General features: G+C 54.5%; 59 protein-coding genes and 2 pseudogenes (1 of these 61 running past the window's edge). 37 read left to right on the forward strand and 24 right to left on the reverse strand.

Going from position 1 to position 56249, the window contains the following annotated elements:
• Positions 1-147 precede the first annotated feature (147 nt).
• The 4 genes from yfmF (at position 148) to KQI10_RS00235 (ending at position 4285) form a co-directional block, all read left to right on the forward strand.
• Positions 148-1413, forward strand: coding sequence for an EF-P 5-aminopentanol modification-associated protein YfmF (gene yfmF / locus KQI10_RS00220; RefSeq protein WP_216565346.1), 1266 nt, complete (start codon positions 148-150; stop codon positions 1411-1413).
• A complete protein-coding gene (gene yfmH / locus KQI10_RS00225) occupies positions 1410-2696 on the forward strand; it encodes an EF-P 5-aminopentanol modification-associated protein YfmH (protein ID WP_216565347.1) in 1287 nt (428 codons plus the stop codon). The genes yfmF and yfmH overlap by 4 nt, the downstream gene beginning before the upstream one ends.
• Positions 2693-3565, forward strand: coding sequence for a prolipoprotein diacylglyceryl transferase (lgt, locus tag KQI10_RS00230; protein WP_216565348.1), 873 nt, complete (start codon positions 2693-2695; stop codon positions 3563-3565). The genes yfmH and lgt overlap by 4 nt, the downstream gene beginning before the upstream one ends.
• A 198-nt stretch (positions 3566-3763) precedes the next feature.
• A complete protein-coding gene (locus KQI10_RS00235) occupies positions 3764-4285 on the forward strand; it encodes a GNAT family N-acetyltransferase (protein ID WP_216565349.1) in 522 nt (173 codons plus the stop codon).
• 236 nt (positions 4286-4521) lie between these two features.
• Here the strand turns inward: KQI10_RS00235 and rpiB are convergent, their stop codons facing one another.
• The 5 genes from rpiB to yabP form a co-directional block, all read right to left on the reverse strand.
• Positions 4522-4965: a ribose 5-phosphate isomerase B gene (rpiB, locus tag KQI10_RS00240; protein ID WP_216565350.1), complete on the reverse strand. Its 444-nt coding sequence runs from the start codon at positions 4963-4965 to the stop codon at positions 4522-4524.
• Between the two features lie 12 nt (positions 4966-4977).
• Positions 4978-5676, reverse strand: coding sequence for an SDR family oxidoreductase (locus KQI10_RS00245; RefSeq protein WP_216565351.1), 699 nt, complete (start codon positions 5674-5676; stop codon positions 4978-4980).
• Between the two features lie 239 nt (positions 5677-5915).
• A complete protein-coding gene (locus tag KQI10_RS00250) occupies positions 5916-6374 on the reverse strand; it encodes a S1 RNA-binding domain-containing protein (protein WP_216565352.1) in 459 nt (152 codons plus the stop codon).
• Between the two features lie 59 nt (positions 6375-6433).
• On the reverse strand, positions 6434-6751 hold the full coding sequence (locus tag KQI10_RS00255; protein ID WP_216565353.1) for a hypothetical protein: 318 nt from the start codon (positions 6749-6751) through the stop codon (positions 6434-6436).
• 411 nt (positions 6752-7162) lie between these two features.
• Positions 7163-7516: a sporulation protein YabP gene (gene yabP / locus KQI10_RS00260; RefSeq protein WP_216565354.1), complete on the reverse strand. Its 354-nt coding sequence runs from the start codon at positions 7514-7516 to the stop codon at positions 7163-7165.
• Between the two features lie 29 nt (positions 7517-7545).
• On the opposite strand from yabP, the gene KQI10_RS00265 reads away from it, so the two are divergent.
• The 4 genes from KQI10_RS00265 to KQI10_RS00280 all read left to right on the forward strand — a co-directional run bounded on the left by KQI10_RS00265 (position 7546) and on the right by KQI10_RS00280 (position 10410).
• On the forward strand, positions 7546-8079 hold the full coding sequence (locus KQI10_RS00265; protein WP_216565355.1) for a DUF308 domain-containing protein: 534 nt from the start codon (positions 7546-7548) through the stop codon (positions 8077-8079).
• Complete coding sequence (locus KQI10_RS00270; RefSeq protein WP_216565356.1) at positions 8076-8546, forward strand: 4'-phosphopantetheinyl transferase superfamily protein; 471 nt, start codon at positions 8076-8078, stop codon at positions 8544-8546. Before KQI10_RS00265 ends, KQI10_RS00270 begins: the two co-directional genes overlap by 4 nt.
• A gap of 13 nt (positions 8547-8559) precedes the next feature.
• Positions 8560-9330 (forward strand): TatD family hydrolase, encoded by a 771-nt coding sequence (locus KQI10_RS00275; protein WP_216565357.1) that lies wholly within the window; start codon positions 8560-8562, stop codon positions 9328-9330.
• A 309-nt stretch (positions 9331-9639) separates the two neighbouring features.
• The gene (locus KQI10_RS00280) at positions 9640-10410 is read left to right on the forward strand and encodes a ThiF family adenylyltransferase (protein ID WP_216565358.1); all 771 of its coding nucleotides are present in this window, start codon (positions 9640-9642) and stop codon (positions 10408-10410) included.
• 513 nt (positions 10411-10923) lie between these two features.
• Here KQI10_RS00280 and KQI10_RS00285 read toward each other — a convergent pair.
• The 8 genes from KQI10_RS00285 to KQI10_RS00315 all read right to left on the reverse strand — a co-directional run bounded on the left by KQI10_RS00285 (position 10924) and on the right by KQI10_RS00315 (position 19489).
• Entirely contained in the window at positions 10924-11829 is a 906-nt protein-coding gene (locus KQI10_RS00285; protein WP_216565359.1) for a patatin family protein, read from the reverse strand.
• Between the two features lie 632 nt (positions 11830-12461).
• Positions 12462-12554, reverse strand: a complete 93-nt coding sequence (locus KQI10_RS11610) for a putative holin-like toxin (RefSeq protein WP_253285002.1) — start codon at positions 12552-12554, stop codon at positions 12462-12464.
• Between the two features lie 181 nt (positions 12555-12735).
• Complete coding sequence (locus KQI10_RS00290; protein ID WP_216565360.1) at positions 12736-14379, reverse strand: MBOAT family protein; 1644 nt, start codon at positions 14377-14379, stop codon at positions 12736-12738.
• Positions 14380-14390: 11 nt separating this feature from the next.
• Positions 14391-14618, reverse strand: a complete 228-nt coding sequence (locus KQI10_RS00295; protein WP_216565361.1) for a phosphopantetheine-binding protein — start codon at positions 14616-14618, stop codon at positions 14391-14393.
• 159 nt (positions 14619-14777) lie between these two features.
• Positions 14778-15944 (reverse strand): alanine racemase, encoded by a 1167-nt coding sequence (locus tag KQI10_RS00300; protein WP_216565362.1) that lies wholly within the window; start codon positions 15942-15944, stop codon positions 14778-14780.
• Positions 15945-17456: an AMP-binding protein gene (locus KQI10_RS00305; protein WP_216565363.1), complete on the reverse strand. Its 1512-nt coding sequence runs from the start codon at positions 17454-17456 to the stop codon at positions 15945-15947. It lies immediately after the preceding gene.
• Between the two features lie 6 nt (positions 17457-17462).
• Complete coding sequence (locus KQI10_RS00310; RefSeq protein WP_216565364.1) at positions 17463-18416, reverse strand: hypothetical protein; 954 nt, start codon at positions 18414-18416, stop codon at positions 17463-17465.
• Positions 18417-18631: 215 nt separating this feature from the next.
• Positions 18632-19489 carry a 4Fe-4S cluster-binding domain-containing protein gene (locus KQI10_RS00315; RefSeq protein WP_216565365.1) on the reverse strand — a complete coding sequence of 286 codons (858 nt, stop codon included), beginning with the start codon at positions 19487-19489 and terminating at the stop codon, positions 18632-18634.
• Between the two features lie 298 nt (positions 19490-19787).
• Here KQI10_RS00315 and KQI10_RS00320 point away from each other — a divergent pair, with 298 nt between their 5' ends.
• From KQI10_RS00320 to KQI10_RS00345, 6 genes are all read left to right on the forward strand, one after another.
• On the forward strand, positions 19788-20255 hold the full coding sequence (locus KQI10_RS00320) for a GNAT family N-acetyltransferase (RefSeq protein ID WP_216565366.1): 468 nt from the start codon (positions 19788-19790) through the stop codon (positions 20253-20255).
• 9 nt (positions 20256-20264) lie between these two features.
• Positions 20265-21890: a 23S rRNA (uracil(1939)-C(5))-methyltransferase RlmD gene (gene rlmD / locus KQI10_RS00325; protein ID WP_216565367.1), complete on the forward strand. Its 1626-nt coding sequence runs from the start codon at positions 20265-20267 to the stop codon at positions 21888-21890.
• A gap of 197 nt (positions 21891-22087) precedes the next feature.
• Positions 22088-22315, forward strand: coding sequence for a helix-turn-helix transcriptional regulator (locus tag KQI10_RS00330; RefSeq protein ID WP_216565368.1), 228 nt, complete (start codon positions 22088-22090; stop codon positions 22313-22315).
• Between the two features lie 24 nt (positions 22316-22339).
• On the forward strand, positions 22340-23161 hold the full coding sequence (locus KQI10_RS00335) for a zinc ribbon domain-containing protein (protein ID WP_216565369.1): 822 nt from the start codon (positions 22340-22342) through the stop codon (positions 23159-23161).
• 23 nt (positions 23162-23184) lie between these two features.
• Positions 23185-24516, forward strand: coding sequence for an SPFH domain-containing protein (locus KQI10_RS00340; RefSeq protein ID WP_216565370.1), 1332 nt, complete (start codon positions 23185-23187; stop codon positions 24514-24516).
• Between the two features lie 14 nt (positions 24517-24530).
• Positions 24531-26498: a DUF4839 domain-containing protein gene (locus tag KQI10_RS00345; protein ID WP_216565371.1), complete on the forward strand. Its 1968-nt coding sequence runs from the start codon at positions 24531-24533 to the stop codon at positions 26496-26498.
• Positions 26499-26965: 467 nt separating this feature from the next.
• On the opposite strand, the gene KQI10_RS00350 is transcribed toward KQI10_RS00345, so the two are convergent.
• On the reverse strand, positions 26966-27808 hold the full coding sequence (locus KQI10_RS00350; protein ID WP_216565372.1) for a helix-turn-helix domain-containing protein: 843 nt from the start codon (positions 27806-27808) through the stop codon (positions 26966-26968).
• Between the two features lie 320 nt (positions 27809-28128).
• Here KQI10_RS00350 and KQI10_RS00355 point away from each other — a divergent pair, with 320 nt between their 5' ends.
• The 8 genes from KQI10_RS00355 (at position 28129) to KQI10_RS00390 (ending at position 35234) form a co-directional block, all read left to right on the forward strand.
• Positions 28129-28749 carry a CHC2 zinc finger domain-containing protein gene (locus tag KQI10_RS00355; protein WP_216565403.1) on the forward strand — a complete coding sequence of 207 codons (621 nt, stop codon included), beginning with the start codon at positions 28129-28131 and terminating at the stop codon, positions 28747-28749.
• The gene (locus KQI10_RS00360) at positions 28721-30097 is read left to right on the forward strand and encodes a phage/plasmid primase, P4 family (protein ID WP_371818334.1); all 1377 of its coding nucleotides are present in this window, start codon (positions 28721-28723) and stop codon (positions 30095-30097) included. The genes KQI10_RS00355 and KQI10_RS00360 overlap by 29 nt, the downstream gene beginning before the upstream one ends.
• 397 nt (positions 30098-30494) lie before the next feature.
• Entirely contained in the window at positions 30495-30710 is a 216-nt protein-coding gene (locus tag KQI10_RS00365) for an LLM class flavin-dependent oxidoreductase (RefSeq protein WP_216565374.1), read from the forward strand.
• On the forward strand, positions 30711-31691 hold the full coding sequence (gene mobV / locus KQI10_RS00370) for a MobV family relaxase (protein ID WP_216565375.1): 981 nt from the start codon (positions 30711-30713) through the stop codon (positions 31689-31691).
• The gene (locus KQI10_RS00375; RefSeq protein WP_216565376.1) at positions 31681-31857 is read left to right on the forward strand and encodes a hypothetical protein; all 177 of its coding nucleotides are present in this window, start codon (positions 31681-31683) and stop codon (positions 31855-31857) included. The genes mobV and KQI10_RS00375 overlap by 11 nt, the downstream gene beginning before the upstream one ends.
• 83 nt (positions 31858-31940) lie before the next feature.
• Positions 31941-32951 carry a virulence RhuM family protein gene (locus tag KQI10_RS00380; RefSeq protein WP_216565377.1) on the forward strand — a complete coding sequence of 337 codons (1011 nt, stop codon included), beginning with the start codon at positions 31941-31943 and terminating at the stop codon, positions 32949-32951.
• A 14-nt stretch (positions 32952-32965) separates the two neighbouring features.
• The gene (locus KQI10_RS00385; protein ID WP_216565378.1) at positions 32966-34924 is read left to right on the forward strand and encodes a recombinase family protein; all 1959 of its coding nucleotides are present in this window, start codon (positions 32966-32968) and stop codon (positions 34922-34924) included.
• Positions 34925-34988: 64 nt separating this feature from the next.
• Complete coding sequence (locus KQI10_RS00390; RefSeq protein ID WP_216565379.1) at positions 34989-35234, forward strand: DUF6061 family protein; 246 nt, start codon at positions 34989-34991, stop codon at positions 35232-35234.
• A gap of 122 nt (positions 35235-35356) precedes the next feature.
• Here the strand turns inward: KQI10_RS00390 and KQI10_RS00395 are convergent, their stop codons facing one another.
• Positions 35357-35683, reverse strand: coding sequence for a helix-turn-helix domain-containing protein (locus tag KQI10_RS00395; protein WP_216565380.1), 327 nt, complete (start codon positions 35681-35683; stop codon positions 35357-35359).
• Positions 35684-35828: 145 nt separating this feature from the next.
• On the opposite strand from KQI10_RS00395, the gene KQI10_RS00400 reads away from it, so the two are divergent.
• The 3 genes from KQI10_RS00400 to KQI10_RS00410 all read left to right on the forward strand — a co-directional run bounded on the left by KQI10_RS00400 (position 35829) and on the right by KQI10_RS00410 (position 37951).
• Positions 35829-36182, forward strand: a complete 354-nt coding sequence (locus KQI10_RS00400; protein ID WP_216565381.1) for a cupin domain-containing protein — start codon at positions 35829-35831, stop codon at positions 36180-36182.
• Between the two features lie 106 nt (positions 36183-36288).
• Positions 36289-37068, forward strand: a complete 780-nt coding sequence (locus tag KQI10_RS00405) for a protein-ADP-ribose hydrolase (protein ID WP_216565382.1) — start codon at positions 36289-36291, stop codon at positions 37066-37068.
• A 16-nt stretch (positions 37069-37084) separates the two neighbouring features.
• The gene (locus KQI10_RS00410) at positions 37085-37951 is read left to right on the forward strand and encodes an NAD-dependent deacetylase (RefSeq protein ID WP_371818335.1); all 867 of its coding nucleotides are present in this window, start codon (positions 37085-37087) and stop codon (positions 37949-37951) included.
• A gap of 206 nt (positions 37952-38157) precedes the next feature.
• Here KQI10_RS00410 and KQI10_RS00415 read toward each other — a convergent pair whose 3' ends face one another.
• The gene (locus tag KQI10_RS00415; RefSeq protein WP_216565383.1) at positions 38158-38337 is read right to left on the reverse strand and encodes a hypothetical protein; all 180 of its coding nucleotides are present in this window, start codon (positions 38335-38337) and stop codon (positions 38158-38160) included.
• A 158-nt stretch (positions 38338-38495) separates the two neighbouring features.
• On the reverse strand, positions 38496-39698 hold the full coding sequence (locus KQI10_RS00420; protein WP_216565384.1) for a sugar MFS transporter: 1203 nt from the start codon (positions 39696-39698) through the stop codon (positions 38496-38498).
• Positions 39699-39859: 161 nt separating this feature from the next.
• On the opposite strand from KQI10_RS00420, the pseudogene KQI10_RS11890 reads away from it, so the two are divergent.
• Both KQI10_RS11890 and KQI10_RS11895 read left to right on the forward strand, forming a co-directional pair.
• Positions 39860-40024, forward strand: a pseudogene (locus KQI10_RS11890) (AraC family transcriptional regulator); the annotation flags it as partial.
• 61 nt (positions 40025-40085) lie between these two features.
• Entirely contained in the window at positions 40086-40604 is a 519-nt protein-coding gene (locus tag KQI10_RS11895; RefSeq protein ID WP_371818336.1) for a helix-turn-helix transcriptional regulator, read from the forward strand.
• 29 nt (positions 40605-40633) lie between these two features.
• On the opposite strand, the gene KQI10_RS00430 is transcribed toward KQI10_RS11895, so the two are convergent.
• A complete protein-coding gene (locus tag KQI10_RS00430) occupies positions 40634-41167 on the reverse strand; it encodes an N-acetyltransferase (RefSeq protein ID WP_216565385.1) in 534 nt (177 codons plus the stop codon).
• Positions 41168-41381: 214 nt separating this feature from the next.
• On the reverse strand, positions 41382-42233 hold the full coding sequence (locus KQI10_RS00435) for a helix-turn-helix domain-containing protein (protein WP_216565404.1): 852 nt from the start codon (positions 42231-42233) through the stop codon (positions 41382-41384).
• On the opposite strand from KQI10_RS00435, the pseudogene KQI10_RS00440 reads away from it, so the two are divergent.
• Positions 42213-43244: pseudogene (locus KQI10_RS00440) on the forward strand (ABC transporter permease); the annotation flags it as partial. The gene KQI10_RS00435 and the pseudogene KQI10_RS00440 sit on opposite strands and share 21 nt — an antisense overlap.
• A gap of 95 nt (positions 43245-43339) precedes the next feature.
• Here KQI10_RS00440 and KQI10_RS00445 read toward each other — a convergent pair.
• The 4 genes from KQI10_RS00445 to KQI10_RS00465 all read right to left on the reverse strand — a co-directional run bounded on the left by KQI10_RS00445 (position 43340) and on the right by KQI10_RS00465 (position 45646).
• On the reverse strand, positions 43340-43765 hold the full coding sequence (locus tag KQI10_RS00445) for an RNHCP domain-containing protein (protein WP_216565387.1): 426 nt from the start codon (positions 43763-43765) through the stop codon (positions 43340-43342).
• 75 nt (positions 43766-43840) lie between these two features.
• Positions 43841-44035, reverse strand: coding sequence for a hypothetical protein (locus tag KQI10_RS00450; protein WP_216565388.1), 195 nt, complete (start codon positions 44033-44035; stop codon positions 43841-43843).
• 212 nt (positions 44036-44247) lie between these two features.
• Complete coding sequence (locus tag KQI10_RS11900) at positions 44248-45105, reverse strand: DUF3795 domain-containing protein (protein WP_371818337.1); 858 nt, start codon at positions 45103-45105, stop codon at positions 44248-44250.
• Positions 45106-45313: 208 nt separating this feature from the next.
• Positions 45314-45646 (reverse strand): helix-turn-helix domain-containing protein, encoded by a 333-nt coding sequence (locus KQI10_RS00465; RefSeq protein WP_216565389.1) that lies wholly within the window; start codon positions 45644-45646, stop codon positions 45314-45316.
• A 207-nt stretch (positions 45647-45853) separates the two neighbouring features.
• On the opposite strand from KQI10_RS00465, the gene KQI10_RS00470 reads away from it, so the two are divergent.
• From KQI10_RS00470 to KQI10_RS00490, 5 genes are all read left to right on the forward strand, one after another.
• Positions 45854-46759 carry a nuclear transport factor 2 family protein gene (locus KQI10_RS00470; RefSeq protein WP_253285009.1) on the forward strand — a complete coding sequence of 302 codons (906 nt, stop codon included), beginning with the start codon at positions 45854-45856 and terminating at the stop codon, positions 46757-46759.
• Between the two features lie 74 nt (positions 46760-46833).
• Positions 46834-47613: a protein-ADP-ribose hydrolase gene (locus KQI10_RS00475; RefSeq protein WP_216565390.1), complete on the forward strand. Its 780-nt coding sequence runs from the start codon at positions 46834-46836 to the stop codon at positions 47611-47613.
• A complete protein-coding gene (locus KQI10_RS00480; protein ID WP_216565391.1) occupies positions 47558-48424 on the forward strand; it encodes a Sir2 silent information regulator family NAD-dependent deacetylase in 867 nt (288 codons plus the stop codon). Before KQI10_RS00475 ends, KQI10_RS00480 begins: the two co-directional genes overlap by 56 nt.
• 232 nt (positions 48425-48656) lie before the next feature.
• A complete protein-coding gene (locus tag KQI10_RS00485; protein WP_216565392.1) occupies positions 48657-49988 on the forward strand; it encodes an RNA-binding domain-containing protein in 1332 nt (443 codons plus the stop codon).
• A 30-nt stretch (positions 49989-50018) separates the two neighbouring features.
• Positions 50019-50219, forward strand: a complete 201-nt coding sequence (locus KQI10_RS00490) for a hypothetical protein (protein ID WP_371818338.1) — start codon at positions 50019-50021, stop codon at positions 50217-50219.
• A gap of 87 nt (positions 50220-50306) precedes the next feature.
• Here the strand turns inward: KQI10_RS00490 and KQI10_RS00495 are convergent, their stop codons facing one another.
• Entirely contained in the window at positions 50307-51083 is a 777-nt protein-coding gene (locus KQI10_RS00495; RefSeq protein WP_216565393.1) for a DUF134 domain-containing protein, read from the reverse strand.
• A gap of 379 nt (positions 51084-51462) precedes the next feature.
• On the opposite strand from KQI10_RS00495, the gene KQI10_RS00500 reads away from it, so the two are divergent.
• The 4 genes from KQI10_RS00500 to KQI10_RS00515 all read left to right on the forward strand — a co-directional run.
• Positions 51463-52890, forward strand: a complete 1428-nt coding sequence (locus KQI10_RS00500; RefSeq protein WP_216565394.1) for a cell wall metabolism sensor histidine kinase WalK — start codon at positions 51463-51465, stop codon at positions 52888-52890.
• A gap of 259 nt (positions 52891-53149) precedes the next feature.
• Entirely contained in the window at positions 53150-54388 is a 1239-nt protein-coding gene (locus tag KQI10_RS00505; protein ID WP_216565395.1) for a S1C family serine protease, read from the forward strand.
• Between the two features lie 13 nt (positions 54389-54401).
• The gene (locus KQI10_RS00510) at positions 54402-55136 is read left to right on the forward strand and encodes an acyl-[acyl-carrier-protein] thioesterase (RefSeq protein ID WP_216565396.1); all 735 of its coding nucleotides are present in this window, start codon (positions 54402-54404) and stop codon (positions 55134-55136) included.
• A gap of 368 nt (positions 55137-55504) precedes the next feature.
• Positions 55505-56249, forward strand: the 5' portion of a protein-coding gene (locus KQI10_RS00515) for a uroporphyrinogen decarboxylase family protein (RefSeq protein WP_216565397.1). Its footprint extends 329 nt past the window's final position; the window shows 745 of its 1074 coding nt (coding positions 1-745); its start codon is at positions 55505-55507; its stop codon lies off the right edge, out of view.

Consider the following 56249-nt stretch of genomic DNA (forward strand, 5'->3'; position numbering starts at 1 on the left):
CCGACAGCGCCTCCCTTAGGCCGCATTCTTTCCCCCTTTCTTGGCGGGACAAGAAAGGGGCCCCCGGAGGGACCCAGCCGAAACAAGTTACGGGGTAAAATTCAAAAAGAAAAGCTCAATGTATTACCCCCTTTTTAAGGAGTACCTATGCTTACACATTCCGAAATATTTCCCGGCATCCATCTGCGCTGTGTTCAGGACCGGCGGTTCAAGCACAGCGCCCTGAGTCTCCAGTATATCCGGCCCATGTGCCGGGAAGAGGCGGCTATGAATGCCCTGATCCCCAGCGTGCTGCTGCGGGGGTGCAAAAGCGCCCCGGATCTGCGGCAGATCACCCAGCGGCTGGACGACCTCTACGGCGCGGCCGTCAGCCCCATTTCCCGCCGGGCGGGGGACTGGCAGACCACCGGGCTCTACCTGAGCCTGATGGATGACCGCTTCGCCCGGGAGGGCGAGGCCCTGACAGAGCAGGCCATGGATTTTCTGAAGGAGCTGCTCTTTGCGTATCCCGAGGAAAACGGTGGGTTTCTTCCTGAATTTGTAGAGGGGGAGAAAATCAACCAGATCTACGCCATTGAGGCGGAGTTCAACGACAAACGGGCCTACTGCGCCCAGCAGCTGCTGAAAAATATGTGCCGGGAGGATTCCTTCGGCGTGCCCCGGATGGGGGAGCGGGAAGACGTGGAGGCCGTTACGCCACAGGCCCTTCTTTCCCACTACAGGCGTCTGCGCCGGGAAAGTCAGATAGAAATCCTATATGTAGGCTCTGCCGCCCCGGAACGGATGGCGGGCCTTGTCCGGAAACTTTTCGCGGAGGAGGACCGCGCCCCGCTGCCCCTGCCTGCCCAGAGCGGCCTGCGGCTCAGCAAGGCCGCAGACCTCTGCGAGCGGATGGAGCTGACCCAGGGAAAGCTCTGCATGGGCTTCGCCACGCCCGTCACGGCGAAGGACCCCGGCTTTCCCGCTATGCAGCTGCTCTGCGCGGTGTTCGGCGGGGACGTGACCAGCAAGCTGTTCCGGAACATCCGGGAAAAGCAGAGCCTGTGCTATTCCATCGGCGCGGGGTACTACAGCGCCAAGGGCATCGTTCTGGTATCCGCGGGCATTGATTTTGACAAGGAAGCCCACGTCCGGGAAGAGGTTCTGCGGCAGCTGGACGCCTGCCGCCGGGGAGAGATCACCGGGGAGGAGCTGACCGCTGCCCGGGCCTCCCTCATCAGCGCGCTGGAAAGTGTGCCGGATTCCCCCGGGGCGCTGGAAAGCTACTATTCCTCCATGGTTCTGGGCGGCAGCGGTCTGGACCCTCAGGCCCACAGAAAGGCACTGGAGGCCGTCACCCCGGAGGACCTGACCCGGGCCGCGGACAGCCTGACGCCGCACAGCACCTGTTTTCTGAAAGGAGTGAGCCAATGACCGGGACAAGCTACCCAAAGCTGGACGAGACCGTTTACCGGAAGGTCCTGCCCAACGGGCTGCGGCTGGCCGTGGTGCCCAAGCCGGGCTTTGCCAAAAAGCAGGCCTATTTCGTCACGGATTTCGGCTCCATCCATACCCATTTCCGGTTTGAGGGGCGGGAATACACCGTTCCCGCCGGAATCGCCCACTATCTGGAGCATAAAATGTTCGATTTGCCGGGAGGCCGGGACGTCAGCGCGGAGTTCGCCGCCTACGGCGCTTCCAGCAATGCCTTTACCAGCTACGACATGACCGCCTATTACTTTTCCTGCACGGACCACTTTGACGAAAGCCTGCGCCTGCTGCTGGAATTCGTCAGCACCCCCCATTTTACGGCGGAAAGCGTGGAAAAGGAGCGGGGCATCATCGATCAGGAGATCGGCATGAATCTGGACGCCCCGGACAGCGTGGTCTTTGAAAATCTGGCAAAAGCCATGTACGAAAGGCACCCCATCCGCATTCCCATTCTGGGCACCTCCGAGACCATCCGGGAGATCACCCCGGAAAATCTGACTCTGTGCCACAAGGCCTTCTATACCCCCGGAAACATGATGCTCTGCGTCATGGGAGACGTGGATCCGGAGGCCGTGGAAAAAGCCGCCCGGGAAATTCTGGGGGACGGCAAAGGGGAGGTGGGCGAAAAAATAAGGGACTGGGACGAATCCCTGACCTGCGCCCAACGGGACGTGGGGGACGCCATGGAGGTGGCCATGCCCACCTTCACGCTGGCGTTCAAGTGTCCGGCTCCCGGCAAGGGGGACGCCGCCATCCGGCAGGAATTTCTGGCGGATCTGGCCGCGGAGACCCTGTTCGGGGAAAGCTCTGAGCTGTATCTGAAGCTCTACGACGAGGGAATCATCGACAGCTCCTTCGGCGGCGGCTACGAGACCATCGACGGCTGCGCCCTGTTTACCTGCGGCGGCGACAGCATGGACCCGGAGGCCGTCCGGAAGGCGGTGCTCTCCGCCGCTCAGGATTTTTCCGGCATTTCCCGGACAGCTTTCGACCGCATGAAGCGCAGCGCCTTTGGCCGCCGGATCAAGGGACTGGATTCCTTCGACGCCACCTGCTTCCGGCTCTGCGCCTACGCGTTCAGCGACTTTGACTATTTCCGGTTTCCGGAAATCTATAAAACCATCCAAAAAGAGGACGTAGAGGAATTTCTGAAACAGACCCTTCGGGCGGAAAACAGCTGCCTGTCGGTGATTTTCCCCGTCCGAGAAGGAGACGAAGAAATATGAGCCTGAATCCCGCAAACTATTCCCGGATCTCGTTCCCCCTGTTCGGCATCGAGATCGACCCCATCCGCTATTTCACCATCGGGCCGCTGACCATCCATATGTATGGTCTGGTCATTGCCTTCGGCCTGCTGCTGGCCGGCGTCTATTGCAGCCGCCGCAGCAAACGGGCGGGCCTGACGGAGGACGACATTCTGGACGGCATCCTCTGGATCACGCCCTTTGCCGTTATCTGCGCCCGTGTTTACTACTGCGTGTTCAGCTGGTCCGAGTACGCGGCGGATCCCATTTCCGTGCTGTACATCTGGAACGGCGGCCTTGCCATTTACGGCGCGGTCATGGGCGCGTTTCTCGGCGTGGCGGTGTACTGCCGCGTCAAAAAATGCTCTCTGCCCGCCCTGCTGGATCTGGTGGTCATGGGCTTCCTGATCGGCCAGTTCGTGGGCCGCTGGGGCAACTTTTTCAACCGGGAGGCCTTCGGCGCGCCCACCCAGGCTTTCTCCCGCATGGGCCTGTTCAACACGGTGACCGGCCAGTGGGAGTTCTACCACCCCACCTTCCTGTATGAGAGCCTGTGGAATTTTACGGGCTTCCTGATCCTGCACTTTCTGTACCCCAGACGGGCCTATGACGGGCAGATCGCTCTGGGCTACTGCGCCTGGTACGGCCTGGGCCGGGCCATCATCGAGGGCCTGCGGATGGACAGCCTCTATTGGGGCTCCTTCCGTGTCAGCCAGGTCCTGGGCGCCGTTGGCTGTGTCGCCGCCGTGGCCGCTCTGACCGTCCTCCACTTCCGCCCCCACGACCGGGAGAGACTCGCCGAGCGGGTCTGCGCAAAAGCCCAGGCGGAAAAAGAGGAGCCGAAGGAGTAAGGCAAATCGGGGGTGTTGTACCCCTTGGCTCTCCCTATGGGAGAGCTGTCACGGCGGAAACGCCGTGACTGAGAGGGTTGGATCCCGCCGCTTGTACCCTCTCAGTCGTGCTGCGCACGCCAGCTCCCCCAGAGGGGGAGCCAGGGGGGCATTCTGTCACCCCCATTTTCAAACTACTTGAATCCGAGGTAACAAAAAATGATCCACATCCGCCCTGCCTCTGCCGGGGATGAAGCCCGGCTGGCTTACATACAGACCGAAAGCTGGAAGGCCGCCTTTCAGAGTATTGTCCCGGGGGATCTATTGGCAAAAGCCACGGATCTGGAGCACGCCACCGCCATGTACCGGCGGCTTCTGGTAGCCGGGAAAGGCCACGGCTATATTCTGGAGCTGGACGGAAAGCCCCATTGTATCGCATGGTGGGACGCCGCCCGGGATGCCGATATGGCTGGCTTTGCCGAGCTGATCTGCATCCACTCTTTGGAGGAGAACTGGCACAGGGGCTATGGCAGCATGATGATGGCGCGGGTTCTGGCGGACGCAAAAGCCGCCGGGTACCGGAATATCCTCCTCTGGGTCTTCGACCGCAATCTGCCCGCGATCCGCTTCTACAGATCCCATGGCTTCACCCCCACCGGCCGAAAGCAGCCCGCTTTTGGCGCAGTGGAGGAGATGTATGTAAAGACTCTGGATGCGCAGGCGGCACAAGCTGACCTGTGAGGCGGCATCGCCCCCAACGGCGGGAACGCATGTTTTTTCGTAGGGGCCGATGCCCACATCGGCCCGGAAACCTTGCGGGAGGGACTTGTTCGTTTTTTTGCGACCGCTCTGTCAACGCACCCGGCGGGGCGATGAGGGCATCGCCCCCTACAGTGAGGAAACGAACCGTTGTTTTGTATACGTTTACAGATACACACAGCCCGCCTCAAATGTCGAGGCGGGCTGTGATTTCGTTTTTATTCCTGTTCCAGGGCCATGACCTTGTCAATGCGGCGCTGGTGGCGGGGTTCGCCGGAGAAGGGGGTGGAGAGCCAGGTGTCCACGATCTCCAGAGCCAGATTCTCGCCCACAATGCCGGCGCCCAGGGCCATCATGTTGGTGTCGTTGTGCAGCCGGGTCATTTTGGCGGAGAGAACGTCGGACAGCAGGGCGCAGCGGATGCCTTTTACCTTGTTGGCGGCAATGGAAACGCCGATGCCGGTGGTGCACAGTACGATGCCCTTTTCGCATTCTCCGGAGGCTACCGCCCGGGCGGCTGCCGCGGCGAAATCCGGATAGTCGCAGCTTTCGGGGCCGTTGGTGCCGAAGTCCGCGACTTCGTAGCCTGCCTTGCGCAGGTGGTCCGCTACCTTGATTTTCAGAACATACGCGCCGTGGTCACAGCCAATGGCAATTTTCATTTCTATTTCCTCCTAAATCGCAAATCCACCGTCTACGTTCAACACGTTTCCGGTGATAAATTCCGCGTTTGCCAGGTATTCCATGGCCTTTGCCACGTCCTCCGGCGTTCCGTTCCGGCCCAGCGGGGCCTCCTGGGCCAGCGCGTCCAGCGTCTCAGGGTCCACCTGAGCGCACATGTCCGTCAGAATCACCCCGGGGGCAACGCAGTTGACCCGGATGCCGCTGGGGCCAAGCTCCTTGGCCAGAGCCTTGGTCAGGGCGATAACGGCCCCCTTGGTGGCAGAATAAGCGGCCTCGCAGCTGGAGCCAACCCGGCCCCACATACTGGAAACCGTTACGATGCTGCCTTTTTGCTTTTGCAGAAAGGACGGCAGGGCGGCGTTGACGCAGTTGTAGACGCCCTTGACGTTGACGGCGAAGATCCGGTCCCAGTCCGCCTCCGGCATGGACTGCATGAGACCGTAAAAACAGATGCCCGCGTTGCAGATGAGAATATCCACATCGCCGATCTGCCGGAAGGCGGCTTTGACGGCTGCGCTGTCCGCCACATCGCAGCGGATGGGAACCGCGCCGGTTTTCCCGGAAACCTCCCGGGCCGCGGCGTCGTTTTTTTCATAGAGGAAGAAGACCCTGTATCCTTTCCCCGCGAACAATTCCACCGCCGCCCGGCCGATGCCCCGGGAGCCGCCGGTAATCACGACTGTTGACATAACTTTCTCCTTAAAAAGGGCTGCTGCAAAATAGCTCCCCTGAAAGGGGAGCTCAGACTGTCAAAGAACTATGTCATTGCGAGGCAGTGTGCGCACTGCCGTGGCAATCCCCCGGATTTTCAAACATTTTGATTCCTAAACCGGCAGTCCCTACGCCTAACCGGGGGATTCCCACACCAGTCTGCGGACTGGTTCGGAATGACATGCTATCTTTGGGACTTTTTGACAGTCCCTGTTTTTTATCTTCTTCTGCTCTTGGTCCGGTGGTCGGAGTACTGGCGGATGGAAGAGATTTTGCTGTCGGATTCGGACATGAATGCCTTCAGCTTCTCCTCAAACAGCTGGTCCGCCGTCTTGGGGGCCGCGGGCTGTATGGGGGCGCGGCTGGGGCGATTGCCCTGGCCTTCCCGGCGTGGGGCGCTGTTGCCGCGGAACTCGCCTCTGGGGGCGTTTTCCCGCTGGGGCTTGGGCTCCAGGCGCTTGATGGACAGATTGATCTTGCCATTGTCCAGGCCGATGACCATTACCTTTACGTCCTGCCCCTCGGTCAGATGCTGGTGGATGTCGCTGACGTAGGCGTTGGCCACCTCTGAGATATGTACCATGCCGGTCTTATTCTCCGGCAGGGCGATGAACGCGCCAAAATTGGTAATGGACTTGACTTTTCCCTCTAAAACGGCTCCGACGGTTAACTCCATAGATGCTATGTTTCCTCCAAACTATTTTAGGCAGCCGGTTGCATTCAGGCTGCCGGGTTTCAGTTTCCGGCGCCGGGCACGATGACCACGGCTTTGGGGTTCACAAGACCCAGCTCTTCCTCGGCTATGGCCCGGATGGCTTCTTCCGATTCCATGTCGCCCAGGCGTTCTTCCAGCTTGCGGTTCTGGCCCGCGGTCTGGGCGGCCAGTTCCAGGGTCTGCCGGGTCTGCTCCCGCACGCTGAGCTTGACCCAGCTGAGGGCAGCCAGCGCCAGCATGGAAAACACCACCAGACTGACCACCAATATCTTCAGCAGCGGCGTGGAATGGTTCCAGACGATTCTGGTATTGCCGACCTTTACGGATGACTCTGTCATTGGGCGCACCTCCCGGGCTTTGCGAATTCTTCCGTCCTATTGTAACCCATTTTCCGGCAGATGCAAACACATTTTTTGCGAATTTGAAAATTTTTTTTCGGAATGTCAAAAACGGACGCCGTATCCGGGCCAAAATAGACCAAAAGCCATAAAAAACGGGAGAGAGCGGTTTGGTCAGCGCCGCCTGCTCCAGACAGAAGCCCGGCAGCATCCCAAGGGCGCAGGCCAGCCGCGGGTCCCCTCCGCAGACGCCGAAGTTCAGAACGCACAGCGCCCAGGCGGCGCCCAGCAGGAACAGACCGTCCGCCAGATTGCGCCGGTGCTTTGCCGGGAGCCGCAGAAAGTCCCAAAAGACGCCGAGGCACGCGCCCAAAAGAAGCGCATAGCCCATCCGGGCAAGAGACTGGCGGATCATCCCAGCAGCCTCTGCAGGAAGGACCCTGCCTGCCGGGGCACCTCGTAGCTCAGGGCGCTGACCGTGCCCTCCACCGCGACATGGCCCCCTTCTACGGACAGCTCCTTCAATTGCAGCTGCTCCCCCTGAACCACCAGAGTACCCATTTCCGTCTGCAAAACCACCGTGTCCTCCTCAAAGCGGATCACCTCCGTGACCCCGGTAACGCTGAGGCTTTTGCGCTCCGTCAGCCGCAGACTGTGGCTCTCCTGAACCAGAACCTCCACCCCCTTTCCGGAAGCAGTATATGCGGGGAAAATCCGAATATGCCCGGGGCAATCGTTGACAGACTGGCAAAAAAGGGGTATCATATTCTCAATAAAAGAAAGGTGTGGTCTTTATGAAAAAGACGGAAATTCGGAATCTGGTGCGGCTGATGCTGACCCCCGCGCTGATGGTGCTGCTGGGCATTCTGCTCATCGTCCGGCCGGACTCCGCCTCCGCGGTGGTGGGCAAGATCCTTGGCTGGGGCATGATTCTGCTGGGTGCCGGCACGCTGATTGAGTCTCTGGCCGTCCGGGATATTACCGCCAGCCGGGTGCTGTTCGTAGCCGTGACGCTGGCTCTGGGCACCTGGCTGCTGCGCAACCCTCTGCGTCTGGCGGCGGCGCTGGGCCGGGTGGCCGGGCTGCTGATTCTGGTACGGGCCATTCAGGACATCATCAACGCCGCCAAATGGAAGTGCGGCATGAAGTACGCCCTGCTCTCCGCCGTCATCGGCGGACTGCTGATTCTTTTGCCCATGACCACCTCCCGGGCGGTCTGGGTGATTCTGGGCATTCTGGTGATCCTGGTGGCCGTGCTCATGGCCTTTGACCGTCTGAAGCCCGGCAAGCTGCTGGGGGACGGCGGCAATGTCATCGACGCCCAATGAGATACGCCTGCTGCCGCCTGGAGGGCCGCAGCGGCCATGAGGCCGGGTGGGCTTTGCTGCGGCAGCTCTATCTGGAAGAGACCGGCCTGGCCCTGCCGCCTGTCCGGCTTTCCAAAACCGGAAAGCCCTATTTCCCCGACAGCCCCTATTGCTTCTCCATCTCCCATACCGGCCGTCACGCGGTGTGCGTGCTGGGGCAGCGCCCGGTGGGCATCGACATGGAGGAGCTGGACCGCCCCGTGCGGCTGAAAATCGCCGGGAGGATCCTGTCCGCCCCGGAGTACGGCCAATTTGCCCAGGCTGCCGACCAGCGCCGGGCCTTTCTGACCTTCTGGGTTCTGAAGGAGGCCCTTTTGAAGTGCCGGGGCACGGGCTTGCAGGGCATCCCCAACCACACGGCCTTTTCCCTTTCCGACCCCCGGGTCTGGGAGTGGGACGGCTGTCTGGTGGGCATGATCGTAGAATAGAAAGGAAAATTCCATGCTTTTTGACACCCACGCCCATATGGACGACCATGCCTTTGACCCGGACCGGGCCTTCCTTCTGGAAACCGCCCTGCCCCAGGCGGGCATTGGGCTTTTGATGAACCCCGGCTGCTCTCTGGCGTCCTCCCGGGCGGCCTCCGGGCTCTCTCAGCGCTATGACTACATCTACTCCGCCGTGGGCTCCCACCCGGACGCCGCCGACGAGGTGAACGACGAGGTGCTGGATGCCTACCGGGCCATGTGCCGGGAGAATCCAAAGATCCGGGCCGTGGGCGAGATCGGTCTGGACTATCACTATGAGGATATCCCCCGGGATATCCAGCAGCGGGCTTTCCGGGCACAGATGGAGCTGGCCCGGGAGCTGAATCTGCCCGTCATCGTCCATGAGCGGGAGGCCCATCAGGACGGCATGCGGATCGTCACGGAGTTTTCTCAGGTGATGGGGGTGTTCCACTGCTTTTCCGGCTCCGCGGAAATGGCCAAATGGCTGGCGGACCGGGGCTGGTACGTTGGCTTTACGGGGGTGCTGACCTTCAAAAATGCCCGTCGGGCGCTGGAGGCCGCCGCGGCGGTGCCCCGGGACCGGGTGGTCATCGAGACCGACTGCCCCTATATGTCCCCGGAACCCTTCCGGGGCAAACGCAACGACCCCACCCGGCTCTGCCGCATGGCCGAGGCTCTGGCGGCCCTCTGGGGCGTCACCCCGGAGGAGGCGGAGTTCATTACGTTTGAGAATGGGAAAAGACTTTATAAAATTGACAATTGACAATTGACAGTTGACAATTAAGGTGTTTCCTTTCGGAAACGATTCAAATAAAAATTCAAATTCGTCCCGCAGGGACACCATTGGATGGATTGAAAACCTATGAAAATAGTAGTATAATAACTGGGCTTACGTCATTATAAAATTGACAATTGACAATTGACAGTTGACAATGGAGGAGTTTCCTTCGGAAACAAATCAAATAATTTCAAATTCGTCCCGCAGGGACACCATAATTGTCAATTGTTCATTGTCAATTGTCAATTCGTTTTCTGCGGGCTCATAACTTTCACAGACAACTAGGAGACAACTATGCTGAATCAATTTTCCCGGTCGGAGCTGGTCTTCGGCAAGGACGCTATGGAAAAACTGAAAAACGCCCGGGTGGCCGTGTTTGGCATCGGCGGCGTGGGCGGCTATACGGTGGAGGCTCTGGCCCGGTCCGGAGTGGGGGCGTTGGATCTCATTGACGACGATAAGGTCTGCATCACCAATCTGAACCGGCAGATCATCGCGACCCGCGGCACCGTGGGCAAATACAAGGTGGATGTGGCGAAAGACCGCATTCTGGACATCAACCCCAACTGCCGGGTGACCACCCATCAGACCTTTTTCATGCCGGACACCAAAGATCAGTTCGACTTTTCCCAGTACGACTATGTGGTGGACGCCATCGACACCGTGACGGGCAAGAAGGAGATCATCCTCTGCGCCCGGGCGGCGGGGGTGCGTGTCATCAGCTCCATGGGCGCGGGCAACAAGGTGGAGGCCTCCGCCTTCAAGGTTGCGGATATCTATGAGACCAGCGTCTGCCCTCTGGCCCGGGTCATGCGGAAGATCTGCCGCCAGAACGGCATTGACCACCTGAAGGTGGTGTACTCCGAGGAAAAGCCCATCCGGCCTCTGGAGGATATGGCCATTTCCTGCCGGGCCCACTGCGTCTGCCCGCCGGGCACCGCCCGCAAATGCACCCAGCGCCGGGACATCCCCGGCTCCACCCCCTTCGCCGTGGCTGCCGCCGGGATGATTATCGCCGGCGAGGTGGTCAAAGACCTGACGGCCTTTGACAGAGGGGATAGATAAAGCAGGGGCTGTCGCCCATTCGTGTGTGAAAACTTTGTTATTTATTTCGGACGAAAGCTCTGCCCACATCTCGGCTGGGTGCCTCCGGCGGGGAGCTTCTTGGCGGGACAAGAAAGAGGGAGCAGCTTAAGGTCGTAAGGGCTTCCCCTCCGGGGAAGCTGGCTCGGCAAAGCCGAGACTGAAGAGGGACAGTAGAGGCTGGCTCCATTTGTGAGGCTTCGGCGAATTCGTACGTTCTTCGATTGGAGCTTCCAAATCGAGGTTATACGAATTCGCCGGAGACTGTACCGTATTCAGGCGTTTACCGTCCCTCTTTCGTCACGGCCTACGGCCGTGCCACCTTCCCCGGAGGGGAAGGCTTTTCTTCAAGACTCCCGCCTCCCTTAAGCCGCATTCTTTCCCCCTTTCTTGGCGGGACAAGAAAGGGGCCCCCGGAGGGGCCCAGCCTGTGTGCGGACAAAGCTATTGACAAAATAGAGCAAAGTTTTTGTGTTGACGGTCTGCTGTAGGCTTTTACAGCGGCTGGCCCAGGTATCTGGACAGGGCTTCCAGGCTGTTCAGGCCCTCCGTGTAGCCCTGCCAGTAGAGGGCGCCCAGCTTTTCCATGTCTCCTTCCACCCGGGACACGGTAATGGGCCGCTCCGGGGCCAGTACAAAAACTCTGCCGGACCGCTCCAGCTCCTCCAGCCGGTCGCACAGACCGTTGTAGACCGTATGAATCCGGTCCACGTTCCGGGCAAACTCCGGCCAGCGGCGGTAGACAGCTTCGGCGGTATTTTGTCCTTTGGGGGGCTTTCGGTAGCTTCTGTGCCGGGTGCGGATGACGACGATCTTGTCGTACCCCTGCCCCAATGCCCAGTCGAAGGGAATGCCGCAGCTGCACCCGCCGTCCAGGCAGGGCACGCCGTTCACATCCACCATAGGCGTCACAAAGGGCATGGAGGCCGAGGCCTTTACGGCGGCGAAGATATCGCACTGTCCCCGCTCCCAGAAGACGGATTCTCCCGTGCGGCAGTCTGTGGCCTCCGCCAGGAAGCGGCGGCGGGGATCGTTGAAACGCTGCGTGTCCAGCGGTTCGATTTCGTTGTAGTCGTACAGCAGAAAATCCAGCCGGATCAGGCTCTTGCTTTTCCGCAGAGCCTGCGTGCCGATGTAGGCTTTGTCGTGGCGGTGGCCCAGGTTGGCCCGGGCGGAGCGGCCGATCTGTCCGCTGACATAGCTGACACCGCCAAGGGCCCCGGCGCTGACGCCCAAGGTGCAGGAAAAGTTTACGCCCCGCTGCATCCAGGCATCCAGCGCACCCTGGGTATACATCCCCCGAAACGCGCCGCCTTCCAGCACCAGACAGCCCTCAATGAGCCCCTCCTGCGCAAGCCCTGTAGGGATACTGCCCAATTTCGAATAGATATCCTGACCCATAAAGGACCTCCTTTTTGTAATTTTTCTGCATTTTATCAGGTTTCCGCCAAAAAATCAAGGGAAAATTGAAGCACCCCGGTTCCTGAAAACCGAGGTGCTCCCGCGTAACAAAGAACAAACAATCCCGCGGCGGCAAGGGGGATCGATCCGCCTGCGGTAGAAGTTAGCCTTTGCTAATCATTATAGCGGAGAATTCATATTTGTCAAGAAAAAACTTCTGAGAGAAAACACATTGACAGCCATGGGCCCAGCGTGTCAAAAAAGTCCAAAGGATAGGATGTCATTCCGAACCAGTCCTCAGACTGGTGTGGGAATCCCCCGGTTAGACGTAGAAACTACCGGTCTAGGAATGAAAATGTTTGAAAATCCGGGGGATTGCCACGGCAGTGTGCGCACTGCCTCGCAATGACATAGTTCTTTGACAGTCTGAGACATAGGCCGTTTCCTACAACCTTGTTTTCACATGGTGTCTGCAAATTTGTAACGTATGCGGTTGTTGCGGGAAAGTTTTCGGAACGGTTGACAAAATAAAAGACCTGGGGTACAGTATAGACACAAAGGGTGCCGCCAGCAGGTCGGCTCCCCAAATGTGTCACGAAGAGATAATCGTAACTTTGGAGAGAGTTGGGCGATTATCTCTTCTTGTTATTGTTATCCTGGCGGACCAGGGTAATGACGGCAATGATGACCATGCAGAATTGAAAAATTCCTTCCCATGTAACCATAATCGTCACCCCCTTTCTATCTGGAAGGGGGCAAAAGAAGAGTTACCCCCGAATGGATCGAGGGGAACCGCCTGCCGGGGTGCTGGCAGCACCTCGGGTATGGCAGCACAGAATTCGACGAATTGCAAGGAAAACGGGACATGAAATGCCGCAAGGCAATCATGTCCCGTTTTTTTACAGATCAAAAATTCGCGTACATCGGGTCCACGGCCACATAGCCCGCGCCGTAGGCGCCGAAGATCAGGATGAAGAGGATCAGGGCGTACCATACGCACCAGCGCAGCCAGACCGGCCTCTTTTGCAGGGATTCCCGAAGGGAGACGCCCCGCTCCTGGAGGATGCTGACGGCCAGAATGATCGCCGCGGCCACGGCCACGATATACAAATCCCGGATGTTGTAATTGATGACGCTGACAAGGGTTATGAGCGTGTCCTTTATTGAGTAATATTTGCTGAAGGGATTCCCGAAATCCGTGAAGATCCGGCGCAGCATCCTTCCGGCCATGGCCATATTGTCCGCCCGGAAGATGATTTCTCCCAGCACCACCAGAAAGGCCGTCCGCAGCATCTGAAACAGCCGGAAGGGCTTGTTTTCCGGGGTAAAGCGCAGCTTTTCGTTGACGGTCTTCAGGTACGGCGCGAAGACATTGCCAAGCAGGATCAGCACGAAGTGGTACAGGCCGAAGAAAACATAGTGCCAGGCGGCGCCGTGCCACAGTCCGTTGGAGAACCAGACACACAGCAGGGCAATGGAGCCGGCAATCAGAGGGCCGAAGTGGTTGCCCAGTTTTTTCCGGGCGGCGGTGGTCAGCTTCTTCAAAGGGCCGGACATGGTGACGGGATAGAAAATATAGTCCCGGAACCAGGTGCCCAGGGTGATGTGCCACCGGGTCCAGAATTCGGAGATGTTTTTGGAGAAAAAGGGGCGCTTGAAGTTTTCCGGCATGGTGATGCCGAAAATCCGGGCCGTGCCGCAGACCGCGTCCATGGAGCCGGAGAAGTCGGCGTAGAGCTGTAAGGTGTAGAGAATGCCGCCCAGCAGGGACATATAGCCGGGGTAGCTGTTGGCCTGGGAAAAAAGCTCCTCCACAACCGGATTCAGCCGGTCCGCGATGACCAGCTTTTTCATAAGGCCGAAGGCAATCCGCTGGAGGCCCAGACAGAGGTTTTCATACCGGATGGGGCCCGCTTCCCAGAGAGCCTGGGCCGTCTGTCCGTAGCGGCAGATGGGGCCCTCTACAATGCCCGGGAAAAAGCCCAGAAACAGCCCCAGCCGCAGAATGTTCCGGTCCGCCGGAATGGTCTGCCGGTATACATCCACCAGATAGCTTACGCTTTGCAGGATGAAGAAGCTCAGGCCCAGAGGCTTGACGAAGGCCGGAACGGTAAAGACGGTGCCGAACAGGGCGTTGACGTTTTCCAGAAAGAAACCGGAATATTTCAGCACCAGAATCAGCCCGATGTGGGCGGTGACTGCCAGGGCCAGCACCCCTCTTGCCCGGCGGTTGAAGGCTTTTTTGATGGCCTTCCGCTCAGATTTTTCCGCGGCCTTCACCGCGGCGTCCCGCCGGGTAAAGATGTGCCGCATCCACAGCCCGCAGCCCCAGATGGCCGCGGCGGAGAGCAGAAGATAGACGATGTACACTCCGCTGATCAGCCAGTAGAAGCCCAGGCTCAGAAGAAGCAGTGCGTATTTTTTCCATTTATTGGGGGTCAGTCCGTAAAAGATCAGGGCCAGAGGCAGAAAGAGCCCCAGATACAGCACCGAGAAATAGGCGGACAGATCCGGGAACGCGCCTGCGTAAAGGCGGGTCAGCAGCTGCATAGCTGATCTCCTCAGTCTTCCTGCAGCCGCTGAACCATCTCCAGCATGGCATTGGCGGAATTGAAGTTGGCGGGGATGATCTCCACAGCGGGGATGGTCACGTCAAAGGTGTCCTCAAGCTCGGCAACCAGAGAAATGATGGACAGAGAGTCCAGCAGATGGTCGTCAATCAGGTGATCCTCGTGTTCAAAGTCCACCCCGGGCTGAATGTCGTTCAGAATTTCAAGCAGTTCTTCCATGATGATTGTGTCCTTTCGTTTTTTATTTTGGATGGGTAAATGAATTGGAGATTGAAAATTGACAATTGACAATGAACAATTGACAATTGTGGTGTCCCTTCGGGACGTTTGAAATTATTTTTTGTTTATTTCCGGAGGAAATTCCTTAATTGTCAATTGTCAATTGTCCATTTTTCCGCCGTCCATATTCATCGGATACGTCTCCGTGGTCTCCCGGGCGCGGTGGAGTTTGCCTGTTTCGTCCAGAATGTACACCGCCGGTAAGTCCCGGCTGAGGAACAGAGAAATGCCCTCGGTGACGCAGTAGGCGCCGGTGTTGTAAAAGCACAGGGTATCGCCGACGCCGACCTCCGGCAGGGGCAGGCCCTTTACCAGAATGTCATTCATGGAGCACAGGCTCCCGCAGAGGTTCCAGTCCTTTGCCGGAGGCAGGTTCTCCTTGCCGCAGAGGGTGACCTTCGGGAGCTTCATGCCCATGTACTGGCCGTAGTAGACCATCTGGTGCATGCCGCCGTCCAGAATCAGATAGTTCTGACCATGGTTGTTTTTCAGGTCGGCCACATGGGTGAAGTACCGGCCGCAGCAGGCGGCGATGGACCGCCCCAACTCCAGCGTGATCTTACCCTGCCACTGTGTCTGCTCCAGCAGCTGCCGCAGGCCGAGAATCAGTTCCCCTTCGTCCAGCGTCTCGCCGAAATAGCTTACCGGGAAGCCGGGGCCGTATTCCAGCTCCGGGCTGCGCCAGCCGCAGTCCGTTTCCAGCCGGGTCAACAGCTCGTCCAGCCGCAGAATTTCCCGGCGCAGTTTTTTAAGGGAGGTCTTCTGGGTGCCGGAGAAAAACTGGATGCCCCGGTAGTCCAGGCCGGGGTGATCCCCCCGATAGCGGACCAGAGCCTCGATGTCCTCCTCGTTGATGCCGAACTGGCTGTCATTGGTGAGCCGCAGCAGAATTTTCAGCTTCTTCCCGTATTTCCCGGAGAGCCGGTCCAGAAGCTCGAACTGGGTCAGGGATTCCACGGTGTAGATTCGCCCGTCGGTATTTGCCACCAGTTCCTCAATAAAGGCCGGCGTCTTGTTGATGCCGGAGATCACGGTGGCGGCGGGGTCAACGCCCAGAGCGTCACAGATGCGGCTCTCGCCGGGGGAGCAGATTTCCAGCCGCTCCACCCTGGGAAGGGCACCTTTTACCAGAAAGGGATTGGCTTTGATGGCGTAGGCCAGCCGGATGTTCTCGCCCAGCAGGCCCCGCAGATCGTCAATGCGCTGCCCCAGAGCCCGGAAGTCAAAGACATAGTAGGCCGTATCCTGCAATTTGGAAATGTCCATTTATCGTCCTCCTGCCATGGCCGCCAGAGCCTTGCGGTCGATTTTGCCGTTCTTGTTCAGGGGCATGGCCTCCACCTGCCGCAGAATGCCGGGGACCATGAAGCCCGGCAGAGTCTGTTTCATAATGGTGTGCAGCTCCCCCTGATCGATGGCGCCGGTGTAGAAGCCCTTGAGACGGCCGCGCTTTTCGTCAAAGACGCAGCAGGCCCGGTCCACGCCGGCAATGGCGTTCATCTCCCGCTCAATTTCCTCCAGTTCGATCCGATGGCCCATATATTTGATCTGAAAGTCCTTCCGGCCGCTGAAAACCAGTTCGCCCCGGTCGTTGTACCGGCCCAGGTCGCCCGTGCGGTAGACGCGCTCCGGGTAGTTGGGGTTCAGGGGATTCTGGGTGAAGTGGGCGGCGTTCTGTTCCGGGCAGCGGTAGTAGCCCAGAGCCAGGGCGGTGCCCCGGACGCAGATTTCGCCCTCGGTTTCCTGCCCGGTTATCAGACGGTTTTCCCCGTCCAGCAGGAAAACGTCCTCGTTGGGGAAGGGAATGCCGATGGGAATCCCGGCGGCATAGTCCCGGTTTTCCTCCAGAATGTGGTAGGTGCAGTTGCAGGTGATCTCCGTGGGGCCGTAGAGGTTGACATAAGTCACATCCGGCAGATGCTTCCGGAATTCCTTCAGAGCCCGCAGAGGCATGACCTCCCCGGAGAAGAGGATTTTCTGAATGGTCTCCGGGGTTCTGTAGTCCAGAGCATGAAAGCCCGTAATGAGACACAGGGCGGACACCGCCCAGATCAGGGTGGTGGCTTTCTTTTCACAGAGGAAGTCCATCAGCTCCGTGGGTACGGAGAACAGCCGCCGGGGCACCACCGCCAGAGTGGCGCCGGCCTTCATGGCGGAATAGATGTCCTTTACGGACACGTCAAAGTCAAAGGGCGCCTGATTGGCGATCACGTCCCCTTCGGTGATGTCGAACAGCTCCGTAAAGCAGCCGATGAAATCCAGCACGCTGCGGCTGCTGACCACGATGCCCTTGGGCACGCCGGTGGAGCCGGAGGTGAAGTTTACATAAAGCGGATCCGTATCAATGGCCCGGGCCTGAATGGCGGCAAGGGCGGCATCGTCCTCCGGTACCTCCGCCAGCGCCTCCAGACAGACAAGGCTCTGCCCGGGGAAGATTTCCTCTGCCTGGGCAAGCAGCTCCCGGCAGGTGACGATGACCGCCGGCCCCAGCTGGGCGGCAATCTGGTTCAGCCGGGGGCCGGGCAGTTCCGTGTTCAGCACGGAGTAGAAACAGCCCGCCCATTGGATGCCGAAAAAGGCGGCTACGGCGTCGGCATTTTTTTCCAGAAATACGCCGACGCCCTGCTTCGGGCCGGTCAGACGGGCCAGCCCGGTGCCGATACGGCGGGAAAGGCGGTAGAATTCCGCATAGCTGTAGCTTCGGCAGTCGTCCGTTACCGCGCACCGGTCCGGGAAGCGCCGAAAACTGGTTTCCAGATAGCAAAGCGCATTTGCCATGGGGCATTACTCCTTCATTTCTTCCTTTTTTGCCTGAATCCGTTCTGGCAGAGCCGCAAGGTCCCGGTCCCAGGCGGCGTAAGCGGCCTCCCCCCGGTGATCCGGCAGGGTGTCCGACAAAAAGTCCCCAAGCCAGCGGGTGATCTTTGCCGCACCGTAGTAATTCAGGTGGTCGCCGTTGTCGTAGGTGTCCCGGTCCCAGTCAATGTCCCGGCTTTCCAGATTGCCGTCCAGATAAAGGACCCCAAGCTCCCGGGCCAGATCTTCCATGGTGTTGTGCCGGGCCATGCTCCAGTTCTCGGGACTGGGCACGCTGTAGAGAATCAACCGGATGTTCTTTTCCCTGCACAGATTGCTGATATTCCGAAGAGAGCGCAGATTGGCGCCGCTGAGGGCTTCCCGGGCATCCGTTGGGGCCATGTAGCCCTCCAGATCCTTCCGAGGGTCCGCGGAGAGCAGCAGGTGGTAGCCTCGATCCGGGTATTCCCCGGTGTATTCCGGGGACTGAAGATCCCGAAGGGTCAGGCTCTTCCACCGGCTGTGATACCGCAGCACCGGGAAAAGGCGCTGCGCCGCGGGAACGATCCGGTCCACCCGGGAATAGACCCGGTAGAGCACGTTGGTTTCCAGCACCACCACCTTGGGGGACTGGCGTTCCAGTGCCGCTTTCAGAAAGGCTTCCGTTTCATAGGGCTTCTGGTCCACGCAGGCGCAGACAAAGGAGGCAATGCCGTAGTCCTGCCAGAGCTCCATGGGCACGAAGCCGGAGTAGGCTTCGCTGTCTCCCAGAAACAGCAAATCGATGCTGTTTTCCGGCTGGGAGAGAATGGCAATGGGGTCCGCTTCCAGCATACCGGCGGCGGAGGTGTTGTTCTTCGGCGCGAACACCGGCCCCAAAAGCACGACCAGCGCCGTCAGCGGCAGGAGAAAGAGAAGGGAATGTAAGAAATTTTTACGCACAGAGCGGCGGCTCCTTCCGAATAAATTGACAATTGACAATGTACAATTGACAATTATGGTGTCCCTGCGGGACGAATTTTATAATATCAAATCATTTCCGAAGGAAATACCTTCATTGTCAACTGTCAATTGTCCATTGTCAATTGGAAAACGATTCACCACACTCCAGTATAGCATACTTCCGGTCGCTTGTCTGCCCATTGTTTTATCTTTTTTCAGAAATCCGGGATAAATCCACTGTCCGCGGACTGGGCTTCCTGGGTGAAGCCCTCCAGATCGTTGAGGAACATCCAGCTCAGCACCGCGTCGTATTCCTCGTCCGTGATCCGGCGGTCCATGGGGGGCTGCTGGTTTCCCATGGGCGTGTACTGCCGCATGAGGCTCACAAGAACTTCTCCGGGGCGGAAGGTTTCACCGATCCAGTCCAGGACTTTCAGGGAGTTTTCCACCTGCCCCGGCAAAATCAGGTGGCGGATCACGGTGCCCCGCAGAATTCTATCCCCCTGCCATTGGACAGGGCCGGTCTGGCGTACCATTTCCCGGATGGCCGCGGCGGCCACGGGGAAGTAGTCCGCTGCCCCGGAGAGGGAAGAGGCTAACTTCGGGTCCGCGTATTTCAGGTCCGGCAGATAGATGTCCACGCGGCCCTCCAGGGCTTTCAGGGTCTGAACGCTTTCGTAGCCGCCGCAGTTGTAGACCACGGGCACGGGCAGCTTCGGCTCCAGAGCGGGGAGAATGGTGGGCAGAAATTGGGTGGGGGTCACCAGATCGATGTTTTCCGCCCCCTGCGCGATGAGTCCCTCAAAGACCCGGCGAAGCTGGGTGCTGTCCATGGCCTGTCCGGCAGCGTGGCCGCTGATGGCGGCGTTCTGGCAGTAGGAGCAGCCCAGAGTGCAGCCTCCAAAAAACACCGCCCCGCTGCCGCCCGGCCCTGCCAGCGCGGGCTCTTCCCATTTGTGCAGCATGGCCTTGGCCACCAGCGCCGTACCCGGACAGTCGCAGAAGCCCCGCTGTCCGTTTTCCCGATCCACGCCGCACTGCCTGGGGCAGAGCTGGCAATTCCGATAATCCATAAGACAGCTCCTTCTTGTTTTCTGTGGATATTCTAGCATTTTTTTGAAAAAGACGCAAGAGCGGCTTTACCGGGGGAGGGGAGTGTGGTATGATAAAAACATATAAACGGGGCTGCAGGAAAACAAATTGACAATTGACAATGTACAATTGACAATTATGGTGTCCCTTTGGGACAAATTTGAATGATAAATGATATTTTGAATCGTTTCCGAAGGAAACTCCTTCATTGTCAACTGTCAATTGTCCATTGTCAATTGTGCGGATCCCAACCTTCCCCAGTCAAAGGAGCACAAAGCCATGACCATTCGATTTGCAAATACTGACGACATCCCCCAGCTTTTGAACCTGCTGCGGCAGGTGGAGAGGGTGCACCATGATATCCGGCCGGACCTGTTCCGGGACGGCGGAGAGAAGTACGAACCGGAGACCCTGAAAGAATTGCTCAAGGACGTGAATCGCCCCGTGCTGGCGGCGGTGGAGGACGGCGTTGTTGTGGGCTACGCCTTCTGCGTGCTGGAAGAGACTGCGGGTGACCCCGCCCGGCTGGACCGGAAGGAGCTGTATCTGGACGATCTGTGCGTGGATGCCTCCGTCCGGGGCAAGGGCGTGGCAAAGCAGCTGTGGCAGGAAACGGTAGACCTGGCAAAACAGCTGGGCTGCGATGCCGTGACCCTGAACGTCTGGGAGGGCAACGACCGGGCGCGGAAATTCTACGAAAACTGCGGCCTGACCGTTCGGAAAACATTTTTGGAATATCCCCTGTAAGGAGACACAATGCTAATCAAAAATCAGATTTATGAAGCGGAGATCACGGACTATACCACTGAGGGACAGGGCATCGCCCATATTGAGGGCTGCGCCGTGTTTGTCCCCAATGCCATTGCCGGAGAACGGGTCAGCGTCCGGATTACGCTGGTGCGCAAGACCTGGGCGGCGGGAAAACTTGTGGAAATTCTGGAAAAGTCCCCCCATCGGGTGAACCGGGCCTGCCCCGTGGCCAAGCTCTGCGGCGGCTGCGCCTTCTGGCACATGGACTATGAAGAGGAATGCCGGTTAAAGGCAGACCGGGTGCGGACCTGCCTGAACCGCATAGGCGGGGAAAGTCTGGACACAGTACCCATTCTGGCGGCCCCCAGCTGGGAGGGCTACCGGAACAAGGCCCAGTATCCCGTGGCCCGGGACAAGGGCAGAGCCTACGCGGGCTTCTTCAGGGAGGGCACCCATGAGGTGGTGGAAACCGGCCGCTGCCGCATCCTGCCGGAGGAGACTGACCGGGTGAAATCCATTGTTATGGATTATGTAAACAAGAACCGCGTGCCCATCTATGACGAGCAGACCCACAAGGGGCTTTTGCGGCATATTTACGTCCGCCGGGGGGCGGTGTCCGGGCAGATTCTGGTCTGTCTGGTGGTCAACGGCGAGGGATTGCCTAGAGTTTCCGCTCTGATCGACGCCCTGAAAGCCGTACCCGGCTTTACCACTCTGGTGCTCAGCGTGAATACCAGAAAGGGAAACGCCGTGCTGGGGGACAAATTCGTGACCCTCTATGGCCCGGGCTATATTGAGGACACCCTCTGCGGCCTGAACTTCCGGCTGTCGGCAAGGTCTTTCTATCAGGTGAACCACGCCCAGGCCCAGCGGCTCTATGAGACAGCCATTTCCATGGCGAATATCACGAAAGACGATCTGGTGCTGGACCTCTACTGCGGCGTGGGTACCATTACTCTGGCCATGGCTTCCGCCGCCGGAAAGGTTCTGGGCGTGGAGGTGGTTCCCCAGGCCATTGAGGACGCGAAGGACAACGCCCGGCGCAATGGCATCGAAAACGCGGAATTCTTCTGCGCCGACGCGGGGGAGGCCGCCCTGCGCTTAGAGCAGCAGGGCATCCGCCCGGACATCATCACCGTGGACCCGCCCCGGAAGGGCCTGAACAGCGACGCCATCGAGGCCATCGCCCGCATGGCCCCCAAACGCCTGGTCTACGTCTCCTGCGACCCCGCCACTCTGGCCCGGGATACCGCCCTGCTGAAAGCCCGTGGCTTCCGGGTAGAACAGGTGACGGCAGCAGACCTGTTCCCGCGATGCAGCCATGTGGAGACGGTATGTTTATTGTCCAAACTTCAAAGTAAGGAACATATCGAGATCGAAGTGAAGATGGACGAGCTGGATTTGACTGCTGCGGAGAAAAAGGCAACCTATGAGGAAATCAAGGCATATGTTCTGGAACATACCGGCTTGAAGGTCAGCAGTCTGTATATCGCACAGGTAAAGCAGAAGTGCGGTATCATTGAACGTGAGAACTATAACAAGCCAAAGTCTGAGGATGCCAAGCAGCCCCAATGCCCGCCGGAGAAGGAAAGAGCAATCACAGAAGCTTTGAAGCACTTCGGGATGATTTAAGAATATAGTTTGCTTCGGATAGAAGGATAGCTGCCGCTCGAAAGGTATTTATGCCTCTGAGCGGCAGTTATTTTAGAGTCGCACAACGCTAAAATTCGCAAGAAGTTGTGAATTTTAGCGTTGTATTTGATGAAATTTATTGACAGCCACACTTTTGCACAGTATACTATATTTTGGATATAAATAGGAGGCACAACGTGAGAATCAGTTATAAGAAGCTGTGGATATTGCTCATTGAGAAAAATATCTCACCAGCTACTCTCAGAAAAGACCTGAATATAGCGACCGGCACTATGACAAAGATGCGCCGCAACGAGGAAGTTGCGTTGTCCGTCCTGCTCCGCATATGTGATTATCTGGATTGCAATATTGGAGATATATGCGATGCGGTACGTGTGGAATCTGATCAGGGGTTTGAACAATAAACAGAAGTTGGAAGGATAGAGAAGATGAAAAAACAATTCTGCCCTTACTGCGGAACCAAGCTGGATGAGGGAGCGCGATTCTGCAAAAACTGCGGCGAAGCGATTTGTGGTGATGCTCAAGAAGCACATAGGACATCAAATGAACAAGCATATACTGGAAATCCCACAGAGAGAAAGACAGTTTATGAAGGGTATATACATAAGTGCCCGAACTGCGGCGAAGTAATGGAATCGTTCCTCACGGTATGTCCAACTTGCGGATATGAGATTCGAGATGTTCGGTCTGCTTCCTCCGTCCGAGAGTTGGCTGTAAAATTGGAAAATATCTCGGCACAGAAAATGCCAGCCTTTGAAGAAAAGAAATCGGTCATGAAAATGGTGTTCGGTAAAGATTTCAAAGAGGGTGACGAAGCCGAGGAAGCCCTTAAGCGATTTGAGAGCCAGAAGAATCAAGAAAAGGCGTCTCTGATCATCAATTTTGCTGTTCCAAATTCCAAAGAAGATATTATGGAGTTTATGATATTGGCAGCATCCAACATTGATGTGAAAAAAGGTATTGATGACGATGTTACAAAAGCATGGATTTCCAAACTGGATCAGGTTTATCAGAGAGCGGAAATTTCCATGGGCAAGCATTCGGATTTCTTGCAGATAAAAACAATTTACGACCGAAAAAAGAAAGAAATTAAAAACAAAAAGCTGAAAGGCGTCTTGATTTGGGTAGGCGGTGTAGCGGGCTGGTTTTTCCTATTAGGCTTGCTATGGAATCCTGCGGTAACAATCGGAATTGCTATTGGTGTTTTGATTCTTGGAATAATAGGCATTGTCCTGTTTAAGAAACGATAATCAAGTGATCGGGGGTAAAGGAAATGTCACCGTTCGATAAGCAAAAGCGTACAGGCGGATTCATGGACGAAATCCGCTGTGATGAGCCATCCTATCTGATCTGGAAATGGCATCCTGCCGGCGTGCAGCTTGGTGAGGGAAACAGAGAAAACGCTATTCGATGGGGTTCGTCTCTGAGGGTAAAGGACGGAGAAGTCGCTGTTTTTGTATACAGGCAAAAGAACGGCACTATGCAGGACTTCATTGAAGGTCCGTTTGACCAGATTCTTAAAACAGCAAACCTCCCCGTTCTTGCAAGTTTTGTCGGGCTGGCATACGAGGGGGGCACACCATTTCAGGCAGAGGTTTATTTCATCAACCTTGCCAAGATCATTCAGGTGAAATTCGGTGTTCCCTTCTTTGATGTATATGATCCGAGGTTTGCGGATTTTGGTGTTCCGGTTGCCGTGAGAGGTACTGTCAGTTTCAGCATTTCGGATTACAGAGAGTTTATCAAGCTGCATCGGCTGAACAATTTCAGCCTTGACGATTTCCAGAAGCAGATTCGTGATGCTGCCTGCCGGTATGTCAAAGACAGCGTAGCCAACGCACCGGCAGCACACAGTATTCCTGTGATCCAGCTTGAAAGCAAAATCGCACAGATTAACGATGCAATCGAGTATGACATCAGCGAACGGCTGAAAGAGAGCTTCGGTGTCCTTGTCTCCGGCGTTGATATAGCCGCGATTGAGATCGACAAGGCGAGTGACAGCTACCGGCAGCTCATGGCAGTTACAAAGAATATTGCCGCGACAAAGATTCAGGCAGAAACCGCCGATTATGTTGAGCGGCTGCGTATTCAGCGTGAAGAAGGTCAGTATGCTCAGCACAAAGCAACACAGACTGCAAATATCGGTGCATTTCAGGTCGAGAAGCAGGCAGAGGTTGGCGTTGCCGGAGCTGCTGCACTCGGTCAGATGGGTGCAAACGGAGCCGGTGATGTAAATATCGGTGGCGGCGGTGATGGTACTGGCTTTAACATGGCTTCAATGATGGCAGGCATGGCTGTCGGTGGCGCTGTTGGACAAAATATCGCCGGAGCGATGAATCACATGATGGGTGGCATTCAACAGCCTGTGCAGTCTGGCATGACACCTCCTCCGATTCCTGCGGCGGCATATCACATTGCTGTGAACGGGCAAGCGACTGGCCCATTTGACCTGGCAGTGCTTGCACAGATGATGTCTGTCGGACAATTCACAGCTGACAGTCTGGTTTGGAAAAGCGGAATGGAACAATGGAGGAAAGCCGGAGCGGTGGATGAGTTGAAATCTTTGTTCCCTGCTATGCCGCCGATCCCTTCATCGGAAAAATAAAGGAGATATGAGAGATGAGATGTTCAAAATGTGGAGCGGAACTCTCGGAGGATACTAAGTTTTGCTCATACTGTGGAAATAAGGTTGAAATGCCACCGAAACAGGAAAATGTATCAGAAGAAGATATTCCACCAATTTCATTGGATGAACAGGTGCAAGATTTTCAGAATCAGAAAGAGCCGCCGAAATCCTTAGCGGACAGAATGAGGGAAAAAGCTTCCGCCAAATGGGGAAAGCTGAGTACATACGGAAAGATTGCGACTGTGGCGATAGTTGTATTTGCCCTGCTTTTCATTGTGGCACTATTATCAGAAAAAACTGCGGCAACCATTATCGCTGTTCTCCAAATTGCTTTAGCTGTCGTTGCTGTTCTTATGCACAGAGGAATAATCAAAATCGAGCAGAAAAAGGTTTGGCTCAAATGGCTTCTGTTAGGAATTGCTGCTTTGCTTACGGTTCTGAACGTCATGAGCTATTCTTGGGGGACAGCGAACAAGAATAAACCAACCCCTAACCAAACCTCTGATACTTCCATAGCTGCCGTATCTGTTGCTGCTCCTTATGGAGCAGCTGAGTGCTTAGAACAGGATTATACGACAATTCAGGCTGCTTTTTACGCTGCTGGCTTTACGAACATTGAAGCTGAGAAAGTTGAAGACCTGCAAGCTACCGACGTAGATAAGGCGAATACGATTGATGCGATTTCGGTGGGCGGCAAAACAGATTTCACAAAAGAGCAAGAGTTCCAATCCGATGATGAAGTTCTCATTCGTTATCACGGTTATGCAAAGTGTAACGTCAAAATCCATGTTGATTTCGTCCCGAACCTGATTTTCAGCAAGTATGACGTGAATCTGCTTCTGAACGGAATTGAACAAGGAACGCTGACGCATGGAGAGGATCAGGATTTTGAGCTTTCCATTGATCCGGGTGAATATACCCTTACTTTTGAAAGCGACGAGTCATCCACGGTAAAGGGTGAGGTTACACTGACGGTAGATTGTGATGTCGAGGCTTCTTATAAAATTGCGTGTTCCAGTGATAAAGTGTCTGTTGAAACGCTGTATGTGGATCGCCTGATGGAATTAGCTGACGGCGAAGTAAAGCTTGATGTGGCAGCCTCTGAGTATAAGCATAAAAAATATGAGGATGTTGCAGCCGCACTTAAAACGTTGGGCTTTACCAATATTAAATACGAAGTCCTGTATGATATTGTCTTGGGCTGGACAGATGACGGCGAAGTCGAGAGCGTGAGCATTGCTGACAAAACTGACTTCAATCGCGGAGATGTGTTCCCTGCTGATGCTGAAATTGTTATCACATACCATATGCCGGAAGACGATGATCCTTCCAACATTACTATGGCAAAAAGCTCCGATGCATATGATGGAATGAATTACGTTGATGTCGAGCAAGCGTTCAGAGATATGGGCTTTACCAATATCGAGCTTGGCGAAGTTACAACGGAAAGCACTTCTCACGCGGATGGCGAAGTGATGCTTGTTGAGATTGATGGTTGGTCATTCAATGCTGGAGATTCATTTAAGCCCGACAAAAAGGTTTATATCAAGTATTACCATGTTGAAGAGCCTGAGATTATTGAAAGTATTACTGCTGACAATAACAGCGACTTTGCTGCTATTTTGACCGCGGAGTATGTTGATCCTGAAAAGCAGGCAGCCTTTATTTCGGCGTATAAAGGAAAAGTGGTAGAATTTGACTGCATTGTTTTGAATCTGGAACAGAACGGAAACTATAAAACGAGATATAATTATATCTTAGTGCCTGGTGAAGATGCGGATCATATTGGTGCCGCCCTGTTCTACCTTGAAGATATGGGTATGTTTGATTTTAAGTGGGATAATGCGACACGCCCGGAATACTTGACTGTCGGTTCAAAAATTAGGCTTCAGGCAGAGGTTGTAACAGGCGATGATTCGCTGTACATTTATCTAAAGCCCGTGTGTACTTGGGGAAGATAATGCTGCGCTAATCTGCGCACATTATCAGCACTCGTTAAAAGCCGCTGTAACTTTCATCCCGGCGGGGGATAGTTACAGCGGCTTTTTATTTTCAAGCTGTGCAAAGAAACTGATTTTTCAGGTTGTATATGCACCTGCGAGGAAAATGAGGGATTTCAAAGGGAGCATCCCTTTGACGCTAGGTTTCCAATAGGGGCGCGAGCATCCCTGTTGGCACACGATTTTCCGTAGGAAAGTCTAGTGTGTTATACCTTTGCTTCCGGCTGACGCGGGAAAGGGGCTGGCTTCGCCATCTGCTGTACGGCAGATAGCGGTTGGCGGACACTTTTCTGCGTCAGTAGGACAGGCGGATTTTGTGACACCAAGGTGACACAAATGCAGGATTTTTGAGAAGCAAAATCCGACTGGCCGGAGAAGGAAGCAGAGGTATATACAGCCCTCGTCCCGCCGCAGCGCCGCTCCCCGTTTCAGCGTTTTTTCCGTTTCCCCTTACCGTGGGTCATGGTCGTTTTCCCGCGCTGGCTGATAGGGCTTTTCATATGCTTGGACTTCTTGAGGATTCCAATCAGCGAAACAAACTCTTCTTTCGTGAGCGTGTCGTAATCAATGCCAAGTGTTGCAAGGTATGCGCGAATTTTCTTTTCCTCGGAGCTGCCCTCAAAGTGTACGGCCTCCAACAACTGCTTCTGCACAGCGGCGGCAGACAGCTCATCGTCTGCGGTCAGAGCATCCGCCCTGTGTCCCTCCCGGATGTCCTGCAGGATACTGCTCAGATCATCTGCAACGAGATGTCCGAAATATTCTTCTTCCTGTATCTGCGCTGCTTTCAGAGTATGGAGGTACAGATCATTGGCTTCCTCGCCATGCTCAATCAGAACCATCTGGCGGGTGGCTTCCAGCACGGTGTTCATATCCTTGATTCGCATATCCGCGATCCGGTCAACGTAAATTTCTGCATCCAGCATGAAACGCTGAAAATCCCTGTGGCAGATCAGCTCCGACAGCAGCCGGTGGTTGAACTTGCCCGCACTCAATACATCAATCGCATCATCACTCAAATGCAGCTCATGCAGAGCTGTGTTTGGGTGATTTTTTATTTCTGTCCGTCCCATCAGATAGTCAGAAGAAACGCCATAGTAGTCTGCCAGCATTGAAATGCTGTACGGGCTGATGTCCTTGCCGTTATCCGATTCATATTTGCCAAGCGCGGATTTTGAGATGCCAACCTCAGCGGAAAGCTGCTCTAAGGTCAGCTTGCGCTCTACTCGCAAATCCTTCAAACGCTCTCCGATTGTCAGCTTAACCTGCATATACCCACCTCCATTTCGGCGTTTCTTGTATTATATCATGATTTTTCTTTTTGTGTCTAAAAGCGTGGAAAAATCCGTCTTCTCCCCCACTTTTCCTTCCTCTCGGATATACGGGAAAGTGGGTGTTTTCTTACTAAAATTTAGACGTAAACCACGCAGTACATTGAAAACTTCATGACCGTCCGATGGGATATGTTTTCCGGCGAAGTACCGCATTCTGCGTACCAAGGAGAACGAAACGCCGGAGTGAGATTCTCGGGCAGGAACGGCATCGGGCAGAACGGCAACACTCAAAATATTTTTCAAAGGAGGAACCAAGTATCAATTTATTTGCACAAATCAAAATGGCGGTTTCCGTGAAAGAAGCTGCCGAACACTACGGGTTGAAAATCGGGCGCGGCGACATGGCCTGCTGCCCCTTCCACAATGACCGTACGCCCAGCATGAAGCTGAACGAGGATTACTTTTACTGCTTCGGTTGCGGGGCAACTGGTGACGTGATCGACTTTGTGGCAAGACTGTTCAATCTGAGCAGCTATGCGGCAGCACAGAAGCTGGCGTATGACTTCGGGATCGATCCGGACAAGCCCCCTGCTGCGGCAGCGCTGAGAAAACCGAAATACCCGCTGGCAAAAGCGTTCCAGAGAGAGGAACTGCATTGTCGGCGGGTATTGTGCGATTATCTGCACCTTCTGGAAAACTGGAAGGTGCAGCACGCACCCAAATCACCGGATGATACCATTGACGATTGTTTTGTGGAAGCCTGCCAGATGCTTGATTATATCGAGGATCTGGTAGATATTTTAACCTTTGCAGATTTGGAGGTTCGTTTGAAAACCGTGGATATGCTCCAAAAGGACGGCATGATTGACCGGCTGGAAGAACGCCTGAAACGGCTCGAAAAGGAGGTAGATGCCCATGACAAAACGAAAATCGGTTGACACGAATGCCCCTGTCTGGTTTGACGGCACAAATATCAATGAGGCGCTGTTCTGCGACGAGTTTCTGAGCAGCCGGAAAATTATCTTTGCCAACGGTGCATTTTTTACGCCGGATGGCAGAGTGACCGACGATCTGCCGCTTCGCGGTGAAATCTACGAGGAGCTGAAATGCTGCGCCGTGAACAACATCCCCCGCAAGATCACCAACATTCTGGAAGTGATGAAGCTGGCGGCTCATGTAGAGGATTTCGCGCCGGAATCGGATCGGATTCATCTGGCAAACGGCACGTTGAAGCTGGACGGCAGCTTTACCGAGGGCAGACCGGACATTGTACGCAGCAGACTGCCGGTAGCATACTGCCCGGATGCCCCAGCGCCTGAACAATGGTTTTCTTTTCTGGACGGGCTTTTGTATGCAGAGGACATCCCTACCTTGCAGGAGTTTATCGGCTATTGTCTGATTCCCAGCAATAAGGGACAGCGGATGATGGTGATGAAAGGAAACGGCGGCGAGGGAAAGTCGCAGATCGGCGCAGTGCTGGGCGCACTGCTCGGCAGCAACATGAAAGACGGCAGTATCGGGAAGATTTCCGAAAATCGGTTTGCCCGTGCCGATCTGGAACACATTCTGCTGTGCGTGGATGATGATATGCGGATGGAGGCGCTGCGGCAGACCAATTATGTGAAATCCATCGTGACCGCCCAAGGCAAAATGGATCTTGAACGAAAGGGCAAGCAGAGCTATCAGGGCTGGATGTTTGCCCGCCTGCTGGCATTCTCCAACGGCGATCTGCAAGCGCTCTATGACCGGAGCGACGGCTTTTACCGCAGACAGCTTGTGCTGACCACCAAGGAAAAGCCTGCCGGACGGGTGGACGATCCTGACCTTGCTGAAAAGATGAAAGCAGAGGCCGAGGGCATCTTCCTGTGGGCGTTTGAGGGCTTGCAGCGGCTTGTCGCCAACAACTTCAAGTTCACGGAAAGCCAGCGCACGCGAGATAACCGGGAGGCAGTCAAGAGGGATAACAACAACGTCTTTGATTTTCTGGAATCGGAGGGCTACATCCGGCTGAAAGCAGACTGTACCATCAGCTCTAAAGACTTGTACGAAATTTACCGGATGTGGTGTGAGGAAAACAACCTGACGCCGCTGAAACGTCGCAGCTTCAGCGACAGTGTGATTGCGAACCAAAGCAAGTACAATCTGGAATATTGCAACAAGATCACGAATGCCGCCGGTCGGCGGGTATGGGGCTTCTTCGGAATTGAAGCGGTTACCAGACCCAATATAAACGGGTTTTCCGATGTTTCAGAGCGTACGTACGTACCGGAAGGATGGCGGGATTGATTTTGCCCGCCGCGCCGTGTACGTATGTACGCAGCGCTTTGCCCCAAACGCCGCTATATAGGGAAAATGCTGATCGGCAGAGCCTATATTTTTTGGGGGGAAAATCAAGGTAAGTGAAATTCGCAAAGTTTTTGACCGACGGCAGAAATAGTTTCACGGAATCGCGCTTCTCGGAACAGGAAAGCCAGTGCGCTGAAACGTGTGGAATCACACGGTTTGAGGTCAAGTCACGCGGAACAGAAAAAACGGTAGGTGTCATCTGTGGACAGGACATCATACCGGCGATTCTGAGCGGATTTTATCACAGCAGAGTATTTTACCAGACAGCGAAGCGGATGCGTCGGAGGACGTACCTGCTTCGCTGTTTTATGATCTGAATTTTGGAGGGAATTTGAATATGAATGTACGCAACGAAATCAAGGCGCAGATTGTCCGCACCGGTTTTACCATGCAGGAGGTTGTTGACCTCTTGCATGACGAATATGGCTGGTCAGACAGTGTTTCCAACCTGTCTGCCAAACTGCAAAGGGAGAGCATCCGCTACAAAGAAGTCACGGAACTGGCTGATGTGCTGGGTTATGACCTCGTATGGCAGAAACGGAGGGAGAGATAAATGAGTAAGCCGCAGTTTGCCATCCTTCGCTTTGACAAGTACAAAGGCCCGGAGATTTCCAATATTGAGACGCACAATGAGCGCACCAAAGAAAATTATGCCAGCAATCCAGACATCGATAAGAGCCGCAGCCACTTGAATTTTCACCTGATTACGCCGGAACAAAAATACCGGGCAGAGGCAGAGCGACAGATCAAGGAGGTCGGTTGCCGCACCCGCTCGGACAGCGTGCGTGTGGTGGAAGCACTTGTAACCGCAACGCCAGAGTTCTTCAAAGGAAAGAAGAAAGACGATATCAAAGCCTATTTTCAGGAAGCGTTGAACTTCATCAAGCAAAACCAGAAGCCAGAAACAATCATATCCGCCGTGGTGCATATGGACGAGAAAACGCCCCATATGCACCTTTCTTTTGTCCCGCTGACGGAGGACGGACGGCTCAGTGCCAAAGAGATTGTCGGCAACAAGAAAAAGCTGACGCAGTGGCAGGACAGGTTTTGGGCGCATATGGTGAAGAAATATCCCGATCTGGAGCGGGGCGAGAGCGCCAGCGAAACCGGGCGCGACCATATCCCGCCGAGGGTGTTCAAAGAGATGACACGCCTGACCAAGCAGAAAGCCAAGTTAGAAGAATTGCTTGCAGGCATCAATGCGTTCAATGCCAAGGGAAAAGCGGCAGAAATCGGCGCATTTTTGGACAAGTATATTCCGGCTGTGGAGCAGATGCACACGACATTGAAAAAGTACAATGCAGCGTTTACCGCCACGACCGCCGAGAACAAAAAGCTGAAAAAGAAAACGGAGCAGTTGGAGCAGTCGCTGGACAAAGCCACGCAGGAAAGCACCTTGAAAAAGCTGGCCGATGCCAAACTGCACCGGGACTATGAGGATGCTGTCGCCATGTTGGATCGTATTCCGAAGGAAGTGCTGGCGGCATATACGCACAGAACGGAGAAAGAGAGGGAGACTGCCTATGGTAGATGAATGGAGCGGCTTCGCCGCTTTGCTGGCAAATTTGATTGAAAAGTATGCCGTGGTTCTGAATCTTGATGCGCTGCCCGATCTCGGCATAGAGGAATCCATGCCCGAAAAAGTCGAGGCAGATGATATGATTCACGAAAATAATATTGAATCAGTGAAAGCGGCATGATATAATTATCATGAAATAAGTGTCCAAACCGCCATTGCAGGAGCAAAAGCTCCTGCAATGGCAGAAAACGAGGTGAAGTAACCATGGAACGCTGGGAGAATGAGCAGAACAATTCTGAAATGATGATTTATACCACAGAGGATGGCTTGACAAAGATCGAAACGACCTTTGATGGCGATACGGTTTGGCTGTCCATTGACCAGATGGCGGAGCTGTTTCAGCGTGACAAATCTACCATTTCCAGACATATCAAGAACATTTTCGCTGAGGGCGAATTGAAGCGAGAAGCAGTTGTTGCAAATTTTGCAACAACTGCCGCTGACGGTAAGACTTATCAGGTGGATTACTATAATCTCGATGTCATCATTTCTGTCGGCTACCGTGTGAAGTCTCAGCGCGGCGTGCAGTTTCGTATTTGGGCAACGGGGATTTTGAAGGAGTATATGCGAAAGGGCTTTGCTCTGGATGATGAGCGCCTGAAAAATCTGGGTGGCGGTGGATACTTCAAGGAGCTGCTGGAGCGTATCCGCGACATCCGCGCTTCCGAGAAGGTGTTTTACCGTCAGGTGCTTGAAATCTACGCGACCAGTATTGACTATGATCCCAAGGCGGAAATTTCCATTCAGTTTTTCAAAAAAGTCCAAAACAAGATTCATTATGCCATTCATGGACAAACAGCGGCGGAGGTCATTTATACGCGTGCCGATGCGGAGAAAGAGTTTATGGGCTTGACTACCTTTGCAGGCAGCCAGCCCACGCTGAAAGAGGCGGTAGTTGCCAAGAACTATCTGAACGAGAAAGAGCTTCGTGCTATGGGACAGCTTGTGTCCGGCTATCTGGATTTTGCGGAACGACAGGCAGAGCGAGAGCAGGCAATGACCATGCAGGACTGGTCGGAGCATCTTGATCGGATTTTGACTATGAGTGGAGAGCAGCTGCTGATTGGCAACGGAAGTGTCAGCCATAAGCAGGCTATTGACAAGGCAACCGGCGAGTACAGAAAATACAAGGCCCGTACCCTCAGCGAAGTTGAGCGCGATTATCTGGATTCCATCAAGTTGTTGGAGCAGAAAACGGTTAAAAAGCAAGGTTGACCGAGGATATGACAATGAAAAAAGAAAGGATAAAAGTTTATATCTACACGCGAGTATCCACCGCTATGCAGATTGACGGATATTCTTTGGATGCCCAGAAATCCAGAATGAAAGCCTATGCCGAGTTCAATGACTATGAGATTGTGGGCGAATATGAGGACGCCGGAAAATCCGGCAAGTCCATAGAGGGCAGAATCCAGTTCAATCAGATGATGGAGGACATCAAGTCCGGCAAGGACGGCGTATCCTATGTGCTGGTGTTCAAGCTTTCGCGCTTCGGCAGAAATGCGGCAGACGTTCTTTCCACTTTACAGGTCATGCAGGACTTTGGCGTTAACCTAATCTGTGTGGAGGACGGGATTGATTCCTCCAAGGACGCAGGAAAGCTGATGATTTCCGTTCTTTCGGCTGTGGCTGAAGTTGAGCGTGAAAATATCCGTGTGCAGACCATGGAGGGCAGAATCCAGAAAGCCCGCGAGGGGAAATGGAACGGCGGCTTTGCGCCCTACGGCTATCAGCTGGAAAAAGGACAGCTGATCATCAACGAGGAAGAAGCGGCGGCGATCCGCGTGATTTTTGACCAGTATGTGCATACGGATACCGGCGCAAACGGCCTTGCAAAATACCTTGCGACCCATGGAATTCATAAAATCCAGCGGCAAAACGGCAAAAATCCGCTGTTTGACGCTGCCTTGATTAGAAGAATACTGAAAAATCCTGTGTACTGCGGGAAAATCGCCTATGGCAGACGCAGGACAGAGAAGGTACATGGCACCCGAAACGATTACCGTCTGGTGGAGCAGGATGATTATTTGCTGGTGGACGGTCTGCACGAAGGAATTGTCTCCGAAGAACTATGGCATGAGGCGCAGGTCAAGCTGCTGGCGCAGGCGGAGAAGTACGAACACGTCAACCGTGGCAAGGACACCAAGATTCATCTGCTGTCCGGTATCGTAAAATGCCCGATCTGCGGTGTGGGAATGTACGGCAACAAAAGCATCAAGCACAAGGCGGACGGCTCAAAATACAAGGATTTCTATTACTACGGCTGCAAGCACCGCACGATGACGCACGGGCATAAATGCGACTTCAGGAAGCAGATCAACGAAGAACTGCTGGACAACGCCGTGGCGGAGGTTATCGTCAAGCTGGTGAGCAATCCAAAGTTTGCCGCCATGATGCAGGAAAAAATCAGCATGAAGGTGGATACCACTGCCATCGAGCAGGAGATCGCGGCCCATGAAAAGCAGCTTCGCCAGAGCTATTCTGTAAAAGCGCGATTGATTGACGAGATTGACTCTCTCGATCCCGATGATAAGCACTACATGAAGCGCAAGGCAGACCTTGATGACCGGCTCTACAAGATGTATGATAAAATCGAAGATACGGAAAATCAGCTCATTGCTGCCAGGGCCAAGAAAATGGCAATCGAAGCGGAAAAGCTCACGGGTGACAATATCTACAAGGTGCTGATTTACTTCGATAAGCTCTATTCCGCTATGGACGACGAGGAAAAGCGGCAGCTCATGGAGTCCCTCATTTCTGAAATCCAGATTTACGAGGAGCGCCAGCCCAACGGCCAATGGCTCAAGTCCATCAAATTCAAGCTCCCGATCATTGCAGAGGATATGAGTCTGAGTTTGGACAACGATGCACATATTGAGACGGTTGTCTTGCTTTCCAAGGGCGAGATCGACTCGAAGAACATTCGGGTTGAGTTCTCTTTGGAAGATATGGATATGTCGGAGTTTCAGGATGGCGCAACCTATCCCCAGATCAAAGCGTATGTGTTGGAGCATACCGGTTTGAAGGTTTCCAGCCTGTACATCTCTCAGGTTAAGAAAAAGTGCGGACTGGAAGTTGGGAAGAACTATAATCTGCCGAAGTCTGAGGATGCCAGACAAGCCCCGAACTGTCCCCCGGAAAAAGAGAATGCAATCCGAGAGGCATTGCAGTATTTTGGGATGATTTAATTCACGTTGCCGTCCCAGAATCCCCAATGTCTCAGAGAAGCAAATGCTTTTGGAGGGGCATATTATGACAAAACTGATTCACGCATTCTATAACATGGATACCAACGCTGTAGAGCTAACCTATAACGATGGCTCTGTCCTCACGATTGACTGCGAGGAAGTGGAAAACCACTTCGATGTTACCAACGGACAGATGGCAGACCTTGACTGGCTGCTTTACAATGTACCGATGGAATACGCCAGTCTGGTGCTGTCCGGGGAGATGGAGAACTACCTGAAAGGCCCTGCGCTCCATGGAATAGAAGATTAAAAAGATGTCGGTGCAGCATATTCCTATAAAAAGGCAATTCCGAAAACAGTTATGCAGCCCAAATCTTTGGACAAACGAAAATCGCCAGTGAAGACACAGTATGGTGTCAACACTGGCGGCTTTTATTGTTTGGCCTTATATTCCTCACCCCAACTCCATAAGGAATCCAGAACAGGCTTCAAACTATAGCCAAGCTCAGTCAGCGTATATTCTACACGGGGCGGAACCTCGGCATAAACCTTGCGTGTCAGCAGTCCGCTTTCCTCCATGTCCCGGAGCTGGGCGGTCAGCACCTTCTGGGAAACATGGCCGATGGATTTTTTCAATTCCCCAAAGCGCTTGGTTCCGGGCATCAAATCCCGCAGGATCAGTACCTTCCATTTATCACCGATCAGCATGAGGGTGGTTTCTACAGGGCAGGCCGGAAGTTCTTTCTTTTCTTCGCTCATACAGATTGCCTCCAATAGTTTCCTTTTGGTAACTACACCACAATATTGTGCTTACTTTACAGAATTGCGCTACGGTGATATTGTAATACCAACGAAAGGAAAAAGCAACCTTTCCCAATTAAAATACACTTTGGAGGTAATCACCATGAAAAACTACACAAAGACAAGCATTGGAAACGAAGGAAGAGTGGAGCTTCATGACGCGCTGGGCTTGACCGGTGCAGAGGTCAGCATCAATGCGCTTCCCGCCGGCGCTGGTGTTCCCTTCGTTCACTCCCACAAGGAGAATGAAGAAATCTACGGAATCCTGTCAGGTCATGGCAAAGCAATCATCGACGGTGAAGAAATCACCCTTGCCGCAGGCGATTGGCTGAGAATTGCTCCCGCAGCAAAACGACAGTTCTTTGCCGCAAACGACGCGGGAATCGTTTATGTTTGTGTTCAGGTAAAAGCAAATTCCCTTGGCGGCTTCACGGCAGAGGACGCTGTGGTATATTGATGCAATGCCCCGCAAGAATAAAAATGCGGGGCATTACGGTATTGTATGGTACTATATTTCAAGAAAAAAAGATGGTGCAGAGTCATTGTAAAGCGGGGGTAACGTCATGAACCAGGATCAGCGGAGAAGATATCTAATCGAAGAATTACTGTGGGAGCGTCCTTCCTGCCGCCGCCAGGAGATTCCGGCAGATGCTGACCGTCAGAAGGTTCTGCTGCGTGGGTTAATGAATGTTCGTCATCCGGCAGCCATAGGTAAGGAATTTCTGGAAGTGCAGGATGCCTACTTGCAAGAGGAACTGGCTGCAAAGAAGATTACCCGGCTGTCTGAACTGCCCCCGGTGCGGGAGGGAATCTATCTCTGGCGTGGGGACATTACCACGCTGGAATGCGGTGCCATTGTCAACGCTGCCAACAGCGGCATGACTGGCTGCTACCAGCCCTGCCATAACTGCATCGACAACTGCATCCACACCTATGCAGGGGTGCAGCTCCGTTTGAAGTGCGCGGAGATTATGGCGGAGCAAGGCTATGCCGAACCTACCGGGCAGGCGAAAATCACTCCCGCCTACAACCTTCCCTGTGAGTATGTGATCCACACCGTAGGGCCCATTGTGCAGGGAAAACTGGCACAGGAGCATTGCGCTCTGTTGGAATCCTGCTACCGTTCCTGTCTGAAACTGGCGGATGAAAACGGGGTGGGAAGCATTGCATTCTGCTGCATTTCCACAGGCGTATTTATGTTTCCCAATGACAAAGCGGCAGAGATTGCCGTGGACACGGTACGCAAATACAAGACCGAAACCGGAAGTAAGATCGAGGTGGTATTCAATGTTTTCAAAGAACAGGACGAAAGAATCTACAGGGAGCTGCTCAGAGCAGATTGAGCGGCTGCAAGCCTCTTTGGAAACTGCGGATGCTATCGTAATCGGTGCTGGTGCAGGGTTATCCACCTCCGCTGGACTGACCTACAGCGGGGAACGGTTTGAACGGTACTTTTCAGACTTCCACCAGAAATATGGGATCACAGATATATATTCCGGCGGCTTTTATCCCTTTGCAACCCTGGAGGAATACTGGGCCTGGTGGAGCCGCCATATTTTCTACAACCGCTATGTGGACGCCCCGCTTCCGGTCTATCAGGAGTTGCTGGCGCTGGTAAAGGACAAGGACTATTTTGTGCTGACCACCAATGTGGATCACCAGTTCCAGCGGGCAGGCTTTGACAAAAGCCGTCTGTTTTACACCCAGGGCGACTATGGCTTGTGGCAGTGTTCCAAAGCCTGCCACAATAAGACCTATGACAATGAGGCGGAAGTCCGGCAGATGCTTGCCCAGCAGCAGAATACGAAAATCCCCTCCGAGCTGATTCCTCGCTGCCCGGTTTGTGGCGCACCCATGACCATGAACCTTCGGTGCGACGATACCTTCGTGCAGGATCGGGGATGGTATGCTGCCTCTGAAAGGTATGCCAATTTCCTGCGGCATCACAAACAGGGCAAGGTGCTGTTTCTGGAACTGGGGGTTGGCAACAACACGCCGGGCATCATCAAATATCCTTTCTGGAGATACACCATGGAAAACCCGGATGCGATTTATGTCTGCATCAATCATGGCCAGGCATATGCGCCGCTGGAAATTGCTGAACGTTCTATCTGTCTGAATGCAGATATTGCGTTCGTTTTGTCTGAGCTGCAGAGCAAGCCCGTTTGTGAGCGTTGCTTATCTCCCGTTTCTCCGTGCTCCTGCGATTCATTCAAAGGGCTGTGATATCAGTTTGTCCCAATCCGCAAGCCGGATGAACTCTGCTGCTTTTGCTCCCACAGTCAAACTGAATCTCGCCGAATTTGCTGTCGCTGTCTGCCTGGTAAAGGTAGGCCGCGGCGGCGATTTTTTATTCCCACATTGCTCCGGATTTGAGTGCACATTGGCCGAAGTCCCATAAGGGAGCATTGATTTTGATCAGGTTGGTGAGTTCAATTTCGGAAAGCAAGGATGTCGTAAAACACGCCGCCCTTATCCCGGATTGCTTTTGGAATCATCCCGGGATTGGAGTGTTTTTTTCGTCTTTTGACATAACGATATTGGGGAGAGTGGATTGCTTCCGCTTCTTTCGGTTCCCTTTCCCATGCACCTGATACGGCACAGCTTCCCATTTATCTCTCCCAACGATCTGTGATCGCATTTGGGGAATATTAAAAAAGGGGGGCGCAAGCAGCGAAAAGACGAAGCTGCCTGCGCCCCGGGAGTATGAAGCGTGAATTGATTGTCAATACACATCGGTAGCGGTTGTTATCATGATCCTCTTTCGCTGTCAGGACGCTTGGGATACCCTGCTTTGCTGCTCTGCCAGAATCACCATGACCCCAAGGGAGAGAATCAGGCACAGGGGAAACACGCTACCTGCCAGCAGCCCTTTTTGCAGGCTATTGTCTGTCAGCTCCGACACGGTTCCCACCAGCCAGGGACCCAGCGCCCCGCCCAAATCCCCAGCCATGGCAAGCAGAGCGAACATGGCGGTTCCGCCCCGGGGCAGTCTGGCAGAAGAGATGCTGATGGTTCCCGGCCATAGAATCCCCACGGAAAAACCGCACAGAATGCAGCCGGTCAAGCCCACGAAGGGAAGCCGGGACAGAGCTGCCAGCAGATGGCAGATCAGGCACAGCGCCCCGGAGCAGTACATAAACTGCATCAGATTCATCCGGTGACCGAATTTTCCGTAGAGCATCCGGCTGATGCCCATGGCGGCGGCAAAGAGACAGGGTCCGGCAAGGTCGCCTGCCGCCTTGGAAAAACCGATGGCAGATTCGGTATATGCCGATGCCCACTGCGCCATGGCAAGCTCACTGGCTCCGGCGCAGACCATCAGCACAATCGCCGTCCAGAACACTGGGACTCGAAGCAGGCTCCCGATGGACATACTATGTCCCTCTTTTACCGGCGGTTCGATGGGGCAGGTGGCAAAATTATAGATGTTGAAAAGGGGTACCAGCGCCCAGAGGCAGGCAAGCAGCTTCCAATTCTCAATGCCGAAGACACGGAAGAACGCGGTGGACGCAATCACCACCCCCACGCTTCCCCAGCAGTAGAAGGAATGCAGCAGGCTCATCACCGCTTCCTTTCGCTGGAAGGGACAGGCTTCCACGATGGGACTGCACAGGACCTCAATCAGTCCGCTGCCAACAGCATACACCACCGCGCTCAGCAAAATCCCCCAGAAGGGACTGCCCAGAAGCTCCGGCAAGACCGCAAGTCCCATCAGTCCCCCTGCCGAACAAAGACAGGAAGCCAGAATACATTTGCGGTAGCCAATCCGATCCACATATCGGGCGCACAGAATATCCACCACAAGCTGGGTCAGGAAAAACACCGTGGAGATCATGGCGATGCGCCCCAGGGGAATCCCATAGCTGCGGTGAAAGGTCAGGTACAGTAGCGGCGCGAAGTTGGCGGAAATGGCCTGGGTGACAAACCCCAGATAGCAGGCGGTCAGAGTGCGTTTGTAGGAGCGTTTCATATTGACTTTCCTCCCGATGTGAACTAGAATGTAATGGAATTATATGATTTCTACACGCGTTACACAATGCAGAATCTGGGATTAATCTTACACAATCTCACATTTTGGAGGAAGCCATGGCACATCTGACCTCATATCCGAAGATTCTTACGGACGAGACCATGAAGGAGGTTGCCCACCACGGAAACCCGGAGTTTCCCCTGGGCTACTATGTGGAGGACATCTGGGAATTTGATTTTCACTGCGTGGATTGGCACTGGCACCCGGAGGTGGAGGTCATCTATGTTCTGGAGGGAACCGCCACCGTACTGGCTGGCAGCGGCAGCTACCGGCTGAGCGCCGGAACCGCCGCCTTTCTCAACACCCAGGTGATCCACTGCTTCCGGGGTGGATATTCAGGTTTTCTCCCCGGAAACCTTCGAAGACGGGGCGGTGCTGGATTGTCTGCGAGAGGTGATTGCCCATCAGGAGCAGAGCAGCCCCAGCGAGTTTCGCACGGTCCGGCTTCTGATGGCGCTGTGGGAAGCAATCGGCAGTCGGGTACGCACAGAAGGCAACCCGGAAGACCGTGGTCTCCGCGCCCAGGCCCAGCTTCAAAGGATGATGCAGTATGTCCACACCCACTATGCAGGCAAGGTGACTCTGGAGGAACTTGCCGGGGAGGTATCCATCAGCAAAAGCAGTGCCATGAAGCTGTTCCGGCAGTATCTGCACACATCGCCCATCGACTATCTGATCAGCTATCGTCTGAAGCAGGCGGCGAAGCTGCTGACCACTACCCGCGGTAGCGTCAGTGCCATCGCGGAGCAGACCGGCTTCGAGAATGTGGGTTATTTCTGCCGGAAGTTCAAGGCGGTGTTTTCTCAGACCCCCAGCCAGTACCGCAGGGAGTCACAGGAACCATAAAAAGGACCCGGCGATGCTGCGCCGGGTCCCTATTTTAGCGGATAGTCGTAAAAGAGGAAGTCTGTCAAGCCGGTGCTTTCGTAATACAGCCGCCTTGTGCCGCAGTGATGAAAGCCATAGGCTTCATACAGCTTCTGGGCGGGTTTGTTGGTGGCGATGGCATCCAGACGAAGCGTCCGCTTCCCCCTTGCCCGGGCAAATGCCCCAATCGCGTCCAGCGCCGCCCTGGCATAGCCCCGCCCCTGATGATCCGGATGGATGGCAAGAAGGTGAATCACCAGAACCTCCCCTTCCGATGAAGGTACAGACCAGCTTCCCTCCCGGTAGGCATCCGGTTGGGTTTCCGTCAGTGCTACCGCGCCAATCAGCGCGGCGGCATCCCACAGAAGAAACATTTCCCCCTTTTGAATGTAGCGAATCCAATCCTCATCCGCGGGATAGATTTCCTTTTTCCATTGAAGAATCCCGGCATATTCTTCAGAGCTGTCAAGCAGCTTCCAATAGAGGTTCCGAATCAGCGGCAGCTGTTCCAGCCCCGCCGCTGTCAGTGTCAAACAGTTCATGGGCATCTCCCTGAAAAATCCATTTTTGCTATTGTAGCGCAGATTGCCCGCACCCGCAATAGGGAGCAGGTGATAAATACCAGGATCCTGATGGCGTTTCCAAAGCAATGGGTGTCGTGAAACACGCCGCCCTTATCCCGGATTGCTTTTGGAATCATCCCGGGATTGGAGTGGTTTTTTCGTTTTCTGACATAACGATATTGGGGAAAGTGGATTACTTCCGCTTCTTTCGATTCCCTTTTCCATGCACCTGATACGGCACAGTTTTCCCTCTCAGGTTATTGGGACTTTTCAGGTGTTCGGATTTTTTCAGAATATTGATCTGTGTGACAAATTCCTCCGGGGTCAGCTTGTCATAGTCAATGCCAAGAGTTGCCAGGAACAGCCGGGCTTTCTTTTCTTCCTCAGTTCCCTCGTAGTGCAAAGCGGTTTCCATCTGCTTTTGAATTTCGGCAACAGGAGAAGAGGTATCGGCAGTGGTGGTATCCTTTCTATGGGCTTCCCGAATGTCCCGCATGATACCGTCAATGTCCCTGTGAACCACCTGAGCAAAGTAGTTTTCCTCGCTGACCTGCGCCAGCTCCAGGGTGCGAACATATAAATCGTTCTCCCCTGGATTGTGCTTTTCCATGATTTGCTTTCGGTTGACTTCCAGAATGGCGTTCATGTCGTTGATCCGCATATCGGCAATGCGATCCACAAATATCTCAATGTCCACCAAGAACCGCTGGAAGTCCTTGTGCAGAGCCAGCTCAGACAGCAGCCGGTTGTTGAGCTTTCCGCTTTTCAGAAGATCAATCATTTCATCACTCAAATGCAGATCGTGCAGGTCTGTGTTTGGGTGATTTTTTATTTCCGTCAGTCCCAGCAGATAGTCCGTGGACACGCCATAGTATTTTGCCAGCGTGACGATGCTGAAGGGGCTGATGTCCTTGAAATCGTCGGATTCATACTTGCCCAAGGCGGATTTCGAAATGCCGGTTTCCTCCGCAAGCTGCTCCAAAGTCAGATGCCGTTCCACTCGCAGATCCTTCAGTTTCTCCTGTATGGACAATTTGAGCTGCAGCTGGATTATTCCCAGAATTATGATGAAGCCTATTCGGAGAATAATCTGGACACAATCCTACAGAACAACCCACTGAATGATTCTTTGATGAAAGAAATCAAATCCATCCCCGGTGTAACGGATGTACTGACGAGAGAAATCGTCTCTGCAGATTTGAACGGAACAAAATTTCCGGTTGCAATCGTAAATCAAGAGGATTTTGAAATGATGCGCGGGGATGGCGATATCGGTTCCATGGACTATGCACAGGCTGTCCAAAACGGGGATGTTTTCTTTGGCTGGTCCAAGTGGATGGAAGCTGACGGGTATTCCGCGGGTGCACCGATTACATTCAACTTTGATAACGGAAGCGGAACCTATACCTATCAGGGAAAGATCGCAGGATCCTTTGTAAGCGCGGACACTTATCTTGTCATTCCGGAAGGTGTATACCGTTCCATGAATCCGAGGGGAACAGCCTATGGCTATCTGTGGGTGGACTGTGATAAAAAAGATGTTGCATCTGTGGAACAGAGTCTGAATACTTTGATTTCTAATACTTCTCATATCAAGCTGAACACCTATCACGCAGAATTGCAAACCGCAGAATACGCAAGCCGTATGATGAAGCTTGGCTGTTGTCTGTTTATGGCGGTTGTAGGACTCATCGGGTTTATGAATCTGGCAAACACCATGATTATCAATATCATCACGAAGAAGCAGGAATACGGTGTGCTGCAAGCGGTAGGCATGACCAATAAGCAGTTGAATCTGTGCTTACAAATACAGGGCTTGATTTTTACGGTTGGCACCATCTGCGTCGCACTTGCTGCCGGTCTGCCCCTTGGCTATGCACTGTTTTCCTATGCGAAGCATAATGGGATTTTTGGAATGAACGTTTATCACGTTCCTCTTATTCCGATTCTTGTTATGATTCTTCTGGTTGGTATTCTACAAATTGTCCTTTCCTGTGTTTTAAGCAGTAATCTGAAAAAGGAAACGCTGGTTGAAAGAATAAGGTATCAGGGATAGCAATCGTGGATTGGTTGCGTGTTTTCAAAAACAAAATGCGCAAAAATTGCGTAGAAAAGCATCTGCCATCACAGCAGATGCTTTTCTTTTTCGGCTTACTTGATCCGCCCGTCGCCGCCCATAAGTGCGGTCATTTCCTCGATGCGCTCCAGCGGGAACGGCGGCTCGGAAAGAGGTTTCATTGCGATGCTCATAAGCTTCATGGGGTTGTCGTCGGCGGCCACCCGGTTGGAGCTGAGGGCGCCGCAGCGCTTGCAGCGGTGAATGATGGCCCATTCACCGCCCTTGCGTACCCAGACGGCGATGGGCTCCATGATGCCGCCGCAGTCACTGGCCCGGTCGCCGGGTTCGATGTCCACATGAAGGCTTGAAAGGCAGTTGGGGCAGTGGTTGCGGTGGTCGCTGCCCGCGTTTTCCGGCACACAAGGTCTGCCGCAGACCTTGCAGATAAAGGTATCGGAACAGGCGTGGGTCTTATAGTACCCTTTTTCAAAGGTTTTGCGTTTGTTTTCGCGGTTCATTGAAAATCCTCCAGAAGATGTGTGGTCGGTTCTCCGGGAGGAATGGCGTGTGAATGAATTTGCCAGACCTCCCGGTCAGGCCACACGCTCCGGTAATAAAGTGATAAGTTTCAAAAAATACTCCTTGTTTTTATAAAATCTTTTCTGTCTGGACGCCGGATCGCCGCCAAAGGGCTGTCCAACCAGATTATACCGCTTACGAACCGGTTTATCAACAGGATACGGGTATTGTGGGCGTCGTTTTTTATGGTGTTTCATGGTTTTTCTCATAAATTGCTATTTCTCTATCAAAGAGCCGAAAAGCGGGCAACACCTTTTTTCCGCAGCCACAGGTAGGTCAGGATGGACAGGAAAAGATTTGCAGCCGCAAAGCAGCTTATATATCCGCAAAAGTCCAAAAACCGGTAAAGCGCACAGAAGAAAATGCAAGTCGTCAGAAATTCCGGAACGAGCCTCGTTCTTCCTGGCATCGAAATAACAGACTAATCGTTTTTCTTCCACTGCTGAATGCCCCAGTGTTCAAAGTCCCACGCCTCCATATAGGCATTGCACTCGTAGTCGATGTAGTAGAGCGTTCCGTCACGCGGAACGAAGTTGGTGGGATAGTAGTCGATGTTCAGTCCGGCCGGGTACAGAAGGCCGCACATGGCCTGCACCTGTTTGAGCCAGTCGGGGTCCGGCTGTCCCTCTTTGAGCCGCTCCGCCACCGTTGGCCCGGCAATGAATTCCTTCAAAATCCGCTCCTGTGGGGCATCCACCGCCAGAAGCCGGGGCATGGGGATGCCCAGATTCCGCAGCGTTTCATAGTCACGCAGTTCGGATTGCAGTTTGTCGCCAAAGGTGTAGTATGCACAGGGTTCATGATGGATCTGCTTTAAGACGTACTGCGCCGTTCCGTCTGTCACCAGATAGGAGTAGCCCCCTTTTCCTTTCCCAAGGAGCTTGATGACGGTGTATTCGGCATCGTTTACGGTCATCGTAAGGGCGTTGTTCTGCTTCAACTGCTTCAGGTTGTCCAAAACAGACGGACTGTTCCCGGCGATTTGGCCCAGTGTCGGACACCCGTCCATCTGTGGGCAGTCTGCACAGGTATCCAATTTCTTTTCCCGGACGCAGTTATGCACGGGGCAGAGCTTGTCGCAAAAGGGCGTTTTGGCGCCCTCCATGCGGCAGCCGGTGCAGTTAATCATGTCAGGCAGGATCGTTACCCCGTTGAGCTTCGTCCACAGGGCGGCGGTTGTCTGGCGCAGGGCGTTGTCGTTTGTGAGCGTTGCGATTCTGGCCTCGCATTTTTCGCAGTCCAGGCCGCAGCAGCCGATCATTTGGTCCGTATTCTTCATAGTTCCCTCCACAAAATCTGAATTCATCTCTCGGTGGCAAACAGTATGTGTTTTTCACGTGATAAAAAGGCGCGGAGCAACCTGAATTATCCGATCTGATAATGCCGGGAGGAGTGTTTTTGTACATGAAGCAAAACCGCTGCCGGGCATCATTCGCGCTGTAATAATCTGCTTTGCGGCTGCGAGCAAAGGTACTGCTTCGTTCTTTTTACTGTTTGGCCTTATATGCTTCGCCCCATGCCCACATGGAGTCCAGAATGGGCTTCAGGCTCTTGCCCAGTTCCGTCAGCGAATACTCCACCCTTGGCGGGACTTCGGCGTAGACCTTGCGGTTTACCAGTCCGTTTTCCTCCATTGCCCGGAGCTGGGCGGTCAGGACCTTCTGAGACACATTGCCTACGGACTTCTTCAGCTCTCCGAACCGCTTTGTTCCCGGCATCAGGTCCCGCAGGATCAGCACCTTCCACTTGTCCCCGATGAGGGTCAGCGTGGTCTCCACGGGACAGGCAGGAAGCTCATTTTTTGCTTTTGCTTCGATCATTTCAATCCCTCCGAAATTTTTTTGGAAGCGCCGATATGCCGAAAAACCCGGTAACGGCGCAATCGTTTCTTTCCGGTAACTATCCATTAGTTTCTATTTGGTAACTACAGCACAATATTGTGCTTACTTTACGAATTGGAGCTACGGTATTATTATAATGCCAGAGGCAAACGAAAGCAAGCCCAATCACCAAGGAGGTTACTCAAAATGAAAAAAGTTCTTTCTCTCACGATGGCTCTTGCCATGATCGGCACGGCACTCACCGGCTGCGGCGCGAAAACGGCTGCACCTGAAACATCCGCGGAACCCACCCAGCAGACGGCGCCTGTCCGGCAGGAACAGAGCCAGACCGAAAAGGCGCTGGCGCTCATCAACACCTTTGCCACCGGCGATACGGACACCGCCCGCAGCCTGTTGGCGGATGGTTACATCCAGCACAATCTGGCGTACGGCACCGGTGCGGACGCCTTCATCGGCTCCGTGGAATATCTCGCGTCCGCCGATGTGAAAACCACCGTGAACAACATCCGCGCCTTCGAGGACGGCGACAAGGTGTTCTTGCAGACGGTGTACAATTTCGCCGGTGCCGGTGAGCAGGTCGCCTTTGACATCTTACGCTTTGACGAAAACGGTAAAATTGCTGAGCATTGGGACAATCTGGCGGCCCTGGCAGAGCCGAATCCCTCCGGTCATACCCAGACGGACGGCACGATGGAGGTCACGGATCTGGACAAGACCGAGGAAAACCGGGAATTGGTCAGGAATTTCCTCTACGACGTCATGCAGGGCAACGACCTTGACAAGACTCCGGACTATTTTGATGGGGATGCCTACATCCAGCACAACACCGGCATTGCCGACGGCGTGTCCGGTCTGAACGCCGCGCTGGGCGCGCTGGCGGAGCAGGGCATTTCCATGGTGTACGATGAAGTCCACATGGTTCTGGCCCAGGGCAACTTCGTCCTTGCCGTCAGCGAGGGCACCTTCGGCGGCGCGCCCACCAGCTACTATGACCTGTGGCGTGTGGAGAACGGCAAGATCGCCGAGAATTGGGATGTGATGGAGACCATCGCGGACCAGTCCACCTGGCAGAATCAGAACGGCAAGTTCTGATCGTTACCCGGAGGTAACCATACCACAATATTGTGCGTACTTCACAAGCAGGTGATTGAAAAGAGGGTTTGACCATGAACCAGAGCGAAAAAAGACTGTTTCTCATACAATCTCTGCTGAACGAGCGCCCCTCCTGTCAAAAGCAGATGATTCCGACCGACGCGGAACGGCAGAAGATTTTGCTGCGGGGTCTGATGAATGTCCGCAGACCGGCGCGTATCGGCACGGAGTTTCTGCAAGTGCAGGACGAATACCTGCAAGGGGAAACCGCCGCAAAGGGCATTACCGATATTGATAACCTGACACCTATCCAACCGGGGGTGTATCTCTGGCAGGGAGATATTACCACGCTCAAGTGCGATGCCATTGTCAACGCCGCCAATTCCGGCATGACCGGCTGCTATTACCCCAACCACCGCTGCATTGATAACGCCATTCACACCTTTGCGGGGGTGGAACTGCGGCTTGCCTGTGAGGAACTGATGGAACAGCAGGGCCATCCGGAACCTGCCGGACAGGCGAAAATCACCCCGGCGTTCAATCTGCCCTGCAAATATGTTCTGCATACGGTCGGCCCAATCATTGATGGGCGTGTGACCAAAGAGGACGAGGAACTTCTTGCTTCCTGCTACCGCTCCTGCTTGGAGCTGGCTGCAAAAAATAGTTTAGAAAGCGTGGCATTTTGCTGCATTTCCACGGGAGAATTTCACTTCCCCAACGAGCAGGCGGCGCAAATCGCCGTGGAAACCGTGAAACAGTTTATGAATAGAAAAACCAGTGTCAAGAAGGTGATTTTCAATGTTTTCAAGGATTTGGACAAAGCCATCTACGAAAAGCTGCTCGGAGCAGCTTGAACGGCTGAAAGCAGCATTACAGGACTGTGATGCCGTGGTCATCGGTGCCGGTTCCGGTCTGTCTGCGGCGGCGGGCTTTACCTACGCCGGAGAACGGTTTGAGCAGCATTTCTCCGACTTTGCTCAGAAGTACGGCATTCGGGATATGTACAGCGGCGGCTTCTATCCGTTCCCCACGCAGGAAGAGTTCTGGGCCTATTGGAGCCGGTATATCTACATCAACCGCTATCAGAATGCCCCCAAACCGGTCTACGATGACCTTCTGAAGCTGGTGGCTGACAAGGACTATTTCGTAATCACGACCAATGTTGACCACTGCTTTCAGAAGGCGGGCTTTGACAAGAAGCGGCTGTTCTATACGCAGGGCGATTACGGCCTGTTCCAGTGCAGCGAGCCGTGCTGTCAGGAGACCTTTGATAACGAGGCTGTCATTCGGCTGATGATGGAGCGGCAGGAGAACATGAAAATCCCGACAGAGTTGCTTCCTGTCTGCCCCCACTGTGGGAAACCTCTGACCATGAACCTCCGCAGCGATGATAGATTTGTGGAGGACGAGGGCTGGCATCGGGCCGCGGAGCAGTATGAGAATTTTCTCCGTGTCCGCGCGGGGCAAAAAACGCTCTTTTTGGAGTTGGGCGTTGGGTACAATACCCCCGTCATCATCAAGTACCCCTTCTGGCAGATGACGGTGAGGAACCCGAAGGCGATCTACGCCTGCATAAACCTCGGCGACGCTTACGCGCCCGATGACATCGCCGCGCGCAGCATATGCATCGATGGGGATATCGGAGAGATTCTTACACAACTCTGAAGAAACGGTATGCGCCCTGGAATGTAACGAAAAACATACAGTATTCGTTACATTGGCATCCGTTCACTTCCACGATTTGCATCGAGTGTCCCGAATATTATATAGGATTCAAGACACTTGGCGTCTTTGATGGTGCCGCTACTCCTACGCCTCATTATTCTAACCAGAACGGTTGACAATGACGATTAGAATGGTTAGAATATGGGCAGAATAGAGTTAAGAGGTGAGTAGAATGAGATTCCAGGAAACAGAAACGGTTGAGTTAAAGTCCATTGTGATGGATGACATCAAAAAGGAAATCATTGCCTTTGCAAACTGTGACGGTGGCACCGTCTATGTGGGTGTTTCGGACGATGGTACAGTGCTGGGCGTTGGGAATGCGGATGAATGTGCCTTGCAGATCTCCAATATGGTACGGGATACCGTTAAACCGGATGTCACCATGTTTATTCACTATGAAACGCTGGACTATGAGGGGAAAGCGGTTGTGGCCGTCAACATCCAGCGGGGCACAAACCGCCCTTATTATCTGGCAAAGAAAGGACTGCGGCCCGAGGGCGTCTATGTGCGGCAGGGCTATTCTTCTGTCCCGGCAACGGATACGGCCATTCGGCAGATGATCAAGGAAACCGATGGGGACAGCTTTGAGAATATGCGGTCGATCAATCAGGCATTGACCTTCGAGACCACAAAAAAGGAGTTTGAAAAGCGGAATATTGCCTTCGGGCAGCCGCAAATGCAGACCTTGAAACTTGTTTCCGCAGACGGAGTTTATACAAATCTGGGGCTGCTCCTGTCTGAACAGTGCCCCCATACCATCAAGGCAGCTGTTTTTGAAGGGACCAATCAGAATGTGTTTAAGGATCGCCGGGAGTTTTCCGGCTCCCTGATGCAGCAACTCAATGAGGTCTACGACTATATTGATTTCCACAATCAGACCCATGCAACCTTCCAAAAGCTCCTGCGGATCGATACTCGGGACTACCCGGAGGTTGCCGTCCGCGAGGCATTGCTGAACTCGCTGGTGCACCGGGATTATTCTTTCCGAGCCAGCACCTTGATCAGCATTTACGAGGATCGGATTGAATTTGTATCCATCGGCGGACTGCTTCCCGGCTTGGAACTGGACGATTTGATGATGGGCGTTTCTGTTTGCAGAAACCCGCACCTTGCCAATGTCTTTTACCGCTTGCAGCTGATTGAGGCATACGGCACAGGCATGAAGAAAATCATGGGGGCTTATGCAGATACACCGGTGCAGCCGAAGATCGCGACAACCAACAACGCTTTCAAAATCATTCTTCCTAATGTGAATATTGCGCCAAAAGCAACAGAAACACCCAAAGAAATTGAGAAACCAGCTGCTTTGGCCTCGAATTCAGGCGAAGAAAAAATCCTGCAATTCTTAACGGAACATCAAGTCATTACCCGTAAAGAAGCTCAGGCACTGTTGAATGTCAGCCAGTCCACAGCTGGCCGTGTTTTGAAAGCAATGGTGGATAACGGTCAAATCAGACAGTTCGGTGGAAGTCGCACCACCCGGTATGAGCTGCCGAAGAAATAAAATCAAATAGTGGCAGGCGGCCTCTGAAAAATGGTGTGCAATAAACACAACACCCCCGTCATCATCAAGTACCCCTTCTGGCAGATGACGGTGAGGAACCCGAAGGCGATCTACGCCTGTATCAATCAGGGGCAGGCGGTTTGCCCGCAGGAAATCGAGCAGCGGTCAATCTGCATGGATGCGGATATCGGACAGGCTTTGCAAAACCTGTCTGATGCCGCAATTCAATAAAAGAAGCAGTTCTACCACGCGCGTATGGTGTGATAGAACTGCTTTTCCGTATTTTCTGAGCCGTCGTGTGTCAGCGCACGTTTCCTATCAATGGCAGCTATGCTTGCCGCAGCCGTGGTCACCGCAGGTGTGGCCGGCTTCGCCGTGCGCGTGGTCATGGTGGTCACAGTGAACATTGGGATTGTAGCCCAGATTCCCGCTGAGCAACGCGTTCACTGCCGCGTCAGCCTCCCCGCTGACACCGCCGTAGAGCTTGATGCCCGCGTCGGCCAGTGCCGCCTGCGCGCCGCCGCCGATGCCGCCGCAAATCAAAGTGTCCACGCCCTGCCGCGTCAGGAAGCCTGCCAGCGCGCCGTGACCGCTGCCGTTGGTGTCAACGACTTCCGCATGGACGACTTTGCCGTCCGCGGTTTCATAAATCTTGAACTGCCCGGTGTGTCCGAAATGCTGAAAAATTTGACCGTTCTCATAGGTAACCGCAATTTTCATCATGGAATCTCCTTCGTGTTTGTTGTATTTTTCTGTATTTGCTTTTGGGTTCCGACAGCGGCGGCCACAGTTGGCTGCCTCCTGACCTCCACAGACGCGGTAGTTTCCCCCTGTGATTTGCAGCGGCTTCCCATGGACAAGGCATGCCGCGATCTTGCGCCGCGCGCTTTCGTAAATCTCCTGCACTGTGGAGCGGGAAATATCCATTTGAGCGGCGCACTGCTCATGGGTTTGCAGCTCCAGATCAACCAGTCGAATGACCTCGTATTCGTCCAGCGTCAGCAGGATCGGCTCAGCGTGCCTGTCCCCGCTTGGACAGAACGTGTCAACCTTCGGTATTCCGCAAATCCGACGGCATCGCGGCGGCCTTGGCATGGATACGCCCCCTTTTTCGGTATATACCGATTATAACACTTTGGACAGAAAAATCAATATGGAATTTTATGTTCCGGCCGTGCGGATAAACGGAGGCTTTAAGGATGCTTTTCCGCTATGACCGCAAATTCTCCATAGCCGGACGCTCCGTCCGCCTGTTCCGGGCGGGGAACCGGTTCACGGCGGCACCCTTCGCGCGGAAGAGGCTGCCGGCGGCTATGTCTGGCACAGCGCCGAAAAGTTGTAAATTTTTTGTGCTTTGCTTGAATCCGTCCATATTGGGTGCTATAATTCTGTCAGGAAACAGAGCCGGGCAGCGAGCGGGGGAAGAGGAAGACCGCTCTTTTTTTGCATCGGCGGGAAAGAGAATGGATTGCCTATGAAATCTTCTTTTGGACGCAGCTTTTCCGTGTTCGCCGGGATCCTTCTGGTGGCCCTGACCGTGCTGGGCGGGTCCTTTCAGATGATGGTGCAGGATTACCTGACCCAGACCTCCTTTCAGAGTCTGGAGCAGGACGCCCAGATCATTGCCGACCTGGCGACCTCCTGTCTGGATGAAAACAGCCTGAGCAGCCGGGAGTTCCTTATGAATCTGGATGTGGCCGCCAAGGTCTCCGGGTCCGATACGGTGATCTGCAACACCCAGGGGAAGGTCATCATCTGTTCTGACAATCTGGCGGAATGCAGGCACAAGGGGCTTTATGTAAACCAGGACTACCTGAATAAGGTCATTTCTCAGGGTTTGGACCGGGCCACGGGCCTGATCAAGGGCCTTTATGACGATGAGCGCTTTCTGGTGGCAAGCCCCATTCTCAGCGACGAGGGGAAGACTCTGGGCATCCTGATTGTCTCGTCCCCTCTGGCGGGGGTCAACGCGGTGCTGACCAGGATCTCCAATATCTTCCTGACCATTGCCACTCTGGTGGTGCTGGCCTCGGTGCTGGCGGTGTCCCTCTTTGCCCGCCGGGAGAGCAAGCCCCTGCAGGAAATGGCCAGAGTGGCCAACGCCTTCGGCCACGGAGAGCTGGAAGCCCGGGTGAAGATCGAGGAAAACTATTCCGAGGAGGTGGAGGAGCTGGCTCTGGCCTTCAACAATATGGCCTCCAGTCTCCAGAAGAGCGAGTACCGCCGTCAGGAGTTCGTGGCCAATGTGTCCCATGAGCTGAAGACCCCCATGACCACCATTTCCGGCTATGTGGACGGTATGCTGGATAAGACCATCCCCGAGGAAAAATGGCCCCACTATCTGCAAATCGTCTCCGACGAGACCAAGCGGCTCAGCCGGCTGGTCCGCAGTATGCTGGATATCTCTCAGCTCCAGACCCAGGAGGGCATTCCGGACGAGAAAAAGATTCAATTCGATCTGGAGGACGCATGCAGTCAGGTGCTGCTGACCTTCGAGAAGAAGATCGACGACCGGCATATCAACGTTCAGGTGGATATGCCGGACCACCCGGTGTTCACCTTCGCCAACGAGGACTATATCACCCAGGTCATCTACAACCTGATCGACAACGCCGTGAAGTTCTGCCCGGAGGGGGGGACGCTGGGCCTGAAGATCAAGGAGGGCGGGGCGAAAGCCTATGTCTCCGTCTCCAACGATGGCGACACCATCCCGCCGGAAGAGCTGCCGCTGGTCTTTGACCGGTTCCACAAGCTGGATAAGAGCCGCTCCAAGAACCGGGATGGCTGGGGCCTGGGGCTGTATATCGTAAAGACCATTGTCTGCGCCCACGGCGAAAACATCAGCGTCACCAGCCGGGACGGCAAGACGGAATTTACCTTCACCATGCCGCTGGTGAATTAAAAAGGCTGCTGTAAAATGGCTCCCCTGAAAGGGGAACTCAGCGTGTCAAAAAAGTCCAAAGGATAGGATGTCGTTCTGAACCAGTCCTCAGACTGGTGTGGGAATCCCCCAGTTGAACGTAAAAACTACTGGTTTAGGAACTAAAATGTTTGAAAATCCGGGGGATTGCCACGGCAGTGTGCGCACTGCCTCGCAATGACATGGTTCTTCGATAGCCTGAGCTTTCCCCCGGGGGAAGCCTTAGTAAGGAGGTATCCAAATGAACGACAGAGGCTTTCCCTTTGACAGCGGGTGGGACGACGGTGTTTACGGCACCGGGTCTACCCAGCCGCCAAAGAGCCACAGGGCGGTCATTGCCCTGCTGCTGGTAACGGTGATCTTCCTGGGCGGTATCACCACCGCCATGAGCATCCTGAATATCCGGCTCTTCCGGGAGCTCCACCGGAAGGAGGACGCGCTGACCGTGGCCTATGCCGTTCAGGAGCAGGCCACAGAGGCGCCGGAGACCCAGCCCCCGGAGACCCAGGCGGCGGAGCCTGCCCGGCGGGCCACCATGGACATCCAGCGGGGAGCGGCCAGAACCGAGGGCGCCCTGAGCTTACAGGAGATATACGAGAAAAACATTCCCTCCGTGGTGTCCATCACCTCCCAAACGGCCTCCGGCACCTCTGCGGGCACCGGCGTCATCGTCTCCGACGCGGGCTATCTGGTCACCAATTACCATGTGGTCCGCCGGGCCCAGTCCATTGACGTGAAGCTGACGGACGAGCGGGAACTGACGGCCAGCGTGGTCGGTGAGGATCCGGTGTCCGATCTGGCGGTGCTGTATATCGCGGCGGACGGCCTGACCCCCGCCCAGTTCGGTGATTCCGACACTTTGCGGGTAGGCGATTCCGTAGTCGCCATCGGCGATCCTCTGGGCGTGGAGCTGCGGGGCACCATGACCGACGGCATCGTCTCCGCCATCAGCCGGGATGTACAGGTGGACGGCCGGACCATGAATCTGATTCAAACCAACGCCGCCCTGAATTCCGGCAACTCCGGCGGCCCGCTGATCAACAGCATGGGTCAGGTTGTCGGCATCAACACCATGAAGATCGGGGCCTTTGCGGACAGCTCCGGCGTGGAGGGTCTGGGCTTCGCCATCCCCAGCGCCACGGTACAGGAAATCGTCAACCAGCTGCTGACTCAGGGCTATGTATCCGGCCGTCCCTGGCTGGGGATCGAGGGCGAGAGCTTCTCCACCTTCTACCAGCGTTTTTACCGGATTCCCCGGGGCGTGTATATCACGTCCGTCCAGTCCGGCAGTCCTGCCGGGACGGCGGGATTGCAGTCCGGCGACATCATCGTTTCCGTTGACGGCACCGCCGTATCGGATATGGAGGATCTGGATTCCCTGCTCTACGCCCATATCCCCGGCGATACCATGACGCTGACCATTTACCGCAGCGGCCGTCAGGGGGACGTGACCGTGACCCTGACGGAGAAACAACAATAAAAGAGGCATCATTATGGAACTTGTATTTACGAAAAGCTATGAGATCAAGGACAATATGGTAGACTGCTATGGCTTCCTGCGCCCGGCCCAGATGCTGTTTATCGCCCAGGACGTGGCGGGGGGCGATTTTGAGAAGGCGGGGAAGAGCAGCGAGGATTTGGCGCTGCAGCGTCGCTTTTGGGCGGTGGTGCGGCAGAGCGTGCAGATCACCAGAACGCCGCGGTCCGGCGAGACCCTCCGGGTGGAGACCTGGGCCATGCCCCAGAAATCCACCTATTGCCCCAGAAGCGTAGTGGCCTATGACGAAAAGGGCCGGGAGTGCTTCAGCATCACCTCCATCTGGGTCATTATGGACATGGATACCCGGGAGCTGGTGCCCGTGGCGAAAAGCGGCATCCAGCTCAGCGGCATCCTCCGGGGCTCGGAGCTGGCGATCCCCAGGGGATTGAAGGAAGCGGAGCACAGCCATTCCAGCCTGCGGACGGTCCGGTATTCGGATATCGACCGGAATCAGCACATGAACAATACCCGGTATCTGGAATGGGTGGACGATCTGTTTTCCGCCGGCTTCCACAGAACCCATACCCTGCGGGAAATCCTTGTGGACTACCTGAAGGAGTGCCAGGAGGGGGATACTCTGGACCTGCGCTACGGCATCTGGGACGACAACACCGTTCAGGTGGACGCCCACCGCACGGAAGACGGCAAGGACCGCCGGGTTTTCGCGGCAAGGCTGTTGTATGTGTAAAAGTGGAAAATAAAGTGTTCTGTTAACCGGAAATCTCCACAGCTGTTCAAAGAGCTGTGGAGATTTTTTCACAGTTTCCCAAAAAAGCCGGGAAAAATCAGGCTTTTTCACAGCATAGCCTGTGGAGAAACCTGTGGACAATGTGGATAACTTCTGTGAAAAACCGGTGGGATGCCTGTGGACAGGAGATTTATGTTCCGCGAACATGTGTACGGAAAACACCATATGTTCCAACGTCACAAAAACACGGCCCCGCCGATTCGGACTTTTTGGATTCCGGGTCCGTAGCGCAAACGCGGTGGAAACGGTACAATAGAGGCACAAACAATTGTGGGGGGAACCACAAATACGGAAAGGAGTTTTTCACAATGGCTGTTGGTCAATTTATGAAGCGGGCCGCGGAGCGGGATTACAGCAGGTTCTGGGCAGAGGAAGGGTCCTTCCCCTGGCTGTTTCAGCAGGCGCTGCCCCCGATTACGGGCCGCCCGATCAGTGTCCGGGAGAACTATGAGCGCTGCGTCCGGGGTGAGCAGCCCTACTGGATGCCCAACTATTTCCTGGAAAAGAACATCGTCTGGCCCGATGCCGTGGAGGAGCACCCCGTTCCCGAGAAGAACGGCTTTGACTGGTGGGGTGTGGATTGGTACATGGAGCCCGGCATCGGCGGCATGATTACCAAGCCCGGTACCCGGGTGATCTCCGATTTTGCCGAATGGAAAAACGAGGTGGAGTGGCCGGACCTCTCCTGCGTGGACTTTGCGGCCGACGGCAAAAAGCTGCAAAGCCGTCTGGATCCGGACCGCGCCCATATTTTTGAATGCACCGAGGGCGTTTTTGAGCGGCTCCATGAGATGATGCCCTTTGACGAATCCCTGCTCGCCTTCTACGAGGAGCCGGAGCTTCTGGAGGAGTTTTTCCAGAAGATGGCGGACTATAAGATTGAGGTCTGCCGGAAGGTCTTTGAAAACTACGGCGTTGTGGACGGCGTGCTGTACCATGACGACTGGGGCACCCAGCGGGGCGGTTTCTTCTCCAACGAGATGTTCCGGGAGCAGATCATGCCCGCAACCAGGCGAATTATGGACTACATCAAGAGCCAGGGAAAATACATTG

Origin of the sequence: Pseudoflavonifractor sp. MSJ-30, from assembly GCF_018918045.1 — a bacterium.
Lineage (GTDB): Bacteria > Bacillota > Clostridia > Oscillospirales > Oscillospiraceae > Faecousia.

Excerpts from the sequence above, each read along its gene's own strand:
- yfmF (WP_216565346.1), top strand. The coding sequence starts at position 148 with ATGCTTACACATTCCGAAATATTTCCCGGCATCCATCTGCGCTGTGTT.
- yfmH (WP_216565347.1), top strand. The coding sequence starts at position 1,410 with ATGACCGGGACAAGCTACCCAAAGCTGGACGAGACCGTTTACCGGAAG.
- lgt (WP_216565348.1), top strand. The coding sequence starts at position 2,693 with ATGAGCCTGAATCCCGCAAACTATTCCCGGATCTCGTTCCCCCTGTTC.
- KQI10_RS00235 (WP_216565349.1), top strand. The coding sequence starts at position 3,764 with ATGATCCACATCCGCCCTGCCTCTGCCGGGGATGAAGCCCGGCTGGCT.
- rpiB (WP_216565350.1), bottom strand. The coding sequence starts at position 4,965 with ATGAAAATTGCCATTGGCTGTGACCACGGCGCGTATGTTCTGAAAATC.
- KQI10_RS00245 (WP_216565351.1), bottom strand. The coding sequence starts at position 5,676 with ATGTCAACAGTCGTGATTACCGGCGGCTCCCGGGGCATCGGCCGGGCG.
- KQI10_RS00250 (WP_216565352.1), bottom strand. The coding sequence starts at position 6,374 with ATGGAGTTAACCGTCGGAGCCGTTTTAGAGGGAAAAGTCAAGTCCATT.
- KQI10_RS00255 (WP_216565353.1), bottom strand. The coding sequence starts at position 6,751 with ATGACAGAGTCATCCGTAAAGGTCGGCAATACCAGAATCGTCTGGAAC.
- yabP (WP_216565354.1), bottom strand. The coding sequence starts at position 7,516 with ATGATACCCCTTTTTTGCCAGTCTGTCAACGATTGCCCCGGGCATATT.
- KQI10_RS00265 (WP_216565355.1), top strand. The coding sequence starts at position 7,546 with ATGAAAAAGACGGAAATTCGGAATCTGGTGCGGCTGATGCTGACCCCC.
- KQI10_RS00270 (WP_216565356.1), top strand. The coding sequence starts at position 8,076 with ATGAGATACGCCTGCTGCCGCCTGGAGGGCCGCAGCGGCCATGAGGCC.
- KQI10_RS00275 (WP_216565357.1), top strand. The coding sequence starts at position 8,560 with ATGCTTTTTGACACCCACGCCCATATGGACGACCATGCCTTTGACCCG.
- KQI10_RS00280 (WP_216565358.1), top strand. The coding sequence starts at position 9,640 with ATGCTGAATCAATTTTCCCGGTCGGAGCTGGTCTTCGGCAAGGACGCT.
- KQI10_RS00285 (WP_216565359.1), bottom strand. The coding sequence starts at position 11,829 with ATGGGTCAGGATATCTATTCGAAATTGGGCAGTATCCCTACAGGGCTT.
- KQI10_RS11610 (WP_253285002.1), bottom strand. The coding sequence starts at position 12,554 with ATGGTTACATGGGAAGGAATTTTTCAATTCTGCATGGTCATCATTGCC.
- KQI10_RS00290 (WP_216565360.1), bottom strand. The coding sequence starts at position 14,379 with ATGCAGCTGCTGACCCGCCTTTACGCAGGCGCGTTCCCGGATCTGTCC.
- KQI10_RS00295 (WP_216565361.1), bottom strand. The coding sequence starts at position 14,618 with ATGGAAGAACTGCTTGAAATTCTGAACGACATTCAGCCCGGGGTGGAC.
- KQI10_RS00300 (WP_216565362.1), bottom strand. The coding sequence starts at position 15,944 with ATGGACATTTCCAAATTGCAGGATACGGCCTACTATGTCTTTGACTTC.
- KQI10_RS00305 (WP_216565363.1), bottom strand. The coding sequence starts at position 17,456 with ATGGCAAATGCGCTTTGCTATCTGGAAACCAGTTTTCGGCGCTTCCCG.
- KQI10_RS00315 (WP_216565365.1), bottom strand. The coding sequence starts at position 19,489 with ATGGATTATCGGAATTGCCAGCTCTGCCCCAGGCAGTGCGGCGTGGAT.
- KQI10_RS00320 (WP_216565366.1), top strand. The coding sequence starts at position 19,788 with ATGACCATTCGATTTGCAAATACTGACGACATCCCCCAGCTTTTGAAC.
- rlmD (WP_216565367.1), top strand. The coding sequence starts at position 20,265 with ATGCTAATCAAAAATCAGATTTATGAAGCGGAGATCACGGACTATACC.
- KQI10_RS00335 (WP_216565369.1), top strand. The coding sequence starts at position 22,340 with ATGAAAAAACAATTCTGCCCTTACTGCGGAACCAAGCTGGATGAGGGA.
- KQI10_RS00340 (WP_216565370.1), top strand. The coding sequence starts at position 23,185 with ATGTCACCGTTCGATAAGCAAAAGCGTACAGGCGGATTCATGGACGAA.
- KQI10_RS00345 (WP_216565371.1), top strand. The coding sequence starts at position 24,531 with ATGAGATGTTCAAAATGTGGAGCGGAACTCTCGGAGGATACTAAGTTT.
- KQI10_RS00350 (WP_216565372.1), bottom strand. The coding sequence starts at position 27,808 with ATGCAGGTTAAGCTGACAATCGGAGAGCGTTTGAAGGATTTGCGAGTA.
- KQI10_RS00360 (WP_371818334.1), top strand. The coding sequence starts at position 28,721 with ATGCCCATGACAAAACGAAAATCGGTTGACACGAATGCCCCTGTCTGG.
- KQI10_RS00365 (WP_216565374.1), top strand. The coding sequence starts at position 30,495 with ATGAATGTACGCAACGAAATCAAGGCGCAGATTGTCCGCACCGGTTTT.
- mobV (WP_216565375.1), top strand. The coding sequence starts at position 30,711 with ATGAGTAAGCCGCAGTTTGCCATCCTTCGCTTTGACAAGTACAAAGGC.
- KQI10_RS00375 (WP_216565376.1), top strand. The coding sequence starts at position 31,681 with ATGGTAGATGAATGGAGCGGCTTCGCCGCTTTGCTGGCAAATTTGATT.
- KQI10_RS00380 (WP_216565377.1), top strand. The coding sequence starts at position 31,941 with ATGGAACGCTGGGAGAATGAGCAGAACAATTCTGAAATGATGATTTAT.
- KQI10_RS00385 (WP_216565378.1), top strand. The coding sequence starts at position 32,966 with ATGAAAAAAGAAAGGATAAAAGTTTATATCTACACGCGAGTATCCACC.
- KQI10_RS00390 (WP_216565379.1), top strand. The coding sequence starts at position 34,989 with ATGACAAAACTGATTCACGCATTCTATAACATGGATACCAACGCTGTA.
- KQI10_RS00395 (WP_216565380.1), bottom strand. The coding sequence starts at position 35,683 with ATGAGCGAAGAAAAGAAAGAACTTCCGGCCTGCCCTGTAGAAACCACC.
- KQI10_RS00400 (WP_216565381.1), top strand. The coding sequence starts at position 35,829 with ATGAAAAACTACACAAAGACAAGCATTGGAAACGAAGGAAGAGTGGAG.
- KQI10_RS00405 (WP_216565382.1), top strand. The coding sequence starts at position 36,289 with ATGAACCAGGATCAGCGGAGAAGATATCTAATCGAAGAATTACTGTGG.
- KQI10_RS00415 (WP_216565383.1), bottom strand. The coding sequence starts at position 38,337 with ATGGGAAGCTGTGCCGTATCAGGTGCATGGGAAAGGGAACCGAAAGAA.
- KQI10_RS00420 (WP_216565384.1), bottom strand. The coding sequence starts at position 39,698 with ATGAAACGCTCCTACAAACGCACTCTGACCGCCTGCTATCTGGGGTTT.
- KQI10_RS00430 (WP_216565385.1), bottom strand. The coding sequence starts at position 41,167 with ATGAACTGTTTGACACTGACAGCGGCGGGGCTGGAACAGCTGCCGCTG.
- KQI10_RS00445 (WP_216565387.1), bottom strand. The coding sequence starts at position 43,765 with ATGAACCGCGAAAACAAACGCAAAACCTTTGAAAAAGGGTACTATAAG.
- KQI10_RS00450 (WP_216565388.1), bottom strand. The coding sequence starts at position 44,035 with ATGAGAAAAACCATGAAACACCATAAAAAACGACGCCCACAATACCCG.
- KQI10_RS11900 (WP_371818337.1), bottom strand. The coding sequence starts at position 45,105 with ATGAAGAATACGGACCAAATGATCGGCTGCTGCGGCCTGGACTGCGAA.
- KQI10_RS00465 (WP_216565389.1), bottom strand. The coding sequence starts at position 45,646 with ATGATCGAAGCAAAAGCAAAAAATGAGCTTCCTGCCTGTCCCGTGGAG.
- KQI10_RS00470 (WP_253285009.1), top strand. The coding sequence starts at position 45,854 with ATGAAAAAAGTTCTTTCTCTCACGATGGCTCTTGCCATGATCGGCACG.
- KQI10_RS00475 (WP_216565390.1), top strand. The coding sequence starts at position 46,834 with ATGAACCAGAGCGAAAAAAGACTGTTTCTCATACAATCTCTGCTGAAC.
- KQI10_RS00480 (WP_216565391.1), top strand. The coding sequence starts at position 47,558 with ATGTTTTCAAGGATTTGGACAAAGCCATCTACGAAAAGCTGCTCGGAG.
- KQI10_RS00485 (WP_216565392.1), top strand. The coding sequence starts at position 48,657 with ATGAGATTCCAGGAAACAGAAACGGTTGAGTTAAAGTCCATTGTGATG.
- KQI10_RS00490 (WP_371818338.1), top strand. The coding sequence starts at position 50,019 with ATGGTGTGCAATAAACACAACACCCCCGTCATCATCAAGTACCCCTTC.
- KQI10_RS00495 (WP_216565393.1), bottom strand. The coding sequence starts at position 51,083 with ATGCCAAGGCCGCCGCGATGCCGTCGGATTTGCGGAATACCGAAGGTT.
- KQI10_RS00500 (WP_216565394.1), top strand. The coding sequence starts at position 51,463 with ATGAAATCTTCTTTTGGACGCAGCTTTTCCGTGTTCGCCGGGATCCTT.
- KQI10_RS00505 (WP_216565395.1), top strand. The coding sequence starts at position 53,150 with ATGAACGACAGAGGCTTTCCCTTTGACAGCGGGTGGGACGACGGTGTT.
- KQI10_RS00510 (WP_216565396.1), top strand. The coding sequence starts at position 54,402 with ATGGAACTTGTATTTACGAAAAGCTATGAGATCAAGGACAATATGGTA.